The sequence below is a fragment of the Pantoea sp. Fr-CA_6 genome (genome assembly GCF_024520895.1).
Lineage (GTDB): Bacteria > Pseudomonadota > Gammaproteobacteria > Enterobacterales > Enterobacteriaceae > Pantoea > Pantoea agglomerans.
On record NZ_JALNPO010000002.1, the window covers coordinates 57,159 to 112,870 of the forward strand.

At 55.6% G+C, this 55,712-nt stretch carries 56 protein-coding genes, 1 other RNA gene and 1 other annotated feature (1 of these 58 only partly in view); of the genes, 31 read left to right on the forward strand and 26 right to left on the reverse strand.

Features of this window, described 5'->3' with window-relative positions; genetic code table 11:
- The 6 genes from clpX to NR201_RS03350 form a co-directional block, all read left to right on the forward strand.
- Positions 1-50, forward strand: partial view of an ATP-dependent protease ATP-binding subunit ClpX gene (gene clpX / locus NR201_RS03325; protein WP_010671205.1) — the 3' end only. The gene continues 1,222 nt to the left of window position 1, outside the view; only the last 50 of its 1,272 coding nucleotides appear in the window; the start codon falls outside the window, past its left edge; the stop codon is at positions 48-50.
- 186 nt (positions 51-236) lie between these two features.
- Positions 237-2,591, forward strand: coding sequence for an endopeptidase La (gene lon, locus NR201_RS03330; protein WP_010255415.1), 2,355 nt, complete (start codon positions 237-239; stop codon positions 2,589-2,591).
- 214 nt (positions 2,592-2,805) lie between these two features.
- On the forward strand, positions 2,806-3,078 hold the full coding sequence (gene hupB, locus NR201_RS03335; RefSeq protein ID WP_009091701.1) for a nucleoid-associated protein HU-beta: 273 nt from the start codon (positions 2,806-2,808) through the stop codon (positions 3,076-3,078).
- A gap of 247 nt (positions 3,079-3,325) precedes the next feature.
- A complete protein-coding gene (gene ppiD, locus NR201_RS03340; protein WP_256849377.1) occupies positions 3,326-5,194 on the forward strand; it encodes a peptidylprolyl isomerase in 1,869 nt (622 codons plus the stop codon).
- A gap of 140 nt (positions 5,195-5,334) precedes the next feature.
- Positions 5,335-5,688 (forward strand): helix-hairpin-helix domain-containing protein, encoded by a 354-nt coding sequence (locus NR201_RS03345; RefSeq protein ID WP_022626117.1) that lies wholly within the window; start codon positions 5,335-5,337, stop codon positions 5,686-5,688.
- Positions 5,689-5,788: 100 nt separating this feature from the next.
- Positions 5,789-6,187, forward strand: a complete 399-nt coding sequence (locus NR201_RS03350) for a YbgC/FadM family acyl-CoA thioesterase (protein WP_010671209.1) — start codon at positions 5,789-5,791, stop codon at positions 6,185-6,187.
- Positions 6,188-6,237: 50 nt separating this feature from the next.
- Here NR201_RS03350 and queC read toward each other — a convergent pair whose 3' ends face one another.
- Both queC and NR201_RS03360 read right to left on the reverse strand, forming a co-directional pair.
- The gene (gene queC / locus NR201_RS03355) at positions 6,238-6,933 is read right to left on the reverse strand and encodes a 7-cyano-7-deazaguanine synthase QueC (protein ID WP_031592184.1); all 696 of its coding nucleotides are present in this window, start codon (positions 6,931-6,933) and stop codon (positions 6,238-6,240) included.
- 41 nt (positions 6,934-6,974) lie between these two features.
- On the reverse strand, positions 6,975-8,693 hold the full coding sequence (locus NR201_RS03360) for an SgrR family transcriptional regulator (protein ID WP_163799299.1): 1,719 nt from the start codon (positions 8,691-8,693) through the stop codon (positions 6,975-6,977).
- A 92-nt stretch (positions 8,694-8,785) separates the two neighbouring features.
- On the opposite strand from NR201_RS03360, the gene cof reads away from it, so the two are divergent.
- Positions 8,786-9,607, forward strand: coding sequence for an HMP-PP phosphatase (gene cof, locus NR201_RS03365; RefSeq protein ID WP_256849378.1), 822 nt, complete (start codon positions 8,786-8,788; stop codon positions 9,605-9,607).
- Positions 9,608-9,641: 34 nt separating this feature from the next.
- Here cof and NR201_RS03370 read toward each other — a convergent pair whose 3' ends face one another.
- On the reverse strand, positions 9,642-10,676 hold the full coding sequence (locus NR201_RS03370; RefSeq protein ID WP_064689923.1) for a PLP-dependent cysteine synthase family protein: 1,035 nt from the start codon (positions 10,674-10,676) through the stop codon (positions 9,642-9,644).
- A 117-nt stretch (positions 10,677-10,793) separates the two neighbouring features.
- Here NR201_RS03370 and NR201_RS03375 point away from each other — a divergent pair, with 117 nt between their 5' ends.
- The 5 genes from NR201_RS03375 (at position 10,794) to amtB (ending at position 16,734) form a co-directional block, all read left to right on the forward strand.
- Positions 10,794-11,255 carry an Lrp/AsnC family transcriptional regulator gene (locus NR201_RS03375; protein ID WP_031592177.1) on the forward strand — a complete coding sequence of 154 codons (462 nt, stop codon included), beginning with the start codon at positions 10,794-10,796 and terminating at the stop codon, positions 11,253-11,255.
- A 24-nt stretch (positions 11,256-11,279) separates the two neighbouring features.
- A complete protein-coding gene (locus NR201_RS03380) occupies positions 11,280-13,049 on the forward strand; it encodes a SmdA family multidrug ABC transporter permease/ATP-binding protein (RefSeq protein ID WP_010255867.1) in 1,770 nt (589 codons plus the stop codon).
- Positions 13,042-14,817 (forward strand): SmdB family multidrug efflux ABC transporter permease/ATP-binding protein, encoded by a 1,776-nt coding sequence (locus NR201_RS03385; protein ID WP_010255871.1) that lies wholly within the window; start codon positions 13,042-13,044, stop codon positions 14,815-14,817. The genes NR201_RS03380 and NR201_RS03385 overlap by 8 nt, the downstream gene beginning before the upstream one ends.
- Positions 14,818-15,074: 257 nt before the next feature.
- Positions 15,075-15,413, forward strand: a complete 339-nt coding sequence (glnK, locus tag NR201_RS03390) for a P-II family nitrogen regulator (RefSeq protein WP_003850469.1) — start codon at positions 15,075-15,077, stop codon at positions 15,411-15,413.
- A 34-nt stretch (positions 15,414-15,447) separates the two neighbouring features.
- Entirely contained in the window at positions 15,448-16,734 is a 1,287-nt protein-coding gene (amtB, locus tag NR201_RS03395) for an ammonium transporter AmtB (protein WP_010255877.1), read from the forward strand.
- 51 nt (positions 16,735-16,785) lie between these two features.
- On the opposite strand, the gene tesB is transcribed toward amtB, so the two are convergent.
- On the reverse strand, positions 16,786-17,649 hold the full coding sequence (gene tesB / locus NR201_RS03400) for an acyl-CoA thioesterase II (protein WP_010255880.1): 864 nt from the start codon (positions 17,647-17,649) through the stop codon (positions 16,786-16,788).
- 190 nt (positions 17,650-17,839) lie between these two features.
- Between tesB and NR201_RS03405 the strand changes: the two genes are divergently transcribed.
- Positions 17,840-18,397: a YbaY family lipoprotein gene (locus tag NR201_RS03405; RefSeq protein ID WP_010255881.1), complete on the forward strand. Its 558-nt coding sequence runs from the start codon at positions 17,840-17,842 to the stop codon at positions 18,395-18,397.
- Between the two features lie 39 nt (positions 18,398-18,436).
- Here the strand turns inward: NR201_RS03405 and NR201_RS03410 are convergent, their stop codons facing one another.
- Positions 18,437-18,748 (reverse strand): MGMT family protein, encoded by a 312-nt coding sequence (locus NR201_RS03410; protein WP_031592174.1) that lies wholly within the window; start codon positions 18,746-18,748, stop codon positions 18,437-18,439.
- Between the two features lie 175 nt (positions 18,749-18,923).
- Here NR201_RS03410 and ffs point away from each other — a divergent pair.
- Positions 18,924-19,020: signal recognition particle sRNA small type (gene ffs / locus NR201_RS03415), an RNA gene on the forward strand.
- A gap of 134 nt (positions 19,021-19,154) precedes the next feature.
- Here the strand turns inward: ffs and NR201_RS03420 are convergent.
- The 3 genes from NR201_RS03420 to NR201_RS03430 form a co-directional block, all read right to left on the reverse strand.
- Complete coding sequence (locus NR201_RS03420; protein WP_003850458.1) at positions 19,155-19,370, reverse strand: HHA domain-containing protein; 216 nt, start codon at positions 19,368-19,370, stop codon at positions 19,155-19,157.
- 24 nt (positions 19,371-19,394) lie between these two features.
- The gene (gene tomB / locus NR201_RS03425) at positions 19,395-19,772 is read right to left on the reverse strand and encodes an Hha toxicity modulator TomB (RefSeq protein WP_003850455.1); all 378 of its coding nucleotides are present in this window, start codon (positions 19,770-19,772) and stop codon (positions 19,395-19,397) included.
- Between the two features lie 147 nt (positions 19,773-19,919).
- Positions 19,920-20,273 (reverse strand): hypothetical protein, encoded by a 354-nt coding sequence (locus NR201_RS03430; protein ID WP_010255885.1) that lies wholly within the window; start codon positions 20,271-20,273, stop codon positions 19,920-19,922.
- Positions 20,274-20,614: 341 nt separating this feature from the next.
- On the opposite strand from NR201_RS03430, the gene NR201_RS03435 reads away from it, so the two are divergent.
- The 3 genes from NR201_RS03435 to NR201_RS03445 are packed head-to-tail and all read left to right on the forward strand — an operon-like array spanning position 20,615 to position 23,013.
- The gene (locus NR201_RS03435) at positions 20,615-21,283 is read left to right on the forward strand and encodes a metal ABC transporter ATP-binding protein (RefSeq protein WP_256849379.1); all 669 of its coding nucleotides are present in this window, start codon (positions 20,615-20,617) and stop codon (positions 21,281-21,283) included.
- Positions 21,280-22,119 carry a metal ABC transporter permease gene (locus tag NR201_RS03440; protein ID WP_010255890.1) on the forward strand — a complete coding sequence of 280 codons (840 nt, stop codon included), beginning with the start codon at positions 21,280-21,282 and terminating at the stop codon, positions 22,117-22,119. The genes NR201_RS03435 and NR201_RS03440 overlap by 4 nt, the downstream gene beginning before the upstream one ends.
- 15 nt (positions 22,120-22,134) lie before the next feature.
- Positions 22,135-23,013: a metal ABC transporter substrate-binding protein gene (locus NR201_RS03445; RefSeq protein ID WP_052272130.1), complete on the forward strand. Its 879-nt coding sequence runs from the start codon at positions 22,135-22,137 to the stop codon at positions 23,011-23,013.
- A gap of 45 nt (positions 23,014-23,058) precedes the next feature.
- Here NR201_RS03445 and ykgO read toward each other — a convergent pair whose 3' ends face one another.
- The 4 genes from ykgO to NR201_RS03465 form a co-directional block, all read right to left on the reverse strand.
- Positions 23,059-23,199, reverse strand: a complete 141-nt coding sequence (gene ykgO, locus NR201_RS03450; protein ID WP_010255896.1) for a type B 50S ribosomal protein L36 — start codon at positions 23,197-23,199, stop codon at positions 23,059-23,061.
- An 11-nt stretch (positions 23,200-23,210) separates the two neighbouring features.
- Positions 23,211-23,465 (reverse strand): type B 50S ribosomal protein L31, encoded by a 255-nt coding sequence (locus tag NR201_RS03455; protein WP_010671219.1) that lies wholly within the window; start codon positions 23,463-23,465, stop codon positions 23,211-23,213.
- A 162-nt stretch (positions 23,466-23,627) separates the two neighbouring features.
- Complete coding sequence (locus NR201_RS03460) at positions 23,628-26,783, reverse strand: multidrug efflux RND transporter permease subunit AcrB (RefSeq protein ID WP_010255902.1); 3,156 nt, start codon at positions 26,781-26,783, stop codon at positions 23,628-23,630.
- Between the two features lie 16 nt (positions 26,784-26,799).
- Positions 26,800-27,993 carry an efflux RND transporter periplasmic adaptor subunit gene (locus NR201_RS03465; protein ID WP_010255904.1) on the reverse strand — a complete coding sequence of 398 codons (1,194 nt, stop codon included), beginning with the start codon at positions 27,991-27,993 and terminating at the stop codon, positions 26,800-26,802.
- A gap of 142 nt (positions 27,994-28,135) precedes the next feature.
- Here NR201_RS03465 and acrR point away from each other — a divergent pair, with 142 nt between their 5' ends.
- Positions 28,136-28,774: a multidrug efflux transporter transcriptional repressor AcrR gene (gene acrR / locus NR201_RS03470; protein WP_010255906.1), complete on the forward strand. Its 639-nt coding sequence runs from the start codon at positions 28,136-28,138 to the stop codon at positions 28,772-28,774.
- Here acrR and rsmS read toward each other — a convergent pair.
- From rsmS to priC, 3 genes are read right to left on the reverse strand one after another with little or no spacing between them, the layout of a single operon-like run.
- Complete coding sequence (gene rsmS / locus NR201_RS03475; protein ID WP_010255907.1) at positions 28,771-28,923, reverse strand: pleiotropic regulatory protein RsmS; 153 nt, start codon at positions 28,921-28,923, stop codon at positions 28,771-28,773. The two genes, acrR and rsmS, sit on opposite strands and share 4 nt — an antisense overlap.
- Before the next feature lie 8 nt (positions 28,924-28,931).
- On the reverse strand, positions 28,932-29,177 hold the full coding sequence (locus tag NR201_RS03480) for a membrane protein (RefSeq protein ID WP_010255909.1): 246 nt from the start codon (positions 29,175-29,177) through the stop codon (positions 28,932-28,934).
- Positions 29,178-29,234: 57 nt separating this feature from the next.
- Positions 29,235-29,756 carry a primosomal replication protein PriC gene (gene priC, locus NR201_RS03485; protein WP_010671220.1) on the reverse strand — a complete coding sequence of 174 codons (522 nt, stop codon included), beginning with the start codon at positions 29,754-29,756 and terminating at the stop codon, positions 29,235-29,237.
- A gap of 57 nt (positions 29,757-29,813) precedes the next feature.
- On the opposite strand from priC, the gene NR201_RS03490 reads away from it, so the two are divergent.
- The 6 genes from NR201_RS03490 (at position 29,814) to htpG (ending at position 36,119) form a co-directional block, all read left to right on the forward strand.
- Positions 29,814-30,203, forward strand: coding sequence for a DUF454 family protein (locus NR201_RS03490; RefSeq protein ID WP_010255914.1), 390 nt, complete (start codon positions 29,814-29,816; stop codon positions 30,201-30,203).
- Positions 30,204-30,347: 144 nt separating this feature from the next.
- Complete coding sequence (gene apt / locus NR201_RS03495) at positions 30,348-30,899, forward strand: adenine phosphoribosyltransferase (protein WP_010671221.1); 552 nt, start codon at positions 30,348-30,350, stop codon at positions 30,897-30,899.
- Between the two features lie 158 nt (positions 30,900-31,057).
- Complete coding sequence (gene dnaX, locus NR201_RS03500) at positions 31,058-33,154, forward strand: DNA polymerase III subunit gamma/tau (RefSeq protein WP_256849380.1); 2,097 nt, start codon at positions 31,058-31,060, stop codon at positions 33,152-33,154.
- Positions 32,496-32,557: a sequence feature (DnaX frameshifting element), on the forward strand. It overlaps the preceding gene by 62 nt.
- A 55-nt stretch (positions 33,155-33,209) precedes the next feature.
- Positions 33,210-33,542 (forward strand): YbaB/EbfC family nucleoid-associated protein, encoded by a 333-nt coding sequence (locus NR201_RS03505; RefSeq protein ID WP_003850423.1) that lies wholly within the window; start codon positions 33,210-33,212, stop codon positions 33,540-33,542.
- Positions 33,542-34,147 carry a recombination mediator RecR gene (recR, locus tag NR201_RS03510; protein ID WP_003850420.1) on the forward strand — a complete coding sequence of 202 codons (606 nt, stop codon included), beginning with the start codon at positions 33,542-33,544 and terminating at the stop codon, positions 34,145-34,147. The genes NR201_RS03505 and recR overlap by 1 nt, the downstream gene beginning before the upstream one ends.
- 97 nt (positions 34,148-34,244) lie before the next feature.
- Complete coding sequence (gene htpG / locus NR201_RS03515; protein WP_029519428.1) at positions 34,245-36,119, forward strand: molecular chaperone HtpG; 1,875 nt, start codon at positions 34,245-34,247, stop codon at positions 36,117-36,119.
- Positions 36,120-36,201: 82 nt separating this feature from the next.
- Here the strand turns inward: htpG and NR201_RS03520 are convergent, their stop codons facing one another.
- Positions 36,202-37,071, reverse strand: a complete 870-nt coding sequence (locus NR201_RS03520; RefSeq protein WP_022626103.1) for a LysR substrate-binding domain-containing protein — start codon at positions 37,069-37,071, stop codon at positions 36,202-36,204.
- Positions 37,072-37,257: 186 nt separating this feature from the next.
- On the opposite strand from NR201_RS03520, the gene NR201_RS03525 reads away from it, so the two are divergent.
- The 4 genes from NR201_RS03525 (at position 37,258) to NR201_RS03540 (ending at position 41,325) form a co-directional block, all read left to right on the forward strand.
- On the forward strand, positions 37,258-38,118 hold the full coding sequence (locus NR201_RS03525; protein ID WP_010255933.1) for a DUF6024 family protein: 861 nt from the start codon (positions 37,258-37,260) through the stop codon (positions 38,116-38,118).
- A gap of 129 nt (positions 38,119-38,247) precedes the next feature.
- A complete protein-coding gene (adk, locus tag NR201_RS03530; protein WP_010671225.1) occupies positions 38,248-38,892 on the forward strand; it encodes an adenylate kinase in 645 nt (214 codons plus the stop codon).
- A 113-nt stretch (positions 38,893-39,005) separates the two neighbouring features.
- Positions 39,006-39,965 (forward strand): ferrochelatase, encoded by a 960-nt coding sequence (gene hemH, locus NR201_RS03535; protein ID WP_033779642.1) that lies wholly within the window; start codon positions 39,006-39,008, stop codon positions 39,963-39,965.
- A 58-nt stretch (positions 39,966-40,023) separates the two neighbouring features.
- Positions 40,024-41,325, forward strand: a complete 1,302-nt coding sequence (locus NR201_RS03540; RefSeq protein WP_010255936.1) for an inosine/guanosine kinase — start codon at positions 40,024-40,026, stop codon at positions 41,323-41,325.
- A 387-nt stretch (positions 41,326-41,712) separates the two neighbouring features.
- Here NR201_RS03540 and ybaL read toward each other — a convergent pair whose 3' ends face one another.
- Entirely contained in the window at positions 41,713-43,407 is a 1,695-nt protein-coding gene (gene ybaL / locus NR201_RS03545; protein WP_010671227.1) for a YbaL family putative K(+) efflux transporter, read from the reverse strand.
- A 581-nt stretch (positions 43,408-43,988) separates the two neighbouring features.
- Here ybaL and ushA point away from each other — a divergent pair.
- Complete coding sequence (gene ushA, locus NR201_RS03550) at positions 43,989-45,704, forward strand: bifunctional UDP-sugar hydrolase/5'-nucleotidase UshA (RefSeq protein WP_220477213.1); 1,716 nt, start codon at positions 43,989-43,991, stop codon at positions 45,702-45,704.
- A gap of 34 nt (positions 45,705-45,738) precedes the next feature.
- Here the strand turns inward: ushA and NR201_RS03555 are convergent, their stop codons facing one another.
- Entirely contained in the window at positions 45,739-46,170 is a 432-nt protein-coding gene (locus NR201_RS03555; RefSeq protein ID WP_010671229.1) for a multidrug/biocide efflux PACE transporter, read from the reverse strand.
- A gap of 89 nt (positions 46,171-46,259) precedes the next feature.
- On the opposite strand from NR201_RS03555, the gene NR201_RS03560 reads away from it, so the two are divergent.
- On the forward strand, positions 46,260-47,129 hold the full coding sequence (locus NR201_RS03560) for a LysR family transcriptional regulator (protein ID WP_010671230.1): 870 nt from the start codon (positions 46,260-46,262) through the stop codon (positions 47,127-47,129).
- On the opposite strand, the gene ybaK is transcribed toward NR201_RS03560, so the two are convergent.
- The 3 genes from ybaK to copA all read right to left on the reverse strand — a co-directional run bounded on the left by ybaK (position 47,126) and on the right by copA (position 51,168).
- Positions 47,126-47,605, reverse strand: coding sequence for a Cys-tRNA(Pro)/Cys-tRNA(Cys) deacylase YbaK (ybaK, locus tag NR201_RS03565; protein WP_010259070.1), 480 nt, complete (start codon positions 47,603-47,605; stop codon positions 47,126-47,128). The two genes, NR201_RS03560 and ybaK, sit on opposite strands and share 4 nt — an antisense overlap.
- A gap of 174 nt (positions 47,606-47,779) precedes the next feature.
- Positions 47,780-48,583, reverse strand: coding sequence for a TraB/GumN family protein (locus NR201_RS03570; RefSeq protein ID WP_256849381.1), 804 nt, complete (start codon positions 48,581-48,583; stop codon positions 47,780-47,782).
- A 71-nt stretch (positions 48,584-48,654) separates the two neighbouring features.
- Positions 48,655-51,168: a copper-exporting P-type ATPase CopA gene (copA, locus tag NR201_RS03575; protein WP_256844785.1), complete on the reverse strand. Its 2,514-nt coding sequence runs from the start codon at positions 51,166-51,168 to the stop codon at positions 48,655-48,657.
- A 97-nt stretch (positions 51,169-51,265) separates the two neighbouring features.
- Between copA and cueR the strand changes: the two genes are divergently transcribed.
- Positions 51,266-51,670, forward strand: a complete 405-nt coding sequence (gene cueR / locus NR201_RS03580) for a Cu(I)-responsive transcriptional regulator (RefSeq protein WP_010671233.1) — start codon at positions 51,266-51,268, stop codon at positions 51,668-51,670.
- Here the strand turns inward: cueR and NR201_RS03585 are convergent.
- The 5 genes from NR201_RS03585 to NR201_RS03605 all read right to left on the reverse strand — a co-directional run bounded on the left by NR201_RS03585 (position 51,658) and on the right by NR201_RS03605 (position 55,423).
- The gene (locus tag NR201_RS03585) at positions 51,658-52,104 is read right to left on the reverse strand and encodes an NfeD family protein (RefSeq protein WP_010671234.1); all 447 of its coding nucleotides are present in this window, start codon (positions 52,102-52,104) and stop codon (positions 51,658-51,660) included. The two genes, cueR and NR201_RS03585, sit on opposite strands and share 13 nt — an antisense overlap.
- Complete coding sequence (locus tag NR201_RS03590) at positions 52,104-53,018, reverse strand: SPFH domain-containing protein (RefSeq protein ID WP_010259065.1); 915 nt, start codon at positions 53,016-53,018, stop codon at positions 52,104-52,106. The genes NR201_RS03585 and NR201_RS03590 overlap by 1 nt, the downstream gene beginning before the upstream one ends.
- 58 nt (positions 53,019-53,076) lie before the next feature.
- Entirely contained in the window at positions 53,077-53,934 is an 858-nt protein-coding gene (locus NR201_RS03595) for a co-chaperone YbbN (protein ID WP_010259064.1), read from the reverse strand.
- A 79-nt stretch (positions 53,935-54,013) separates the two neighbouring features.
- Positions 54,014-54,787, reverse strand: coding sequence for an SDR family oxidoreductase (locus NR201_RS03600; protein ID WP_179257114.1), 774 nt, complete (start codon positions 54,785-54,787; stop codon positions 54,014-54,016).
- Positions 54,788-54,973: 186 nt separating this feature from the next.
- The gene (locus NR201_RS03605; protein ID WP_022626094.1) at positions 54,974-55,423 is read right to left on the reverse strand and encodes a lysozyme inhibitor LprI family protein; all 450 of its coding nucleotides are present in this window, start codon (positions 55,421-55,423) and stop codon (positions 54,974-54,976) included.
- Positions 55,424-55,712: the final 289 nt, after the last annotated feature.

Consider the following 55,712-nt stretch of genomic DNA (forward strand, 5'->3'; position numbering starts at 1 on the left):
AGCCCATGTTGATCTACGGTAAGCATGAAGCCCAGGCATCTGGCGAATAATTAAACAGATCGTCCATCTTGTCGTAATAAAAAAGGGGAAAATGTTTCCCCTTTTGCTTTTCTCGCCTCTGTGACGTTGAATGTCGGACAATCATCCCCATATACTCAGATACCTGTGGGTTTAACTGCATACCTGCCTGATGCGGTTCCCATCACCTGGCGGACATTAAACAAAGAGAGAGCTCTATGAATCCTGAGCGTTCTGAACGCATTGAAATCCCCGTGTTGCCGCTGCGCGACGTGGTGGTTTATCCGCACATGGTAATTCCGTTGTTTGTTGGCCGGGAAAAATCAATTCGGTGCCTTGAAGCCGCAATGGATCATGATAAAAAAATCATGCTGGTCGCACAGAAAGAGGCTTCAACGGATGAACCTGGCATTAACGATCTCTTCTCAGTAGGGACCGTTGCATCAGTATTACAAATGCTGAAACTGCCGGATGGCACCGTCAAAGTCCTGGTCGAAGGTTTACAGCGCGCCCACATTACGACGCTGGCCGATAACGGTGACCATTTTGTGGCACAAGCTGAATATCTGGTTTCGCCAGAGATCGAAGAGCGCGAGCAGGAAGTGCTGGTGCGCACGGCGATCAATCAGTTTGAAGGCTACATCAAACTCAACAAAAAGATCCCACCCGAGGTTTTAACCTCGCTGAACAACATTGACGATGCGGCCCGCCTTGCCGACACCGTCGCAGCACATATGCCACTGAAGCTGGCAGACAAACAGTCTGTGCTGGAGATGTCCGACGTCAACGAACGTCTGGAATATCTGATGGCGATGATGGAATCTGAAATCGATCTGCTGCAGGTTGAGAAGCGCATTCGCAACCGTGTTAAGAAGCAGATGGAGAAGAGCCAGCGCGAGTACTATCTGAATGAGCAGATGAAGGCGATTCAGAAAGAGCTGGGCGAGATGGACGACGCGCCCGACGAGTACGAAGCGTTAAAACGCAAAATCGATGCGGCAAAAATGCCGGAAGAAGCGCGCGAGAAAGCGGAAGCTGAGCTGCAGAAGCTGAAGATGATGTCCCCGATGTCCGCTGAAGCGACCGTGGTTCGCGGCTATATCGACTGGATGGTGCAGGTTCCGTGGAACGCGCGCAGTAAAGTGAAGAAAGATCTGCGTAAAGCGCAGGAGACGCTGGATACCGACCATTACGGGCTGGAGCGCGTGAAGGATCGTATTCTTGAGTATCTTGCGGTTCAGAGTCGCGTCAGCAAAATCAAAGGGCCGATTCTGTGCCTGGTCGGACCGCCAGGGGTAGGTAAAACCTCTCTCGGTCAGTCGATCGCCAAAGCAACCGGACGCAAATATGTGCGTATGGCGCTGGGTGGCGTGCGTGATGAAGCTGAAATCCGCGGTCACCGTCGTACTTACATCGGCTCTATGCCGGGTAAATTAATCCAGAAAATGGCGAAAGTCGGGGTTAAAAACCCACTGTTCCTGCTGGATGAAATCGACAAAATGTCCTCTGACATGCGCGGCGATCCGGCTTCAGCGCTGCTGGAAGTGCTTGATCCTGAGCAGAACATTGCGTTCAACGACCACTATCTGGAAGTCGACTATGACCTTTCTGATGTGATGTTCGTTGCTACATCGAACTCAATGAACATCCCGGCACCGCTGCTGGACCGTATGGAAGTGATTCGTCTGTCGGGTTACACCGAAGATGAAAAACTGAACATCGCTAAGCAGCATCTGCTGACCAAGCAGATTGAGCGCAATGCCCTGAAAGCCAATGAAATTACGGTTGAAGACAGCGCGATTGTGGGCATTATCCGTTACTACACCCGTGAAGCCGGTGTGCGTAGCCTTGAGCGTGAGCTGTCGAAATTGTGCCGTAAAGCGGTGAAATCACTGCTGATGGACAAGACGAAAAAGCACATCACCATCAATGGCGAAAACCTCAAGGATTTCCTGGGCGTTCAGCGCTTCGACTACGGTCGTGCGGACAGCGAAAACCGTGTGGGTCAGGTAACGGGTCTGGCGTGGACGGAAGTGGGTGGCGATTTGCTGACTATCGAAACCGCCTGCGTACCAGGCAAAGGCAAGCTGACTTACACCGGTTCTCTGGGTGAAGTGATGCAGGAGTCGATTCAGGCTGCGCTGACCGTGGTGCGTGCGCGTGCCGAGAAGCTGGGCATCAATGGTGACTTCTACGAAAAACGTGATATTCACGTTCACGTCCCTGAAGGCGCTACGCCGAAAGATGGTCCAAGTGCCGGTATCGCCATGTGTACTGCGCTGGTCTCCTGTCTGACCGGTAACCCGGTGCGGGCGGATGTGGCGATGACCGGTGAGATCACCCTGCGTGGTCAGGTGCTGCCGATTGGCGGGCTGAAAGAGAAACTGCTGGCAGCGCACCGTGGTGGCATTAAAACCGTGCTGATCCCTGACGACAACAAGCGCGACCTGGAAGAGATTCCACAGAACGTGATTGCCGATCTGGAGATTCATCCGGTGAAACGCATTGAAGAGGTGCTGAATCTGGCACTGGAAAATGCGCCATACGGTATGCAGGTTGTAACAGCAAAATAGTGATTAACGGCAAAAACCGTTAAAAAGCGGAGCTGGCAAGGCAATTGGCGCTTGCCAGCTTTTTTTTGTGCCGTTAATTTAGGTGGCTGCCGACGCGACGTTCTCAGAGAAATTCCGTTGTTTCGGCTCCACAGGCTTGATATAACTTGCTGCGCGTTCGCACCCTGCCGGATGCAGGGTACGATGTGAAATAATAAAAGAGGGGATGAAGAGAGTGAATAAGTCACAATTGATCGACAAAATTGCTGCCGATGCTGATATTTCTAAAGCTGCAGCGGGACGTGTTTTAGATGCATTTATGGGCTCAGTTTCAGATGCGCTGAAAGACGGTGATGAAGTGGCTCTGGTAGGTTTCGGCACATTCTCTGTGCGTGACCGCGCTGCACGTACCGGCCGCAACCCGCAAACCGGTAAAGAGATCACCATCCCGGCAGGTAAAGTACCAGGCTTCCGTGCTGGTAAAGCATTGAAAGACGCTGTCAATTAATAACAACGAATAGATTCATTGACGCATTTTCTTCAGTGGATTAGAGGACGATTAACCCGTTCTCATGTAACATACGGGCACATCAATCAGATGTGCCTTTTTTGTTTTAACCGGTGAGAATCGGGCCGTAAGATGGACCTGGACCGGATTGAGACTGCCAGCTAAGCCAGCAGTTGCGTGAGTCGCCAGCCAATGGCGAATTGCGACCGAGCTTTACATTCACACTACAGCGGAGTGTTGCCATACCATGATGGACAATTTACGCGCGGCGTCGAACCATGTCGTGCTCAAGATTATTTTGGGGCTGATTATCCTCTCCTTTGTGCTGACGGGCGTTGGCAACTATCTGATTGGCGGCAATAACGACTATGCGGCCAAAGTTAACGGCCAGGAGATTAGCCGGGGACAGCTGGAGCAGGCGTTCAACAGCGAGCGCAGTCGTCAGCAGCAGATGCTGGGCGATCAGTTCTCACAGCTGGCCAGCAACGATGGCTACATGCAGCAGATTCGCCAGCAGGCGCTGTCGCAGTTAATCGATCAGGCGCTGCTTGATAGCTACATCAAAGATCTCCACCTCAGCATCAGCGACGATCAGGTGAAGCAGGCTATCTTCAATCAGCAGGCTTTTCAGACCAACGGTAAATTCGACAATGCCAAATATCTGAGTCTGATCAGCAATATGGGCTTCAGCGCCGACCAGTATGCCGAAGCGTTGCGTAAACAGCTCTCCAATCAACAGCTGATCAATGCCGTGGCTAACACCGACTTCACGCTGAAAGGCGAAGCCAGCAAACTGGTGGACCTGGTTTCACAGCAGCGTGAGATTCGTCAGGCGACGCTGGACGTCAATGTACTGGCGGCGAAGCAGGCCGTTACTGACGACGAAATCAGTCAGTATTATCAGCAGCATAAAACCAGCTTTATGGCACCAGAGCAGTTCCGTGTCAGCTACCTCCTGATGGATGCAGCCAGCATGCAGCAGGATGCCAGCGAGGCCGATATTCAGGCCTGGTACGACCAGCATAAAGCGGACTATTCGCAGCCACAGCGTACGCGCTACAGCGTCATTCAGACCAAAACTGAAGCCGATGCCAATGCGGTCCTGGCGCAGCTGAAAGCGGGTGCCAGCTTCGCTGACGTGGCAAAAGCCAAATCCATTGACCCGATCTCGGCGCGTAAGGGCGGCGATATGGGCTGGCTGGAACCCTCTACGACTCCGGATGAGCTGAAAAATGCCGGTCTGACTGAGAAAGGCCAGATGTCAGGCGTGATCAAATCTTCAGTGGGCTTCCTGGTGGTTCGTCTTGACGATATTCAGCCAGAGCAGGTTAAGCCACTGGATGAAGTGCGCAGCGCCATTGCAGCGAAAGTGAAGCAGGAGAAGGGCGTTGATGCCTTCTACAAAGTGCAACAGAAAGTCAGCGAAGCGGCCAGCAATGACAATGAGTCACTGGCGGGTGCAGAGCAGGCTTCTGGTCTGAAAGCGAAAGAGACTGGCTGGTTCAGTCAGGATACGCTGCCAGATGAGCTTAACTTTGATGCGGTGAAGCAGGCGATCTTTAATGGCGGTCTGGTCGGGCAAAACGGCGCGCCGGGCAACAACTCCGATATCATCACTGTCGATGGCGACCGTGCCTTTGTGCTGCGTATCAGTGAGCATAAACCGGAAGCGGTAAAACCGCTTGAGCAGGTTAAGGCGCAGATCACTGACACGCTTAAGCATAATAAAGCGACGCAGCAGGCGAAAGCTCAGGCCGATAAGCTGCTGACCGATCTGAAAGCCGGTAAGCAGGATGCGCTGACTGCCGCAGGTCTGACGCTGAGCGCCAGCAAGACCGTTGATCGTAATGCGCAGGATCCGGTGGCACAGACTGCCTTTAACCTGCCTCAGCCTGCGGAAAATAAACCTTCCTGGGGTGTCAGCGAAGATATGCAGGGCAATGTGGTACTGGTGGCGGTTGATAAAGTTAAAACCGGCAGCATGCCGCAGGCGCAGATTGACGAAATGGTCAAAGGCGTCACGCAGAATAATGCGCAGCTGGCGTTTGAAGCGTTACTGCAAAACCTGCGTAAAGAGGCCAAAATTAAGTACGGCGCTGCCGCACAAATGCAGTAAGCCTCGCAGAAACTGCGCAACGACTGTAACAATCAAAGGCCGCATTCGCGGCCTTTTCCATTTCTGAAATCCCGCTTTTGAGCCTTGTGTGCAGTAGTGCCACTCTGTCGCTGCTGTTTACACACAAGGAGAAACACAGCATGGCTAAACCTAAACTCGTTGCCTTTTATCTTTCACTCGCGCTGGGCGGCGCACTCTGTCACAGCAGCGTCTCTGCGGCACCTGAACCTGTCAGCGCAGCCGTTACGCAGAGCTCACATCCTGCGTCGAAGCCGGAAGCCGCCGCGCAGCCACAGCAGGATCAGGTCAGCATTAATGAAGCAACAGCCGAACAGCTCTCTGCCGTTATGAATGGGGTGGGGCTGAAAAAGGCGCAGGCAATTGTGAGCTATCGCGAACAGTACGGACCGTTTAGCGCAATTCAGCAACTCAGTGAAGTACCGGGTATCGGCAATGCGTTGATAGAGCGAAATGCGGCCCGGCTGAAATTGTGAAGCAGTACACATCTGTGATGCTTAACCCACGATAGACAGGCGACTCTGCTAAAGTGAACAGGTCCAACCAGTTAATTCACAGCAGCAGGAGAGCATGACCATGCAGACCACCATAAAAGTGCGCGGCTATCATCTGGATGTCTATCAGCACGTCAATAATGCGCGCTATCTTGAGTTTCTGGAGGAGGCGCGCTGGGAATGGCTGGAAGAGGTGGAAGCATTCCACTGGTTGCAGGAACAGAAACTGGCTTTTGTGGTGGTAAACATCAACATCAACTACCGTCGCCCGGCCGTGCTGGGCGACGTACTGACTATCGACAGTGAGATCACGCAGTTGAATGGCAAAAGCGGCATTATTGCGCAGCGGGTTTTGCTGGCAGGGCAGGAGACCGTGGTGGCGGATGCCGCACTCACTTTTGTCTGTATTGATTTGCGGACTCAGAAGGCGGTTGCGCTGGAAGGGGAGTTGCGTGAGCGACTGATGCGTCTGATGGCATGAGTCGATAAAAAGGCGGCAACCCGGATTCTCTGCCGCCACCTCAGACACTCTTAGTTAAGACCGCTTTTTGCTTTCATTGCCGCCATTACGCCAGCACGATCGTTGAGATAACCCTGCAGGCCATTGGCCCGTAAATGACAGGCTGCACACTCACCACATCCATCACCTTTCACGCCGTTATAGCAGGTCAGCGTCTGCTCGCGTACCAGCGCAAGCTGCTGCCAGTAATCCGCCAGCGCCCAGGTTTCCGCTTTATTGAGCCACATCAGCGGCGTCTCAAAACGAACATCGCGCGCCATGCCCAGCGACACCGCATGGTTCAGCGCTTTGACAAACTCATCGCGGCAATCGGGATAGCCGGAGAAATCGGTCTCACAGACACCAGTGATCACCGCTTCCGCTTCGACCTGATAAGCGTAAACCGAGGCCAGCGTCAGAAAGAGAATATTGCGTCCCGGCACAAACGTACTGGGTAATCCACTGGCCTCGGGATTATAAGCCGGCACCGGAATGTTATCCCGCGTCAGGCTGCTGACGGCGAGTTCGTTCAGCATGGTGACATCCAGCACTTTATGCGCGCGCGCGCCCAATTTAATCGCCAGGTCGCGGGCCACATCGATCTCTTCCCGATGGCGTTGTCCATAGTCGAAAGTGACGCAATGAACGTCATCATATTGTTCTAAGGCCTGAATCAGGCAGGTAGTGGAGTCTTGTCCACCGCTGAAAACTACAACAGCGCGTTTCATGGTGTTTTCCTGATAATTAATTTTGTGCTTATGGTAATGCCTCAGTCCGCCGCTGAACAGCTGCATGGCAGATCAATGGGCGGCGGGATCCATGCGCGGCTGAAATCGAACCAGCCCAGCGTATTCAGTTCAATCCCTTCAACGCCCGGCGGCGCGTAGATTTGATAGCGATAATTGAACAGTGGCAGCAGGATGCCGCCCGTCATCAGCTGATGATAAAGCTGATGCAGCGAGCGGGCACGGGTTTCGTCGTCAGCAATTTGCTGGATAGCCAGCAGTTGCGCCTGAATCTCTTCGCCCTGCAGTGTGGGCCACAGCGGCTGCCATAGCGGGTCAGTCTGCAACCAACTGGCCAGCGTAAAGACCGGCGCATCACCAATCAGTCTGTCGCCCATCACGATATCTGCCTCATCAAGCGGGTCGATGCCGTGCCAGTTTTTTACCGGATGAAAAACTACCTTCAGGGTGCAGCCGTGCTGTTTTAACAGTGCAACCAGCGCCTGTGACATCTGGTGCAGCTCAACCGGCAACTGATAATGCAGCGTCAGGGTTGCCGGTAAGGGAACCCTGACAGCATCAATCAGCGGCACACTCCAGCCAGGTAATAGCTCTTTACTGGGAGTGATGAGTCCCTCATCCAGAGGCAACCGGCTGACAATGCCGCTTTGCTGGATCAGCTGGAAAAGCGTGCGCGCCTGATCAGGGGTAAATCCGGCTCGCGGCCGGCAGACCAGATAACAGAAGCCGAGGCTGATACTGCTGCTGACCGGTTGCAGCGTCCTGAGCTCTGTGGCATCGCCTATCGCAATCTGCACCGGATGACGACAGCTGCTGCCGAGAGCGGGATCAAACAGCTGAGGGGTAATCCAGTACTCCACCGCCTGCAGCAGAGGACGCTGCAGATGCCAGCGCGCGTGACTTTCAATCCTCACCAGCTCGGCGCTGAAGTGCCTGAGTTTCCACGGCCCGCTGCCCGTGACGGGATCGATGGGATGGGGCAGCAGGCACAACAAGTGGGCGAGCCGATGGGGCAGCCAGAAATCAGGGCGGCGCAGTACGAAACGCACCGCAAGCGGATGGGGCGCATCCACGCTGACCACATCGGCCAGCAACACACTGACGCGCGTATCCCGCAACAGCTGGCGGAATTGCGCCACCAGTTGTGCGGCCTGCAGAGGCTCGTCGTTGTGCCACATCAGCTGAGGCCGTAACCAGAATAACCAGCCAGATGACGCCTCGTCATATTGCCAGTGATGCGCCAGATCGCCGACCGGCTCATCCTGCTCAAAGCGGGTCAGACCGGAATAGATCTGGCGAGCCAGGTGCTGCTCGGCCCGACCGGTAATCTGGCGCGGCTCTGTGCTCTCCATCGGACGATAGTAGGGGATGCGCAGAACCGGCGTATCGTTCTGCCACTGTCCACCCATTAATGGCCGCAGCATATTGATCAGCCTTTCCGGCGGCAGATCCAGCAGCTGCAAGGCCTCAGCGGCGTCTCCGGCGTCGAGCTGTTGTTGCAGCAACTGCTGCCGTAATTGTTCAGGTGAGCGCAGAAACACTATCTGTCCCTGTTTGCCACGGCCAGGCTCGCCGCGCCAGCTGAGCCAGCCTGCATGCTGCCACTGTGACAGCAACGTGCGCAGATGACGCTCGCTGCAGATACAGTGGCGGGCCATCTCCGCCACGCAGGTTTGCTGTGGGGCGCCCTGACTCTGCTGCCACAGACGCTGGAACTGATTAAGACGGTTAAGCTGGCGCATGTTAAACCCGGAACAGTTTTTTAAAAGTATTCACTATTAGTTCCGCAATTAACAGGCAATAGTGGAGTTCATCTTTCAGCAGGAGGTAAATCATGGTGCGTTTAGCCGCGTTCGATATGGATGGCACATTATTGCTGCCGGATCATCAGCTGGGTCAGCAGACGCTGGATAGCCTGCAGGCGTTGCATCTGCGTGGCGTTAATCTGGCGCTAGCGACGGGCCGCCATCTGCTGGAGATGCAGATCTTACGGGAAAAAATGACACTGCCCGCGTGGCTGATTACCGGTAATGGTACCCGTGTACACGACAGGCAGGGCAATCTGATCTTTGCGCGTGATCTGCCCTCTGCGGTCGCCGAAGAGGTGATCCACCGCCGCTGGGATACGCCCGCCACCCTGCATGTTTTCAACAATCAGGGGTGGTTTACCGATCACCCACAGCCTGAACTGCTGGTGGCCCATCAGATCAGCGGATTTGGCTATCAGCTGTGCGATCTTAAAAGGTTGCCCGCGCATCAGGTGACAAAAATCTGCTTTATCGATCAGCATCAGCGCCTCTGTCAGCTAAAAACAGAGCTGGATGCCGCACTGGGCGAGCAGGCTAACATCTGCTTCTCTGCCGTGGATTGTCTGGAGGTGTTACCCGCCAGCTGCAATAAAGGCAGCGCGCTGGCACTGTTATGTGACCATCTGTCGCTGACCATGGCGGAGTGTATGGCGTTTGGTGACGCGATGAACGATCGCGAGATGCTGGCGCAGGCCGGACAGGGTTTTATCATGGGCAATGCGATGGCGCAGCTGAAAGCCGCGCTACCGCATCTGCCGGTATTAGGGCATTGCGAGACACAGGCGGTGTCTCACTATTTAAATCACTGGCTGGCAACACCCGACCTCGCGTATTCCCCCGAATGCTGAGGATTGCCGTGAACCGGACAGGATGTCCGGTTTTTTATTCCAGCTCGCGCTGCCATGGCGTGATATCGCCAATATGTTTTGCCACCCACTCAGGCTGATAGTAGCTATCGGGATAACGTTCGCCGCTGTCGCACAGCAGTGTCACCAGTGCTCCCTGCTGATTCGCTGCCCGTAGGCGTTTTGCCACCTGCATCATGCCCCAGAAATTGGTGCCGGTAGAGGCGCCAGGCTTGCGTCCCAGAATCTTTTCCAGTTTCAGCATGGCGGCCAGCGTTGCACCATCCGGCACTTTGATCATTTCGTCGATCACGTCAGGCATAAACGACGGCTCCACTCGCGGACGGCCAATTCCTTCGATCATGCTGCCGCGCGCGCTGGTCAGGGTAGCATCACGCTGCTGCCAGTAATCAAAAAACACCGAATGCTGCGGATCAACCACCAGTAGTTTAGTTTCCAGTCCCTGATAACGGATATAGCGGCCCAGCGTGGCTGAGGTGCCGCCGGTGCCCGCACTCATGATTATCGTATGGGGAATCGGATAAGGTTCATGCTCCATCTGACGGAAAATGCTCTCTGCAATATTGTTATTGCCGCGCCAGTCGGTGGCACGTTCAGCATAGGTAAACTGATCCATAAAATGGCCATTGAGCTCCCGCGCCAGCCGTTCAGATTCAGCATAGAGCTGGCAGGGATCTTCAACAAAATGGCACTGTCCGCCATAAAAAGTGATCTGCTCAATTTTACGCTTCGCCGTGCTCGCCGGCATCACCGCAATAAAGGGCAGACCCAGCAGCCTTGCGAAGTACGCCTCAGAAACGGCAGTGCTGCCTGACGAGGCTTCGATAATCGGCGTATCCTGTTTAATCCAGCCGTTGGAGAGGCCGTAGAGGAACAGGGATCGTGCCAGCCGGTGTTTAAGACTGCCACTGGGATGGGTACTTTCATCTTTCATATAGAACCAGATACCGGGAAAGTCCGCCAGATCGAAACGGATCAAATGGGTCTCAGCCGATCGTTGAAAATCAGCGTTAATTTCGTTGATAGCGTGGCGAATCCAGCAGGTGTGCATCTCAGGCGTCCGGTAAAAAAGTGATGCGGCTATTTTATGGCACGTGCAGGAAAAAGAGATTGCACAATTACCGCTAAAATGGCGGTAATGGAGAAAATGATTCTCCCGGAGCCGCGAATGTTAGATAAAACTGACCTTAAATTGCTCTCACTGCTGCAGCATGACTGCACGCTGTCGCTGCAGGCGCTGGCGGATGCCGTCAACCTCACCACCACACCCTGCTGGAAGCGCCTGAAAAAGCTTGAAGATGATGGCATTATTCGCGCACGGGTGGCGTTGCTGGATGGAGATAAAATCGGACTGTCACTGACGGCGTTTATGTTTGTTAAAACGCAGCAGCACAGCCGCGACTGGTATCAGGCATTTGTCTCGGTGGTGAGCAGCATGCCGGAGGTAATGGCCTTTTACCGTATGGCAGGCGAGTATGATTACCTGCTGCGCATTCAGGTGGCCGACATGAAAAGCTATGATGCTTTCTACAAGCGAGTAGTGAATGGGGTGCCCGGCCTGATTGATGTGACATCCAGCTTCGCCATGGAAGAGATTAAATACACCACGGCTTTACCTGTCGCCCCCTGAGGGCCTGAGATTGAGAGCAGCGTTGTGCGATTATTCAGTCAATTAAGTTGGTATTTTCTGCGGGAGTGGCGGCGCTATCTGGGCGCGGTCCTCCTGCTGATTGTTATTGCTATTCTGCAGCTGCTGCCACCGCATGTGGTCGGGGTGATTGTCGATGGCGTGACGCGTGACAACATGAGCACCAGCCGCATCATGATGTGGATTGGGATCATGCTGGCAACGGCGGTGGTGGTCTATCTGCTGCGCTATGTCTGGCGCGTGCTGCTGTTTGGTGCCTCCTACCAGCTGGCGGTTGAGCTGCGCGAAGATTTCTATCGCCAGCTGAGTCGTCAGCAACCGGCATTTTATCTGCGTCACCGCACCGGCGACCTGATTGCGCGCGCCACCAACGACGTGGATCGGGTGGTGTTTGCTGCCGGGGAAGGAGTACTGACGCTGGTCGACTCGCTGGTCATGGGCTGCGTGGTGCTGCTGGTAATGAGCACGCAGATCAGCTGGCAGCTGACGCTGCTTGCGCTGGTGCCGATGCCCATTATGGCCATCGTGATCCATCGCTACGGTAATCAACTGCACCATCGCTTTAAGCTGGCACAGGCCGCCTTCTCCAGTCTCAACGATCAGACGCAGGAGAGCCTGACCAGCATCCGGATGATTAAATCCTTTGGCCTTGAACAGCATCAGTCGCAGCAATTTTCCGATATCGCCCGCGATACCGGTGAAAAAAACCTGCGCGTGGCGCGGGTCGATGCCCGTTTCGATCCCACTATCTATATCGCTATCGGCTTCTCAAACCTGCTGGCGATTGGTGGCGGCAGCTGGCTGGTCTGGCATGGAGAGATGACGCTGGGGCAGCTCACCAGCTTTGTGATGTATCTCGGCCTGATGATCTGGCCGATGCTGGCGCTGGCGTGGATGTTTAATATTGTTGAACGCGGCAGCGCCGCCTGGAGCCGTATCGGCGCGCTGCTGGCGGAAGCACCAGCGGTGGAAGATGGCGATAAGTCACTGCCATCTGAACCGGGCACGCTGCAGGTCGCGATTCGTGCCTTTAACTATCCGGCCAGCGTGGGTCCGGTCTTAAGCGATGTCAGCTTCCAGCTGAAACCCGGCGAGATGCTGGGGCTGTGCGGACCAACCGGCAGTGGCAAAAGTACGCTGCTTAGCCTGATTCAGCGCCACTTTGATATTCAGCAGGGCGACATCCGTTATCACCAGATCCCGCTGCCGCAGTTGCGGCTGGATAGCTGGCGCAGCCGTCTGGCCGTGGTCAGCCAGACACCGTTCCTGTTCTCAGACAGCGTGGCGAACAATATTGCGCTGGGGAAACCGGGCGCAACCCAGCAGGAGATTGAGCATGCCGCCACGCTGGCCTGCGTTCATGACGATATCCTGCGTCTGCCGCAGGGCTATGAAACGGAAGTCGGGGAGCGCGGTGTGATGCTGTCGGGTGGACAGAAGCAGCGTCTTTCGATTGCCCGGGCGCTGCTGCTGAATGCGGAAATCCTGATTCTGGACGACGCGCTTTCCGCGGTGGATGGCCGTACCGAACACGAAATCCTGCATAACCTGCGCATCTGGGGGCAGGGACGCACGCTGATTATCAGCGCGCACCGCTTATCGGCACTGACGGAAGCCAGTGAAATCCTGGTCCTGCAGCAGGGCAGAGTGGCGCAGCGGGGCGACCACGATGCGCTGACCGGCAGTGCTGGCTGGTATCGGGACATGTACCGTTACCAGCAACTGGAAGCGGCGCTGGATGATGATGAAAATGAGAAAGGAGTGCCGCATGGCTAAGTCTGCACGCTTGTGGCCTACCCTGAAGCGTCTGCTGAGCTACGGTAAGCCGTGGCGTAAATCCCTGTCGCTGGCGGTAGGGATGCTGTGGATCGCTGCCGCGGCGGAAGTGACCGGACCGGTTCTGGTCAGCTACTTTATCGATAACCTGGTGGCGAAACATCAGATGCCCTGGGGAGTGGTCGCCGGACTGGTGGTCAGTTTTATCCTGCTTCAGCTGCTGGCCGCCGGGCTGCACTACTGGCAGGCGCTGTTGTTTAACCGAGCCGCTATCGGCGTGGTACAGCGGTTACGCAGTGACGTGATGAATGCCGCACTCTGTCAGCCGCTGAGTGCCTTTGATACCCAGCCGGTCGGGCAGATTATTTCACGCGTGACTAACGACACCGAAGTCATCCGCGATCTCTACGTCACGGTGGTTTCAACCGTGTTGCGCAGTGCCGCACTGGTCGGCGCTATGATGGTGGCGATGTTCAGCCTTGACTGGCGCATGGCGCTGGTGGCGATGATGATCTTCCCGCTGGTACTGGTGGTGATGTTCATCTATCAGCGTTACAGCACGCCCATTGCCCGTCGGGTTCGCAGCTATCTGGCAGACATCAATAATGGCTTTAACGAAGTCATCAGCGGTATGAGCGTGATCCAGCAGTTTCGTCAGCAGGCGCGATTTGGTGAGCGAATGGGCGAAGCAAGCCGCTCTCACTATCTGGCGCGAATGGAAACGCTGCGTCTGGATGGTTTTCTGCTGCGTCCGCTGTTGAGTCTGTTTTCAGCGATGGTGTTGTGTGGGCTGCTGATCCTGTTTAGTTTCTCGATGCCTGGCGTGTTTGAAGTGGGGGTACTCTATGCCTTTATTACCTATCTGGGGCGTCTGAATGAGCCGCTGATTGAGCTGACCACTCAGCAATCGATGCTGCAGCAGGCGGTAGTTTCAGGTGAGCGTATTTTCGAACTGATGGATGCCGCACAGCAGCAGTATGGTGCCGATCAGCAACCGCTGGCTTCAGGTCGTATCACCCTGAACAATCTGAGCTTTGCCTACCGTGAAAACCGCGATGTGCTCAGTGATATCAATCTTGAGGTTGCCCCACGCGAGTTTGTGGCGCTGGTGGGACATACCGGCAGCGGTAAAAGCACGCTGGCGAACCTGTTAATGGGTTACTACCCGGTAACGCGTGGCGAGATCCGCATTGATGATCGACCTATCAGCAACCTGAGCCATGCCGTGCTGCGGCGCGGTATTGCGATGGTGCAACAGGATCCGGTGGTGCTGGCCGATACGCTGCTGGCGAATGTGCGGCTGGGACGCGACATCAGCGAAGAGGCCGTCTGGACGGTGCTGGAACAGGTGCAGCTGGCTCCGCTGGCGCATGCGTTGCCGGAGGGAATACATACCCGGCTGGGCGAGCAGGGCAATAATCTGTCGGTCGGGCAGAAACAGCTGCTGGCACTGGCCCGGGTGCTGGTTGATTTGCCGCAGATACTGATCCTCGACGAAGCGACGGCCAATATTGATTCCGGCACCGAGCAGGCTATTCAGCAGACGCTTGAGACGCTGCGCCAGCACAGCACGCTGGTGGTGATTGCTCACCGCCTCTCAACGATTATTGAAGCAGACAAGATTCTGGTGCTGCATCGTGGTCGTGTGGTTGAGCAGGGTACGCATCAGCAACTGCTGGCGATGCAGGGACGTTACTGGCAGATGTATCAGCTGCAGCAGGCAGGTGAAGATCTGGTATCGGGCGTCGCTGTAACAACTGAAGGCTGAGTTGCACCTTTTTTGCGCACCTTTATCAGATTAATCTGTATAAATGCACTCCTTTGACGCCTGAAGCACCAAAGGAGTGCAGCCCTCCGCTGCAATTACCCCTGTTCGGCCTCTCTGTTTCCCATCCTCTTTAAAGCATCCCTTGTCGCGTCTCGCCTGAACAACGTATTACCGTCATTTTCACACTCTGGCACAGGCTTTGCTTATATCCCTGCGTGTCCGTAAACGTTACCTATTTACTCGCTGGAGGGGATCCAATGAAGCTGGTTACCGTCGTAATTAAGCCATTCAAGCTGGAGGATGTACGTGAAGCTTTATCCTCTATCGGCATTCAGGGACTGACCGTCTCCGAAGTGAAAGGTTTTGGCCGTCAGAAGGGCCATGCAGAGCTTTATCGTGGCGCAGAGTACAGCGTGAACTTCCTGCCTAAGGTCAAAATTGATATCGCTATTGCCGACGATCAGTTAGACGAAGTGGTGGATGTCATCAGTAAAGCGGCTTACACCGGCAAAATTGGCGACGGTAAAATTTTCGTGGCTGAACTGCAGCGCGTCATCCGTATTCGTACCGGCGAGACCGACGAAGCCGCTCTGTAATAAAGACTCAGTACTGTGATGGGATGGAATAAAAATGAATAAAATTTTCGCTAAGTTGGGCCTCACCAGCCTGGCACTGTTACCCTCACTCGCGATGGCTGCGCCTGCCGTTGCGGACAAGGCTGATAACGCATTTATGATGATTTGCACCGCGCTGGTGCTGTTTATGTCAATTCCAGGTATCGCGCTGTTTTACGGTGGTTTGATTCGCGGTAAAAACGTGCTGTCGATGCTGACCCAGGTTGCCGTCACCTTCTCACTGGTCTGCGTATTGTGGATGGTTTACGGCTATTCACTGGCGTTCAGTGAAGGCAACGCCTTCTTTGGCAGCTTTAACTGGGTGATGCTGAAAAACATTCAGCTGACCGCCGTCATGGGCAGCTTCTATCAATATATTCACGTCGCGTTCCAGGCCTCGTTTGCCTGTATCACGGTGGGCCTGATTGTCGGTGCTATCGCAGAACGCATCCGTTTCTCTGCCGTACTGATTTTTGTCGGCGTCTGGCTGACCCTGGCTTACCTGCCTATCGCGCACATGGTGTGGGCTGGCGGTTTCCTGGCACAGGATGGCGCGCTGGACTTTGCTGGCGGCACCGTGGTGCATATTAACGCCGCTGTCGCCGGTCTGGTGGGCGCTTATCTGGTGGGCAAACGTGCCGGCTTTGGTAAAGAGGCTTTCAAACCACACAACCTGCCAATGGTATTCACCGGCACCGCCATTCTGTATGTCGGCTGGTTCGGTTTCAACGCCGGTTCTGCTTCTGCAGCAAACGAAATCGCGGCGCTGGCCTTCCTGAACACCGTTGTCGCCACAGCGGGCGCCGTGTTGTCATGGACCTTTGGCGAGTGGGCGGTACGTGGTAAGCCTTCGCTGCTGGGTGCCTGTTCAGGCTTTATTGCCGGGCTGGTAGCGATTACGCCTGCCTGTGGTTATGTCGGCGTCGGCGGTGCATTAATTATCGGCCTGGTTGGCGGACTGGCGGGACTGTGGGGCGTGACCACCCTGAAAAAATGGCTGCGCGTGGATGATCCCTGCGATGTGTTCGGCGTGCATGGTGTGTGCGGCATTGTCGGCTGTATCCTGACTGGCGTGTTTGCCTCCTCTTCACTGGGCGGCGTAGGCTACGCAGAGGGGGTCACCATGGGCCATCAGGTCTGGGTACAGCTCTTCAGCGTGGGCCTGACTATCGTCTGGTCGGGCGTTGTCGCCTTCATCGGCTTCAAGCTGGCTGATTTGATTGTCGGTCTGCGCGTTCCGGAAGAGCATGAGCGTGAAGGTCTGGATGTAAACAGCCACGGCGAGAATGCTTATAACCAGTAACGGATGGGCAGTGAAAAGATCAACCGGGGGCGAGGAATCGCCCCCTTTTTTTTATTCGCTGCGCTGACGCATCACCCCTTCCTGAACCGTTGAGGCCACCAGCACACCCTGCTGATTGTAGAACTCGCCCCGGACAAAACCCCGTGCGCCTGACGCCGAAGTACTGACTACGCTATAGAGCAGCCATTCACTGAAGTCGAACGGGCGGTGGAACCACATTGAGTGGTCGATAGTGGCGACCTGCATGTCCGGCTCTAAAAAGCCTTTGCCGTGCGGCTGGAGCGCGACCGGCAGGAAATTGAGATCGGAAGCATAGCCGAGCAGATACTGATGGATACGTAAGTCGTCGGGCAGTGGGCCGGTGGCACGGATCCAGACCTGGCGTTCAGGCTTATCCACATGGCCCCGGAGAGGATTGTGAATCTGTACCGGGCGGATCTCCAGCGGACGCTCGGCAATGAATTTTTCACGTAGCTTTTCTGGCAGCAGATGCGCCATTTTCTGCGCCATCGCCTGTTCAGTTAACAGATTCTCTGGCCCCGCCACCTGTGGCATCGGATTCTGATGTTCAAAGCCGCTTTCCGGTGACTGGAACGAGGCGGTCATATAAAAAATCGGCTGCCCATTCTGAATGGCACTGACCCTACGTGCGCTGAAACTTTTGCCATCACGCAACGTTTCAACATCGTAAATAATCGCTTTCTGACTATCGCCGGGCCGCAAAAAATAGCTGTGAAAAGAGTGAATAATGCGATCTTCAGCCACAGTTTGCTTTGCGGCATACAGCGCCTGACCCACCACCTGACCGCCAAACACCTGACGAAGGCCAATATCTTCGCTCTGGCCGCGATATAAACCCTCTTCCAGTTTTTCCAGATTTAATAAATTCAGCAGATTTTGCAGTGCCTGACTCATGGCGCGTTCCTCAATATAGTGACCTGCTCAGTGTGAAAGATCGGACCAGTTGACGTCAATCAGACTTTCTCCATTGTCGGTGCCAGGCAAAATTTCATTTTTGTGCCAACATTAAGGACATACGGCGAGTGAAGCGCTGTAAGCAGGATTCGCTGCCGACAATCATTTTGATCAAATGGAGACGACATCAATGAAACTCAGGCATGTGTTCAGTGGAGTAGTTATGGCGGTTGCTGTTGTAGGATGCGCCGACAAGAGTAAACCCGTGCCAACGCCAACTCTGGGTTCTGCGGTTGCAGGACAGACGGCGGCGATTGCGCAGCCTAACGTAAGTGGTTCAGTCTTTATCCGCCAGCGCATTGCGCTGCCGCCGGATGCGGTATTAACCGTGACGCTCTCTGATGCGTCCGTCGCCGATGCACCCTCAAAAGTGCTGTCGCAGCGCGTGGTGCGAACCGAAGGCAAACAGGCACCGTTCCAGTTCGTGCTGCCGTTTAACCCAGCCGACATCAAGCCTGATGCACGCATTCTGTTAAGCGCAGCCATCTCAATCGACGGTAAGCTGGCCTTTATCACTGAAGGCGTGAAGCCAGTGATTAACCAGGGTGGCACCAAAGCAGAGCTGCTGCTGGTACCGGTACCGTCTATGGCGATGCCAACCCAGCCGGGCGCAGCGACCACCGTTCCTTCGACCTCACCGACTCAGGTGACGCCGTCTGCTGCGGTTCCTGCTCCAACCCGTCTGTAAACTCATTTCGGGGCGACATTGTCGCCCTTTTTACCCTGTCTAAAATCGCCAGCGATAAGCCTCGAGATCGAGCTGTCCGTCGTCACTCACCTCTATACCTTCCGCCTCCAGTGCATCCCGCTGCCGCAACAGACGGTCACCCTGAAGAGAAATTGTGCCGTGTCGGTTTACGACGCGATGCCAGGGAAGGGTAGTGCCCTCGGGTAAGCGGCTCAGCACGCCACCGACCTGACGCGCCGCGCGCGGAGAACCGGCCAGTAGCGCCACATCGCCATAGGTGGTGACGCGGCCAGCCGGAATAGCGGCAACAATTTGCCAGATGCGTTGCTGGAAAGTGTCTGGCTGATTCATGTACTTATTTCATCAGGAAAAAGGGTTTTAACTTTAGCACGGGGAAAAGGCGGAGAAAGCGTAAAAGCGGTGGTTGTTCAAGAAAACAACGGTTGTCCCGACTACGCTTGCAATTGCCACCTCCTTCCCAGATAATGCCCCCGCTCTCGTAAAGAGGGCTTGTCAATGGGGGCCCTGTTGGTTCTCCCGCAATGCTAGCTTGTGAACTCGGTCAGATCCGGAAGGAAGCAGCCGTAGCAGGTGACGCGTGTGCCGGGATGTAGCTGGCAGGGCCCCCACCACTTTCTCCCTTCGATATTCTCCCCCTAAGCTGCAGACAGGCAAAACCCGCCTGGGCCGATCCTTTGCCGGCAGGCAGGATTATCCGGTACTTTATTGGGGTAAAACTGAGCCGTAAGCGATCAGATTAACGGACAAATTTCCATACTGAACCCGGGACTTTATCGTAGAGCTTGTTCATCGTCAGTTCCGCCAGGCGATGGTCAGCTGCTGAGTAAAATACCGCTAATTCATCTTCCGGTAATTCATACTTATTTTTTTCAATCACCCTTTCCAGGGTATCAAGAGAGCGGCAGCGCCGCAGTCGCATCAAATAATCGGTTTTAGTCAGGGTTTTGTTCATAAATAAACCGTTCTCATGTCTTTACTATAATGAATGGCTCGGTTGCTGGAGAAAAGCGCACTCTTCAGTGAACAGATTAAATAAGCGTTTTGCTGAACGTTGCCACCGCTGAAGATCCGGACTATTGACACCATAATTGCTGAATAGCATAAAAGTATCATCAAGATATTCATCGATTTGCGAAATCAGCGCTTCATCTTCAACGTGCTTAATTTTGTAATTCATGGTGAAAGAGGCGATATGCTCAATCAAATCGTTAAGCTGTAGATTGCTTTCAGAAGTGGGATCATTAACCCAGCCATGATGGCTGTCGGTTAATGTTGCCATGCTGTCGTCAAACAGACTCTCACAAAGGTATTTAAGCTGGGCAATATCATGCCGTTTCGGTGAGTATTCGTCCATCTTTTTCCCCTCCATAGCTAGCACAGTTGCCGCAGGGCGGCGAGAGAAGATCACGCGGCCAGGAAGCGATTATTCGGACAGTTATTAAACGGGATACCTTAAAGATAGTGTAAAACCATTAGTTCTGCTCACCTCCATTACTAAATATTACAATTCATCGCCAGGGGAGGGTTGCTCATTGTCGATCACATCAAACTCAAGTGCACCGGGCTTAATGTGAAAGTTTACCTGTTCTGACTGCGTCACGGTTTCATTTAGATCCAGGCAGGGACTAAATAAATTCCAGTCAAAATCGTAAAGTAATTTAAAACTATTCAGATCCTGGTATTCAACCGAAATGATTTTTAAACTGCCTGGAACTAACCGGGCATTTTGTGAGTACCAGCGTAAATCCCCTACCAGCAAATCGGTTATTTTGAGAATATTCCGCTGAACAATCTCTGCTATTTTTGCGCAGTCCGATTCACCCGCAGCAATATCACATTCAATACGTGACAGCATATCTGTTCCACTTATAACCGTTAATAAACCTATCATTGGTTTTCTGCAACTGGTTTGCAAGCCAGTTGAGCACAAAACTCTCAGTTTCTGAGATTTGCCAGACGCAGCCGCAGGCCTTATCGCCAGCGCGGGTCTGCCAGTGCGTGCAGCTGATATTTATCTTTTGATACACAATCCCACATTCAACAGAGAGCAACATCAGGTATCTTTACTGTTATGTTATAACATCATGGTGAAGTAATGCGTCAGAGTGGACTACTTATGTCACTGGGCGGGCGGCTGGGAGTAGCACTGCTATTTATCACGCTGCTTGCTGTGGCAATAAAATGGGGGATCAGCGCATGATCCTGTTTAACGCGCTTCGCGCGGGCTACCAGGGACAGGTTGTGACCCCGGCTATTACCGGCCAGCTCGCAGCAGGCTCGATGACCGCGCTGGTCGGCGCGAACGGTAGCGGCAAATCAACCCTGTTAAAAACCATTGCTGGCTTACTGCCACCGATAGCCGGGCGCTGCGAGCTGCAGGTTGCACGCCGGGATATCGGCTGGTTGCCGCAGCGCACCGAACTTGAGACCCGCTTTCCCCTGACGGTATTTGAACTGGTCTCTATTGGCTGCTGGCCACGCTGCGGCTGGTTCGGCGGCATTAACCGGATACTGCGTCGGGAGATCTGGCAGGCGCTGGAAGCGGTTCAGATGAGTGATTATGCGGATGCGCAGCCCGCGACGTTATCCGGCGGACAACTGCAGCGGGTATTGTTTGCGCGGCTGATGCTGCAGCGCAGCCAGCTCTGGCTTCTGGATGAGCCTTTTAACGGCATTGACAGCCAGACGGTGACGCTACTGATGTCGATCCTTAAGCAGCAACAGCAGGCCGGAACAACCCTGCTGGTGGTGCTGCACGATCGTCCGCTGGTAGCACGCTACTTCAGTAACGTGATGTCGATGGATGAACGTGAGGTTAACTGCACCTGCCTGCCTGCTTCCTCTCTGGGGAGTCGTGCGCCGTGACCCTGATTCAACCCTTTATTGAGTTTGGTTTTATGCGACGCGCGCTGGTGGCCTGTCTGGCGCTGGCCGTCAGCGCCACGCCGCTCGGGGTATTCCTCTCCCTGCGACGTATGAGCCTGATTGGCGATGCCTTATCACACGCGGTGCTGCCCGGTGCCGCCATTGGCTATCTGATCTCCGGATTGTCACTGGTCGCGATGGGTGTTGGCGGCCTGATCGCTGGTTTAGCCGTGGCGCTGCTCTCTGGCGCGGTCAGTCGCTACACGCCGCTGAAAGAGGATGCCAGTTTCGCCGGCTTCTATCTGGGTTCACTGGCGCTGGGCGTCACGCTGGTTTCATTACGCGGCTCAAGCGTGGATCTGCTGCACGTTCTGTTTGGCTCGCTGCTGGCGGTAGACAACGCAGCGCTGTTGCTGGTGGGCGGCATCGCTGCCTTTACGCTGATTCTGCTGGCGGTGATCTATCGTCCGCTGGTCATCGATGCGTTTGACGGCGACTTCCTGCGTGCGCAGGGAAAATGGAGCGCGCCGCTGGTGCATGGTCTGTTTTTAATGCTGGTGGTGCTGAATCTGGTGGCGGGTTTTCAGGTGCTGGGCACCCTGATGTCGGTGGGTTTAATGATGTTGCCCGCCGCCAGCGCCCGCTTCTGGAGTCGCCATCTCGCCGCGATGCTGGTTATCGCCATTTTCATGGCAATGATTTCGGCGCTGGCCGGGCTGATGCTCTCCTGGCACTTCTCATTGCCGGCGGGTCCCGCTGTGGTGCTGAGCGCCGCCATGCTGTTTTTTTTCTCCATTCTTACAGGGCCGTGCGGCGGAATTTTACGCCGCCATTAATCTTAAGGGGTATCTATGAAAAAATTACCGGTTAGCCTGGCGCTCGCTGCGCTGTTTGCCACGCCTCTGGCGATGGCCAAAACGGTGGATGTCGTGGCCAGCTTTACCGTGCTGGCTGACATCGTTAAGCAGGTCGGCGGCGAGCATGTAAAGGTTAAAAGCCTGGTGGGGCCGAATGGCGATCCTCATACTTTTGAACCGACACCGCAGGACAGTCAGGCGCTGGCGAAGGCCGATCTGGTGTTTGTCAGCGGACTGGGACTGGAAGGGTGGATGGATCGGCTGGTCAGCGCCTCAGGGTATCGCGGTCAGCCCGTTGTCGCTTCAACCGGTATCACCACCCGCAGCATGGAGGAGGAGGGTAAAACCGTTACCGATCCTCACGCCTGGAACAGCATGCAGAACGGCGTTATCTACGCGACCAACGTGATGAATGCGCTGGTCAAAGCCGATCCTGAAGATGCTCCGGCCATTCGTCAGCGTGGACAGAATTACATTCAGCAACTGCAGGCGCTGGATCGCTGGGCAAAAACCGCCTTTGACGCTGTGCCAGCCGATAAGCGTAAAGTGCTGACCAGTCATGATGCGTTTGGTTACTTTGGACAGCGATATGGCGTGACTTTCCTGGCGCCGGTAGGGTTCTCTACTGAGGCGGAAGCGAGTGCCAGCAACGTAGGTAATTTAATCACCCAACTGAAGCAGCAGCACATCAACCGCTATTTCATCGAGAACCAGACCGATCCGCGTCTGGTAAAACAGATTGCCAGCGCCACCGGGGCAGAGCCGGGTGGTGAGCTCTATCCGGAAGCGTTATCCACGGCCTCTGGCCCGGCAGCCACCTATCAGGCGGCTTTTAAACACAACGTGAATGCGATGCTGAAGAGCATGCACTAAGCATAAAAAAGGCCGGGCAAGCCCGGCCAGTCATCACGACACAAACTAGCGTTTTTTCTTTCTTCCCTGTACTGCTTTAAACCGCGGGTTTGATTTACAGATAACGTAAATACGACCTTTGCGGCGGACTACTTTACAATCCCGATGGCGATTTTTTGCTGAACGCAGCGAGCTTAATACCTGCATGATCCTCTCCTCTATTTCTTTCCAAGAAAACGCCCGAAACGCTGGTTAAAGCGCGCGGTGCTGCCCTCTTTGGCAAAATCTTTCTGTTTACCGGTGTAGAACACATGTGAGGCAGACGACACATCCAGGGTGACGTAGGGCAGCGTTTCGCCTTCGAACTCCACGGTGCGATCGGTTTTGATGGTTGATCCGATTTTGAACCAGACATCAGCCGATGTGTCATGGAAAACCACGTGACGATAGTGAGGATGAATATTCGCTTTCATAATGCACACCTATGTAATGTTATACTATAACAATATTATGCGATGCACAGGCCAGGATTGCAACTGTCCGTGAGACAGGAAAAGCAAGGGGACAGGAAAGGAGAAGGGCAGAATCGCAGGCATAAAAAAAGGCCGCTTGCGCGGCCTCAGATGATTTACAGCTTAGTGAGTCTGGTTATGCTCAACCGGATGACTGTTCGCTGATTCTTCTTTTTTCTTGCCAAAGCGGCGGCGTACCACCACAAAGAACACAGGAACGAAGAAGATCGCCAGTATGGTCGCGGTGACCATACCACCGATAACACCGGTACCTACGGCGTTTTGCGAACCGGAACCGGCCCCGGTACTGATCGCCAGCGGCAGTACCCCGAGAATAAACGCCAGTGACGTCATCAGGATAGGACGCAGACGCATACGGCACGCTTCCAGCGCAGCTTCAATCAGCCCTTTACCCTCTTTATCCATCAAATCTTTAGCAAATTCGACGATAAGGATGGCGTTCTTGGTGGAGAGGCCGATGGTTGTCAGTAACCCCACTACGAAGTAGACGTCATTACTCAGGCCACGCAGGGTGGTAAAGATCAGTGCACCAATGACCCCGAGCGGGACAACCAGCATAACCGAGAATGGAATCGACCAGCTCTCGTACAGTGCGGCGAGACACAGGAAGACCACAATCAGCGAGATGGCATAGAGCGCAGGGGCCTGGTTACCTGACAAGCGTTCCTGATAGGACATGCCGGTCCAGTCATAGCCGATACCGGCAGGCAGTTTCGCCGCCAGCTCTTCCATCAGGTCCATTGCCGCACCCGAGCTTTTGCCTGGCGCAGCCTGTCCCAGGATTTCCATCGCAGGCAGACCGTTGTAACGCTCAAGGCGCGGTGAACCATATTGCCATTTCGCTGACGAGAAGGCAGAGAAGGGCACCATGGTTCCGCTGCTGTTGCGCACGTACCATTTACCAATGTCGTCCGGCAGCATGCGGGCGTCCGCTTTACCCATGACGTAAACTTTCTTCACGCGACCGCGGTCAATGAAGTCATTGACGTAGGAACCGCCCCAGGAAGCCGCCAGCGTGGTGTTGATATCACTCAGTGATACGCCCAGCGCCTGTGCTTTCTCCTGATCGATCGTCAGCTTGTACTGCGGCGTATCTTCCATCCCGTTAGGACGGACGCCAACCAGCGTATCAGGATGCTGCGCAATCATGCCGAACAGCTGATTACGCGCTTCCGTCAGCTTATCGTGGCCAAGGTTATTCTGGTCGATCAGCTCAAAGTCGAAGCCGGTCGCGTTACCCAGTTCAATAATGGCTGGCAGGTTGAAAGGAATGACCATTGCATCTTTGATCGCGCCCAGCGCCTGCATGGCACGGCCAGCAATCGCCGGTACTTTCATGTCGCTGCCGGTACGCTCATCCCACGGTTTGAGACTGACGAAGGCGATACCGGTGTTCTGTCCACGACCGGCAAAGCCGAAGCCGTTAACGGTAAACACCGATTTAACCGTGTCTTTCTCCTGGGTCAGGAAGTAATCCGTCACCTGATCCAGCACTTTCTGCGTACGCTCCTGGGTTGCACCAGCAGGCAGCTGCGCCTGAGCCAGCAGCAGACCCTGATCCTCTTCCGGTAAGAATGAGGAGGGCAGTCGCACAAACAGAAACGCCATACCGACCACGATCACCAGATAGATCACCATATAGCGACCCGTACTGCGAACCATGTGGCCCACACCATCCACATAGTGGTTGGTGCTTTTGTCGAACATGCGGTTGAACCAGCCGAAGAAACCGGTGGTTTTACCGTGCTCGCCTTTTTTAATCGGTTTCAGCATGGTGGCACAGAGTGCCGGCGTCAGAATAAAGGCGACCAGCACCGATAGCGCCATTGCCGAAACGATAGTGATGGAGAACTGACGGTAGATAACACCGGTCGAACCACCAAAGAACGCCATCGGAATAAATACGGCAGCCAGCACCAGCGCGATACCGACCAGTGCGCCCTGGATCTGCTCCATAGAACGCTTAGTCGCTTCTTTTGGCGGTAATCCCTCTTCCGCCATTACGCGCTCAACGTTCTCGACCACCACGATGGCGTCATCGACCAGCAAGCCGATGGCCAGCACCATCCCGAACATCGTCAGGGTGTTTATCGAATAGCCAAAAGCGCTGATAACGGCAAACGTACCCAGCAATACCACGGGGACCGCAATGGTAGGAATGAGCGTGGCGCGGAAGTTCTGCAGAAACAGATACATGACCAGGAACACCAGCACGATCGCTTCGATCAGCGTTTTCACCACTTCGAAAATCGAGATCTTAACGAAAGGCGTAGTGTCATACGGATAGACCACTTTCAAACCGGCCGGGAACGTCGGCTGCAATTTGGCCAGTTCTTCTTTCACCGCATTGGCGGTATCCAGCGCATTCGCACCGGTGGCCAGCTTGATACCGATACCGGAAGCAGGCTTGCCGTTATAACGGGCAACGATCTCGTAGTTTTCTGCACCAAGTTCAATCCTTGCCACATCACGCAGACGAACCTGAGAACCATCTTCATTCACTTTCAGCAGGATTTTGCCGAATTCATCGGTAGAGGTGAGACGGGTTTGCGCAATGATCGAGGCGTTAAGCTGCTGTCCCGGAACCGGAGGCGTACCGCCCAACTGACCGGCAGCAACCTGGGTGTTCTGCGTATTCAGGGCGCTGATAACATCAACCGGCGTCAGGTTGTAGTTGTTCAGCTTGTGCGGATCCATCCAGATACGCATCGCGTACTGCGCACCAAATACCTGGGTATCACCCACGCCTTTGGTACGGCTGATCGGGTCTTTGATGGACGATGAAATAAAGTCAGAAATATCATTCTGCGTCATATTGTCATCGTCGCTGATGAAGCCCGCTACCATCAGGAAGCTACTGGAAGATTTCTTAACCTGAATCCCCTGTTGCTGTACTTCCTGCGGTAACAGCGGCGTCGCCAGCTGCAGTTTGTTCTGCACCTGAACCTGCGCGATATCGGCATCTGTTCCTGACTCAAAGGAGATCGTCAGGGTCAGCGTACCGGATGAGTCGCTGCTTGAGGACATATACATCAGTCCATCAATGCCGTTCATATTTTGTTCGATGACCTGGGTCACCGAGTCCTGCAGCGTTTTAGCATCTGCACCAGGGTAGGTGGCCTGAATCTCAATCGCCGGCGGTGCAACATTGGGATATTGCTCAATCGGAAGTTTGAGAATCGATAGCGCACCGACCAGCATAATGATGATGGCGAGCACCCACGCAAAGATGGGCCGATCGATAAAGAACTTAGCCATGAATCAACGGCTCCTGTTATGACGATGACTTGTCAGACTGCGGCTTTGAATCGGGTGCCGCTTTCGCATCGTCTGAGACTTCTTGTGGGGTAACCTGTGCGCCCGGCTTGGCTCGCTGCAGACCCGTGCTGATCACACGTTCACCCGCTTTAACACCGTCGGTGACTAACCACTTGTCGCCAATCGCCTGAGAGGTGGTGACCTGACGAGCTTCCACTTTGTTATCTGCACCTACCACCATGACCGTTGCCTGACCCGTTGGGGTACGGGCTACAGCCTGTTGCGGAACCAGCAACGCATTAGGATTGGTACCTTCATCCAGACGAGCGCGAACAAACATACCCGGTAACAGCGCATGGTTCGGGTTCGGGACAATGGCGCGCAGGGTGATAGAACCCGTGGTTTCATCAACGGTAACGTCAGAGAACTCCAGCGTACCTGTCTGTGGATAGCTGTTGCCGTTCTGCATCAGCAGGGTCACGTTGGCTTTGCCATCGTTCTGCTTCAGCTGACCCGACTCCAGTTCTGAACGTAAGCGCATGAAATCTTCGCTCGACTGGGTGACGTCGACATACATCGGGTCAAGTTGCTGCACAGTGGCCAGAGCGGTGGTTTGTGCGTTTTGTACCAGCGCACCTTCCGTTACTGACGATTTGCCGATGCGGCCACTGATAGGCGAGGTGACTTTGGTATAAGCCAGGTTAATGCGGGCCGTTTCTACATTGGCTTTTGCTACCTGAACCGCAGCATCGTTTTGCGCGGCCGTGGCAACGGCGGTGTCGTAATCCTGCTGACTGATATATTTGGTGCCGAGTAAAGGCTTATAACGTTTGACGGTCAGCTGAGCGATGCGAGCATTGGCCTGCGCCTGAGTTAAATCACCTTTGGCGCTGTCATAGGCGGCCTGATAGGTAGCAGGATCGATCTGATAAAGAGACTGACCCGCTTTGACATCGCTGCCTTCAACAAAGTTACGCTTCAGAATGATACCGGAAACCTGCGGACGGACTTCGGCGACACGATATGCCGAGGTGCGGCCAGGTAATTCAGTCGAGATTTTCAGGGGTTCAGTTTTCAGTGTTACAACCCCCACTGCTGGCGGTTGCTGGGCGGCTTGTTCGGATTTATTGTTGTCACATCCTGTTAACAAAAAGCTGCCTGATAGCATCAGGACGGCCGCCAGAGGCGATAATCCTCTGATTTTATTCATAAATAAACCTCTAGTGTCCGATATCAATTGGTCAATGGATCACAAACTGAAAAACCCATTGCTGTGTCAAGTCGCAGGTCATGCTATGGTACATACATTCGCAAATGTATGTAAACTTACCTGTTTGTAAAAAAAGCCCCTTATGGCACGAAAAACCAAAGCGCAAGCACTTGAAACGCGACATCAAATTCTTGATGCCGCCATTGTTCTGTTTTCGCAGCAGGGCGTTTCAGCCACTTCTCTGGCGGATATTGCAACCGCTGCCAGCGTCACGCGAGGGGCCATCTACTGGCACTTCAAAAATAAAGCCGATGTATTACATGAAATATGGCTTCGTTGTGATGCTGGTCTGGACGATGTGGAACTTGAGTATCAGACAAAATACCCTGGCGATCCACTCTCTGTGTTGCGAGCGATGCTGGTCTATATCTTTGACGCGACAGCAAAGGATCCGCAGCGCCGCGCCTTGATGGAGATCATTTTCCACAAATGTGAATTTGTGGGCGAAATGTCGGCGCTGAAGAATATGCAGCAGAGCTTACTGCTGGAATGCTACGACAAAATTGAAGATGTGCTGCGCCAGTGTATCGAAGCCGGACAACTTCCGGGCAGTCTCAGCACGCGTCAGGCCGCTCTTATCCTGCGCGGTTACGTCAACGGTATGATGGAAAGCTGGCTGTTTGCGCCGGACAGTTTTGATTTAGCCGGAGACGCGCCGACGCTGGTCAATGCCTTTATCGATATGCTGCGCCTCAGTCCGACGCTGACTGCCCACCACTAAGCCGATGGGCGATCACGCTTGTTTTCGAAATCGCGCTGCACCATGGCCAGCGCTGAGAGCACGGTTTCTACTGGCAGTTGATGCTCTTCCAGTAGCTGAATCAGATCAACTGCCAGTTTGACGTCGTCAGGGGCATTTTCCAGTGACATCTCTTCTCCTAAATACGTAGTCGGGCCGCGACCAGCAGCATCACTAATGCACCGAGAATCGCCATGCCCAGTGCGCCGATATGCAGCGTAGCCAGGGTGCCCAGATCAAAATAGGTGGCGATATAGCCGCCAATCAGTGCCCCGATCATCGACAGCGTCAGGGTAGCAACCAGGCCGCCCGGTGGTCCCGGCATCAGCAGACGCTTCAGCAACCCCAGCAGTAAACCGCTTAACAGCCACACAAGTAAAGCCATGGTTCTTCTCCGCGCCGAATCACACCCAGTATAGGAGCGCTTTTGTCACGCTGCGCTTTATTCGCTGCCGCGCAACGAAGAGGCCCATTCGACAGAGCGAATCGCCTGCCGACAGCGTGCCAGTCGCTGCTCTAACGTTTCCAGATCCTGTTTCAGCTGATGCTGTACCGCCAGCGTTTCGGCCAGCGCCAGGCGCTGCTCACGCTGATCGATCATTGCCAGTAAACGCCGTTCAAATTCACGGTACTCCTGATATTTTGCGGCGCGTGGGTTCCTGATGGGCTGTTCGCGTCGGGTACGCAGCTGTTGCGTACTCGCCTCGCGTTGCAGGGCGGCAATCTGATCGACCAGGCGTTCAGCCAGCCACGCACTACGGGCCAGATCGTGGCTGCTGTCGCACAGCCGGGCAAAATTCTGTTCCACTTCCAGCAGGTAATCAGCCAGCCGCGTGCCTTTGGTGCGAAACAGCTGAGTATCAAAACGTGGCAGACGGCAAACCCCATCTGAATGGCAGGCGAGTTCCTGCCGCAGGGCGATAAGGAGCTGTTGCAGGCGCTGTTGTATGGCGATCGCACTCATCGCGTCACGCTCAATTGTGCTAACGTACGCTGATGAGGAAAGAGTTGGGCGGCATTCATGCAACGCATTCTGTTATTAACCCTCGGCTGGCTGGCGATTGTGCTGGGGACGCTGGGCATTGTATTACCTTTATTACCTACCACGCCATTCATGCTGCTGGCGGCCTGGTGTTTTGCCCGTTCATCGCCGCGTTTTCATCACTGGCTGCTGTGGAAATCGCCATTTGGCCGCTATCTGCGTCACTGGCAGCAGCATCGCGCGATGCCGCCAGGGGCTAAAGTACGCGCTATCTGCCTGATAGTCGCCACCTTTAGTCTCTCACTCTTCCTGGTGCATCAGCTCTGGGTACGCATCATGCTGCTGATCATGCTGGCGGCGCTGCTGCTGTTTATGTGGCGTATTCCGGTGGTGGCAGAAGCAGCGGACGCACCGCCGCCGCCGCGATAAAGTTGCATTTAGCCGGTCATTTGCTTAGATTTGGGCGTCTTCGTGCGTGGCTTCCCTTTGTGAATTGACTTCCGCTGAGCCTGTTATCAGGTATTAGCGCTTTTGAAGCTGCGCGAAACAGAATTTTTTACCAGGCGTATCATTATGACCGACACTGCGCAGCAGCTTGAATTCATTAAAAACAGCATTAAAAGCATTCCCGATTATCCTAAGCCAGGCATCCTGTTCCGCGATGTCACCAGCCTGCTGGAAGATCCCAAAGCCTATGCCGCGTCGATTGCGCTGCTGGTTGAGCGTTACCGTAATAAAGGCATCACTAAGGTGGTGGGGACGGAAGCGCGCGGTTTCCTGTTTGGTGCACCGGTGGCGTTAGGCCTCGGCGTCGGTTTTGTTCCGGTGCGTAAGCCCGGCAAACTGCCCCGTGAAGTCTACAGCGAATCCTATGAGCTGGAGTACGGCACCGATAAGCTGGAATTGCACAAAGATGCCATCCAGCCAGGCGATCTGGTGCTGGTGGTTGACGACCTGCTGGCGACCGGCGGGACGATTGAAGCGACCGTTAAACTGATTCGTCGTGCAGGCGGTGAAGTTAAAGACGCGGCTTTCATTATTAATCTGTTCGATCTGACCGGAGAAACGCGTCTTAATGCCATGGGCGTTGAGAGCTACAGCCTGGTTAAATTCCCCGGCCACTAAGCCACTCTTTCGGCCTTGCCATCCGGCGAGGCCGTCACGCCTTCGGCGTCAAGATAACGAGTGCCAGCCAAAAGCGTAGCTGATAGACTACTGCAATCTTATACAGGGGTTGCAGAGCGTCTGCGCTCATCTTTCCATCCAACTTCGTCGAACTCCACATGAGCTATCAGGTACTTGCGCGAAAATGGCGTCCCCAGGCTTTTGCTGATGTTGTCGGTCAGGAACATGTTCTGACGGCGCTGGCGAATGGATTGTCTCTGGGACGCATCCATCATGCTTATCTCTTCTCCGGCACCCGCGGAGTAGGGAAAACCACTATTGCGCGTCTGCTGGCCAAAGGCCTTAACTGCGAAACCGGTATCACTGCCACCCCCTGTGGTCAGTGTGATAACTGCCGTGAAATTGAGCAGGGCCGCTTTGTCGATCTGATTGAGATTGACGCCGCATCGCGTACCAAAGTTGAAGATACCCGCGATCTGCTCGACAACGTGCAGTACGCCCCGGCGCGTGGCCGCTTCAAAGTCTATCTCATCGATGAAGTGCATATGCTGTCGCGTCACAGCTTCAATGCGCTGTTAAAGACGCTGGAAGAGCCCCCTTCACACGTTAAATTCCTGCTGGCGACCACCGATCCGCAGAAACTGCCGGTGACCATTCTCTCGCGCTGCCTGCAGTTCCACCTCAAAGCGCTGGATGTCGATCAAATCCGTCAGCAGCTTGAGCATGTTCTGAAGCAGGAACAGATTGAGAGTGAAACCCGGGCGCTACAGCTGCTGGCGCGGGCTGCCGATGGCAGTATGCGTGATGCGCTGAGCCTTACCGACCAGGCCATTGCCATGGGGCAGGGCGCGGTGACCAGCAGTACGGTCAGCGTCATGCTCGGCACGCTGGACGATGAACAGCCGCTGGGGCTGCTGGAAGCGCTGGTCGACGGTGACGGTCAGCAGGTGATGAGCCTGTTGAGCCAGGCCGCGTCACGGGGTGTGGAATGGGAAGCGCTGCTGGTAGAAATGCTGCGCCTGCTGCACCAGATTGCGATGGTGCAATTGCTGCCGACCTCGCTTAATGACGATGATGAGAGTAACGCACTTCGCTTGCGTGAACTGGCGCGGGTGGTGCCGCCCGCCGATCTGCAACTCTATTATCAGACCCTGTTGATGGGCCGCAAGGATCTGCCTATTGCGCCCGATCGTCGCATGGGTGTGGAGATGACGCTGCTGCGTGCACTGGCGTTTCATCCTAAAGCTGCCGTGGCTGAACCCATTGCGCGTCCCGCATTAACTCAGCAGACGGCGCCTGTCGCCCCTGCGCAGACATCACCGGCAGCATCCGGCCCATCGTCGTTAGCACGGCAACCGGCAGCACAGCCAGCCTCACCGTCACCTGCCGCTACGCCGCCGTCGCACACCGCGTCGCCCGTCGCGCAGCAGACTCAACAGCAGATGCCGGAGCAGACGCAGCAGCAGGTTGCCGCTCAGCCGCAGATGGCCGCGCCCGATGCTGCACCGCAGCATTCGCTGTCGCCAGATGCCACACCTGATACCGCACTTTCCAGTTCCACCAGTCAGCTCCTGCAGGCGCGCACTCAGTTGTTGCGTCAGGGAGCGAACAAGCCAAAAAAGCGTGAGCCGGCAGCGCCAGGTGCGCGGCCGGCCAACTCCGCGCTGGAGCGGCTGGCCTCGGTCACCGAGCGCAGTCAGCAGCGTATCCGCGATCGCGAGCCTGCCGCCCCGGTAAAAGAGGAAGCGTACCGCTGGAAAGCGGTTAATCAGCCGGTGGAAGTGGCGGAGCCGGTGGCGACACCAAAGGCCTTGCGTTCTGCGCTGGAGCATGAGAAAACCCCTGAGCTGGCGGCGCGTCTGGCCGAAGAAGCGCAGCAGCGCGATCCCTGGGCCGCAGAGATTGCGATCCTGCCGCTGCCGAAACTGGTGCAGCAGCTGGCGTTAAATGCCTGGAAAGAGACCACCGAAACTGGGGTCTGCCTGCATTTGCGTAGCAGCCAGCGTCACCTTAATTCACCGTCGGCGCAGCAGGTATTAAGCGATGCGCTGAGTCAGCATGCCGGGCAGAGAGTTGAACTCTCGGTAGTTGAAGACGATAATTCATCGGTGTTGACGCCACTTGAATGGCGTCAGGCCATTTACGAAGAGAAACTGGCGCAGGCGCGTCAGTCGATCACCTGTGATACCCACATTCAGACGCTGCAGCGCTTTTTTGATGCCGATCTGGATGAGGAGAGTATCCGACCTGTTTGAACACGCTGCTGCTATCTTAACGATAGCGTTGTAGCCTCAGCTGAGAGAGAAAACTATGTTTGGTGGTAAAGGCGGATTGGGCAACCTGATGAAACAGGCCCAGCAGATGCAGGACAAAATGGCCAAGGTTCAGGAAGAGATTGCCGCGATTGAAGTGACCGGTGAGTCTGGTGCTGGCCTGGTAAAAGTCACCATTAACGGCGCGCACAACTGCCGTCGCGTGGAAGTCGATCCCAGCCTGCTGGAAGATGACAAAGATATGCTGGAAGATCTGATTGCAGCCGCGTTCAACGATGCGGCACGTCGCATTGATGAAACCCAGAAAGAGAAGATGGCTTCTGTCTCTTCAGGCATGCAGCTGCCACCAGGCTTTAAGATGCCGTTCTGATGCAAACCAGTCCACTGCTTGAATCTTTGATGGAGTCGCTGCGCTGTCTGCCTGGCGTTGGGCCGAAGTCGGCGCAGCGCATGGCGTTTCAGCTGCTGCAGCGCGATCGCAGCGGTGGCATGCGGCTGGCGCAGGCGCTGACCCGGGCGATGTCGGAGATCGGACACTGCGCCGATTGCCGGACATTTACCGAGCAGGAAATTTGCACCATCTGCGCCAATCCACGGCGTCAGCAGAATGGTCAAATCTGCGTGGTGGAAAGCCCGGCGGATATTCACGCCATTGAGCAAACCGGCCAGTTTGGCGGTCGCTACTTTGTGCTGATGGGACATCTCTCGCCGCTCGACGGCATCGGTCCGGCTGATATTGGCCTGGATCGTCTGGAGCAGCGACTGGAGAGTGAAACCCTGCAGGAAGTGATCCTCGCCACCAACCCGACGGTGGAAGGCGAGGCGACCGCGAACTATATCGCGGAACTCTGTGGTCAGTATGGCGTCGACGCCAGCCGTATCGCGCACGGCGTGCCGGTGGGCGGTGAGCTGGAGATGGTTGATGGCACCACGCTGTCCCATTCACTGGCGGGCCGCCAGAAGTTTAAATTTTAATCACTTGCCGGTGTTGTGACAGACACCGGCTTGAAAATCTCCCTGTCACCCCCACATCAACCTCAACGTTTGTTCAACCTGTTTTGTTGAGGTAGCAATGACCATGAAAGGACAAGAGACCCGTGGCTTTCAGTCGGAAGTAAAACAACTTCTGCACCTGATGATCCATTCTCTCTATTCAAACAAAGAAATTTTCCTGCGTGAGCTGATCTCCAACGCCTCGGATGCGGCAGACAAACTGCGCTTCCGTGCCCTGTCAGATTCCAGCCTGTATGAAGGTGATGGCGAGCTGCACGTTCGTCTCTCTGTTGATAAGGACAACCGTACCATTACGCTCAGCGACAACGGTATCGGTATGCGTCGCGATGAGGTCATTGAGAACCTCGGGACTATCGCCAAGTCAGGCACCAAATCTTTCCTTGAATCCCTGGGCTCCGATCAGGCGAAAGATAGCCAGCTGATCGGTCAGTTCGGTGTCGGTTTCTATTCTGCATTCATCGTGGCTGATAAAGTCACGGTGCGTACCCGTGCCGCGGGCGCGTCAGCCGAAGAAGGCGTGTTCTGGGAATCCGCAGGCGAGGGCGAATATACCCTGGCTGAAATTGAGAAAGCCGATCGCGGTACCGAGATCACCCTGCATCTGCGCGAAGGTGAGGATGAGTTCCTGGATGCATGGCGCGTGCGCAACATCATCAGCAAATATTCCGATCACATCGCACTGCCGGTTGAGATCGAAAGCAAAGATGAAGAAGGCGAAGGGACACACTGGGAGAAGATTAACAAAGCCCAGGCGCTGTGGACCCGCAACAAATCTGAGATCAGCGACGAAGAGTACAACGAGTTCTACAAGCATATCGCCCACGATTACAGCGATCCGGTCGCCTGGAGCCACAATCGGGTGGAAGGTAAGCAGGAATATACCAGCCTGCTCTACATTCCGGCGCGTGCGCCATTCGATATGTGGAACCGCGATCAGAAACATGGCCTGAAACTCTACGTACAGCGCGTCTTTATCATGGATGACGCTGAGCAGTTTATGCCGAACTATCTGCGCTTTGTGCGTGGCCTGATTGACTCCAACGATCTGCCGCTGAACGTCTCCCGTGAGATCCTGCAGGATAGCCGCGTGACCCAGAGTCTGCGCGCTGCGCTGACGAAGCGTACCCTGCAGATGCTGGAAAAACTGGCGAAAGATGACAACGAGAAATATCAGACCTTCTGGAATGAGTTCGGTCTGGTGCTGAAAGAGGGCCCGGCGGAAGATCACGCTAACCAGGAGACGATCGCTAAGCTACTGCGTTTCGCCACCACCCAGAGCGAAGGTTCGGCACAGACCATTTCGCTGGAAGATTACGTCAGCCGCATGGTGGAAGGTCAGGAGAAGATTTACTACATCACCGCTGACAGCTATGCCGCCGCGAAGAGCAGCCCGCATCTGGAACTGTTCCGCAAAAAAGGCATTGAGGTGCTGCTGCTCTCCGATCGCATCGACGAATGGATGATGAGCTATCTCACTGAGTTCGATGGTAAAACCTTCCAGTCAGTCAGCAAAGCGGATGAGTCGCTGAGCAAGCTGGCGGATGAAGAGACCGAAGAGCAGAAAGAGGCGGAAAAAGCGCTGGAGCCTTTTGTTGAGCGGGTGAAAACTCTGCTGGGCGAACGCGTGAAAGAGGTGCGTCTGACGCATCGCCTGACCGATACTCCGGCGATTGTCACCACCGACGCCAACGAGATGACCACGCAGATGGCGAAGCTGTTTGCCGCGGCCGGACAGGAAGTGCCGGAAGTGAAGTACCTGTTCGAAATCAACCCGGATCATCCGCTGGTGAAACGTGTTGCGGATACGCAGGATGAAGCACGCTTCGGTGAGTGGATTGAGCTGCTGCTGGATCAGGCCTTGCTGGCCGAGCGCGGCACGCTGGACGATCCTAACCAGTTTATCCGCCGCATGAACCAGTTGCTGACCGCATAATGGTAACAGGCCGGTGGTTTTCACCGGCCTCAGACGGCTGATAAAGCCACAGCATCAAGCCGGTGACCCTCACCGGCTTTTTTTATGGTTTTGCGGCATCCTGCAGCCAGTCGCGAAACAGGCTGATCTCCGTATCGTGCCGACGGCTCTGTTTTGTCATCATCCATGTGGCCCGCTCGACGCGTACAAAGCCAAGCGGCGCAAGCAGCGTGCCATCCTCCAGCTCTTTGCGTACCAGCAAACGCGGTGCCATCAGGACGCCAAGACCACTTCGTGCAGCCTGAATCCCCAGTGTCAGACTCTCAAAATGCTTTCCGCCGTTAAAGCGGCCGCTGACCCCTGCTTTGTCCGCCCACTCTGACCAGGCGTGCAGCCGGGTATCCGCATGCAGCAGGGGCATCGCGGCCAGATCCTCGCCGACCCGCAGTTGCGAAGCAAAGTGAGGTGCGCAGAGCGGCCCAATCTCATCCTCGCTGACCAGCGTGGCGTCTATGTCAGATTCAGGGGGCTCGCCGTGACTGAGGATCAGCACATCCACATGTTCGCTGCGCAGTTGCGAGATCTGCGTCAGCGGCTGGAAGTGAACCTCAATCTCCGGATAGCGTTGATAAAAACTGGCGATACGGGGAATCAGCCATTGCGACAAAAAGCTGGGGGCGCAGGAGACCCGAATCTGCTGAAGCAGCCCGGTACGAATGCTTTCGCAGCTGCTGCGCAACTCACTGAACGCCTGCTGACAGCTCAGCAGCAGACGTTCACCGTGTGAGGTCAGTTTCACGCGGCCATGGCTGCGGACAAAAAGTGGTTTGCCCATCCAGCTCTCCAGCTGGCGAATCTGATGGCTGATGGCGCTGTGCGTAACATGCAGATGTTCAGCCGCCACGCTAAAACTGCTGTGTAAGGCTGCCTGGTGAAAATAGTGCAGCGCTCTCAGTGGCGGCAGTCCGTTCATCCTCTTCCCCTGTGCAAAAATCTAACAGGGATTGTCAATTTATATCATTTTAAAGTCCAGCCGCATTGACCTACTCTGTAGGGCAAATTCTGGCGGGTTGACTCAGCCTTATATCTGTGATTTTTCAGGGTATTCCGCCTCGCTTAACCAGCGTTCACGCCGCACACTCCCCGAAGCGAGACAACCATGGCACACCGCTCTTTATCCTCTGAAACTTCAGCAGAGGCGCGCCATCGGTTACGCCTGGCGCTCTCACGTTTTTACCGGCTGGAGCAGTTCGATCTCTTCTTCGCGCCCTCGCTGCATGTGGCGCAGGTCCTTCTTTCTCAGCTCTTTCTGCGGCAGGAGCAGGCGCGCAATCAGCACCGTTACGCCTCGCACTTTCCGGTAACCGAACTCAACATCCTGCCAGCAGTTCCGCTGATCGCGGGCAGCATCATGCTGGTACCGCATGTCGAATTGCCCAATGGCCGCGTGCGTCCGCTGCGGGATTGCCAGAACCAGGGTGTGACGGAGGCGAGCGAGAGTTTTGCCAGCGTGCTGCATCAGAAACTGATCGACGAAGCCCATCTGTTTGTCACCCGACTGGATCGCCACGCTGAGATCTGCAGCGATCTGGTGCTGGTGGCGTTGCGGACCCATGACTTCAGTACGCTGGTGCGCAGCGAACTGCGGCTTTTCGAACAGGGGCTGACCCTGACCGCCACGCATGAGGCACTGCGCCGCTTCGACGATCCGCACTGGCGGCCTTACAATGCCGCCACCGTCGATGCGCTCTCCCTGTCAGACCCGCTGCCGCTGAACTCCTGCCATCAGCCCGGTTTGCCGTTTGCCAGCTTTAATGTCCCGGCCTCCGTGATCACATCGCTTTCAGATGCGGAAGATGTGGTGAAATGGCCGCAGCAGGCGCGGCTGCTGCTGAATGCTAACGTGCGCGGCAGCGGCAAAAAAAGCGTGAATATGACCCATCATCTGAGCCGACGACTGCAATTCCTGCTCGGCTCAGGCGGTAAATCTGAAAAAGCGTCCGGCAGGCCAGGCGGGTAGGGGGCAGGGCCAAAAAGCAGCTCAGGTCGCCCTGCGCGATCCGCGCCCTTCCTTGTGATGAGCGGGTCATAATGGTATGTTCTTTCGCTTCTAAGATAGATCAATGCGATTCGCAAGGGGATTTACGCAATGCGTATTATTCTGCTCGGAGCTCCGGGCGCAGGTAAGGGGACTCAGGCCCAATTCATCATGGAGAAGTATGGCATTCCGCAAATCTCCACCGGCGACATGTTGCGTGCAGCAGTAAAAGCAGGCAGCGAGCTGGGCAACCAGGCGAAAGCCATCATGGATGCTGGCAAACTGGTGACCGATGAGCTGGTGATTGCGCTGGTCAAAGAGCGTATCACCCAGGAAGACTGCAAAAACGGTTTCCTGCTGGACGGTTTCCCGCGCACCATTCCTCAGGCAGATGCAATGAAAGAGGCCGGGATCACCGTTGATCACGTGCTGGAGTTCGCCGTACCGGATGAACTGATCGTTGAGCGTATCGTGGGCCGTCGCGTTCACACGCCATCAGGCCGCGTTTATCACGTCACTTTTAATCCACCGAAAGTGGAAGGCAAAGATGATGTGACCGGCGAAGAGCTGACCATGCGTAAAGACGATCAGGAAGAGACCGTGCGTAAGCGCCTGGTGGAATATCATCAGATGACCGCGCCGCTGATTGCTTACTACAGCAAAGAAGCGGAAGCGGGCAACACTGCCTATCACAAAATCGACGGCACCCGTAAGGTGACCGAAGTCAGTGCCGAGCTGGCTAAGATCCTGGGCTAAGTTCACAGGGGCCGGTATTACTGGCCCCTTTTGCAGTAATCGCTTTTACCTCCCACTAATTCCGCTACAATTTCCCCGTTTTCACGCATCCCCGTTGTTATCAAGGAACTCAAATGAGGCAAGATAAGGCCGGCGTGTTATTGGTTAATTTAGGTACACCAGACGCGCCCACCACACCTGCAGTTAAACGCTATCTGAAACAGTTTTTAAGCGATCCGCGCGTGGTCGATGCGCCGCGCTGGCTCTGGTGGCCGGTTCTCAATGCCGTTATTCTGCCGTTTCGCTCGCCGCGCGTCTCTAAGCTCTACGCATCGGTCTGGATGGAAGGCGGTTCACCGCTGCTGGTTTACAGCATGCGTCAGCGCGATGCGCTGGCGGCACGGGTCGATATGCCCGTCGAGGTGGGCATGAGCTACGGTAATCCAAGCCTGAAAAGCGCGGTTGATAAGCTAATGGCGCAGGGCGTGACCCGCCTGATTGTGCTGCCGCTCTATCCGCAATTCTCCTGCTCCACCGTGGCGGCTGTGTGGGATGGCCTGACCGAGGTATTCAAAGATTATCGCTCGCTGCCTGATGTGCAGTTTATCCGCGACTACGCCGAACATCCGGCCTATATCGCCGCGCTGAAAGCGACGGTGGAGCGATCCTTTGAGCGGCACGGTCAGCCCGATCTGCTGGTGTTATCCTTCCACGGCATTCCGCAACGTTTTGCTAACGAAGGCGATGACTACCCGCAGCGCTGTGCGGATACCACGGCGGCCCTGGTCAAAGCGCTGGGCCTGCGTGACGATCAGTATATGATGACCTTCCAGTCGCGTTTTGGTCGTGAGCCGTGGCTGATGCCCTACACCGATAAAACCATGGAAAGCCTGCCCGCTAAAGGGATCAAACATGTTCAGGTGATGAGCCCGGGCTTCTCGTCAGACTGCCTGGAGACGCTGGAAGAGATCAGTGGTGAAAACTGCGAAATCTTCATGCATGCCGGGGGTGAGAAGTTTGAGTATATCCCTGCGCTGAACGCCGATGAGGCGCATATCGACATGATGGTGCAACTGGTCGACGCACGCCGTTAAAGCGCAGGCGGAGAGTGTGATATCATTCTCCGCCTGTTTTTCCAGACGGCACCTCCCGATGAAATTTCCCGGCAAACGCAAATCCAAACACTACTTTCCTGTCAGCGCACGCGATCCCCTGTTACAGCCCGCCCAACACGATGTTGATGCAGGCAGCTGGGTGGTGGGTATCGACCAGACGCTGGTGGATATCGAAGCCAAAGTCGATGACGCTTTTCTCGCACGTTATGGCCTGAGTGCCGGGCACTCGCTGGTTATCGATAATGCCGTCGCGGAAGCGTTGTACAACGAGTTGATGCAGGAAGCGCTGATCACCCATCAGTTTGCTGGTGGCACCATCGGTAACACGCTGCATAATTTCTCGGTGCTGGCCGATGACCGCTCCGTGCTGCTGGGCGTCATGTGCAATAACATCCAGATTGGCGGCTACGCCTATCGCTATCTCTGTAACACCTCAAGCCGGGTCGATCTTAACTATCTGCAGGGCGTGGATGGCGCCATTGGACGCTGCTTTACGCTGATTGGCGAACATGGCGAGCGAACCTTTGCTATCAGCCCCGGCCAGATGAACCAGCTGCATCCGGATAACGTACCGGAAGAGGTGATCGCCGGAGCCTCTGCGCTGGTACTGACCTCCTATCTGGTGCGCTGTGCCGAAGGTGAACCGATGCCACAGGCAACGTTACGGGCGATTGAGTATGCCAAACGCCACAACGTGCCGGTGGTGCTGACGCTGGGCACCAAACATGTGATTGGCGACAATCCTCAGTTCTGGCGCGATTTCCTGCGCGAGCATGTCAGCATCGTGGCGATGAATGAAGAGGAAGCGCTGGCGCTGACCGGCGAAAGCGATCCGCTGCTCGCCGCCAATATGGCGCTGGACTGGGTCGATCTGGTGCTGTGTACTGCTGGCCCGATTGGGCTCTATATGGCGGGTTACACCGAAGAAGAGTTCAAACGCAAAACCAACCATCCGCTGCTGCCTGGCGCGATTGCTGAATTCAACCAGTATGAGTTCAGCCGGGTGATGCGCCAGCAGGATTGCCAGCAGCCGCTGCGCATTTTCTCGCACATCGCGCCTTATATGGGCGGACCGGAAAAGATCATGAACACCAACGGCGCCGGAGATGGTGCGCTGGCGGCGTTACTGCATGACATCACCGCCAACAACTATCACAGCCTGAATGTGCCAAACTCCAGCAAACATGCGCGTCCTTACCTGACCTACTCATCGCTGGCGCAGGTATGTAAATATGCCAACCGCGTCAGCTACCAGGTGCTGAATCAGCATTCGCCGCGTCTGACCCGCGGTCTGCCGGAGCGGGAAGACAGTCTGGAAGAGTCTTACTGGGATAGGTAAAGCTGGCAGCTGCCGCGCATAAAAAAGCCCTTCTGAAGAGAAGGGCCTTAGAAGACTGGCAACGTCTGGCTCGGTTAGCGATGAGATCGAGCCTGTTAAGGGAACACGGTCAGATCGGAAAATTGCTAAGCCATCCGTAGCCGGGCGAATTCTTCGCGTTGTTCAAAAACGCTCCCGGCGTTTTTAGTACGCACCTCATCCCTGAGGTGCGCCCGTAGCCGGGCCAACGCTTCGCGTTGTTCAAAAACGCTCCCGGCGTTTTTGTCCCGGTCGACGGGACGCTTTGCTCTTCTGTCCGTGTTCCCTGCGTGTTGAGTTTATTCGTTGCGGTAAAATTTACTCTGGTTTTGATATATCAGAAGCCTGCCAGGCTTTGCTTAACACGAATCAGCGCACGACATCGCAGGGCTGTAAATCTTCGCCCTGGGTCATCTCATCCTGCAGGATTTGCAGCATACTGCTGGCAATCTCACGTTCACCCATCACCACACGGGTGGCACCCCGTTCCATGATGTACTCGACTTCATCGTCATAGTGGGCGCGGGCGATAATCTCGATATTCTGATGTTTTTCACGCGCGGCGGTGACTACTTCACCCGCTTCATAGCCATTCGGAATAGTCAGTAACAACCAGCGGGCGCAGTCGAGTCGGGCCAGTTCCATCGTGTCAGCGCGGGCAGCATTACCCAGCACCGCCTTGATGCCGCGCTCGCGCAGCGCTTCGACACGAGCGCGGGAGTTTTCAACCACCACCAGCGGAACATTGGCTTCAAGCAGCTTCTGACCAATCAGACTGCCCACCCGGCCGTAACCCACAATCACCGCGTGATTGCAGAAATCCACCGGGATCTGCTTCTCTTCTTCAATCGCCTCTTCCAGCGTCTGCTCTTCCATCGTCTCCGTTTTCGCCAGGAAACGCTCCAGCAGGGTAAACAGGATCGGATTAAGCATAATCGACAGGATGGCGGCGGCCAGCACCAGGTTGCGGCCCTCGTCAGTCAGCAGGCCCAGCGAGATACCCAGACCGGCCAGAATAAAGGCGAATTCACCAATCTGCGCCAGACTAACCGAAATGGTCAACGCTGTACGACGTGAATGGCCGAGCAGCGATACCAGCAGCCAGGCGGCGACCGATTTACCCACCACAATAATCACCAGCGCGCCCAGCACTGCCAGCGGCTGCGTCACCAGAATCGACGGGTCAAACAGCATGCCGACCGAGACAAAGAACAGCACGGCAAAGGCATCACGCAGCGGCAGCGTATCGCGCGCGGCGCGGTGGCTCAGTTCCGACTCGTTCAGCACCATACCGGCAAAGAAAGCGCCCAGCGCAAACGAAACATCAAAGAATTCAACAGCACCAAAGGCGATGCCCAGCGCCAGCGCTAATACCGCCAGAGTAAACAGCTCACGCGAGCCGGTGGCGGCGCTGCGGGCGAGGATCCAGGGGACGGCACGCCGTCCCACCACCATCATCAGCACCATAAAGGCGGCGACTTTGCCGATGGTCCACAGCAGGTCCCAGGCCAGCAGTCCGGCACTGGCGTTGCCCTGTTCCATCATGCCGGCAATCGCAGGCAGCAGCACCAGTGTCAGCACCATCACCAGATCTTCAACAATCAGCCAGCCAATCGCAATCTGCCCGCGCTGGCTATCGATCAGTTGCCGCTCTTCAAGCGCGCGCAGTAACACCACGGTACTGGCGGTAGAAAGGCAGAGACCAAACACCAGGCCGGTCATCCACGACCATCCCATTGTCCACGATAAGCCCATTCCCAGTAACGTCGCGACCGCGATCTGTGCGATGGCACCGGGAATGGCTATCGACTTTACCGACATGAGATCTTTCATTGAGAAGTGCAGGCCGACACCAAACATCAGCAGAATCACGCCGAGTTCTGCCAGTTCAGGAGCCAGATTGGTATCGGCAACAAAGCCGGGGGTAAAAGGGCCAGCCAGCACGCCTGCCATCAGGTAGCCAACCAGGGGCGAAATACGCAGGCGGTTCGCCAGCATCCCAAGGAGAAATGCCAGAACCAGTGCTCCGACAATGGTAGTGATCAACGGTGTGGTGTGATGCATGCCTGTCTCCTTGTATACAAATGTATCCGCTTGTAACAAATGAGTTTAAAACAAAATCTATTCTTTCGCTGAGCAATTTGCGGGAATACCCTAAAAAAGCAGGAAAAAAAGTCAAATGCACAATCGAAAGGGTGTTTTTGTTCATTATCCATAATATTGGCTGATTTGACGGTTTAAAGCGGTCCGGGTAAATAAAAATTAGCATCCTTAAATGCCGTGGGTATGACACAAATAAGGGTTAAATGCGCGCACAGACAGGGTAAAGCCCGTCAGCGGCACTTTTGCAGGGGTAAACAACTGGTTAACATCAGGCCTGGCTACCCGTTCTGGCTTATCCGGAACAAACCAGTCTGACGCTGGCGCGGCCTTGCGGCTATTGTCATGCTCAGCAAAAGCGGTCCGGAGATAAAAAGAGCGGCATACAGAGACAGGCGAATGTGCGTTGGCCTTGAGTTCGCCGGGGGAATGTGCGACACAGTGGGGCAAACCGGCAGAAAATCGGGCCAGACGGCAAATTAAGGAGAATCACAGTGTTGTTATCTAAATGGACAGGGGCGGGCGTGGCACTACTGGTGGCCCTGATGCCGCTGTTTTCACAGGCCGCCCAGGCCGATCGCACCTATCGTTTCAGCCTGCTGCACACCAACGATGAGCATGGTCATTTCTGGTTTACTGAGCAGGGTGAATATGGTCTGGCGGCGCAGAAAACCTTAATGGATACGATGCGCTACGATGTGCAGTCCAGAGGCGGCGGCGCATTGATTCTCTCTGCCGGTGATGTGAACACGGGCGTGCCGGAGTCCGATGAGCTGGATGCTGAACCCGATTTTCGCGCGATGAACCTGATTGGCTATGATGCCATGGCGCTGGGCAACCATGAGTTCGACAAGCCCATCGCGGTCCTGCGAAAGCAGGAGAAGTGGGCGCGATTCCCGCTGCTCGCCGCCAACGTTTATCAGAAAAGTACCGGTCAGCGCCTGTTTAAGCCCTGGGCGGTATTCAATCGTCTCGGGCTGAAAATTGCGGTGGTCGGGCTGATCACCCCGGATACGGCGAAACTGGCCAATCCGGCGGGCCTGACGGATACCGAGTTCCGCGATCCGATTGCGGAGGCGGAGAAGGCGGTGGCCGAACTGCGCGCCACAGAGAAGCCGGACGTGATTGTCGCGCTGACCCACCTTGGTCACTATGACGACGGTAAGCATGGCAGCAATGGCATTGATGACGTCACCCTGGCGCGCAGCCTGCCTGCCGGCACCATCGATCTGATTGTTGGTGGTCATTCGCATGATGCGGTCTGCATGGAAAAAGAGAACGTCAGCGTTAAAAATTATCAGCCGGGCCAGCCCTGCAAACCCGATCAGCAGAACGGGATCTGGATTATGCAGGCGGATAAATGGGGCAAATATGTCGGACGTGGTGACTTCACCTTCCGTAATGGGCAGGTGACGCTGGAGGCTTATCAGCTGGTGCCGGTCAACCTTAAACATCAGATAAAGAACGCGGATGGCAGCGAAACCTGGCTCACCTGGCAGGAAGAGATCCCGAAAAACACCGCCATGATGAAACTGCTGATGCCATTCCAGAAACGGGCTGAGGCGAAGTTAACCGTGAATGTCGGTAGCGCCGACGGCAGCTTCAGCGGTGAAAAAGAGCAGGTTCGCTTTGAGCAGACGAATCTCGGCCAGCTGATTCTGCGCGCTCAGATGGCGCACACCAAAGCCGATTTTGCGGTGATGAGCGGTGGCGGTATTCGCACCTCGCTGAAATCGGGCAAGCTGAGCTGGCGTGACCTGCTGCAGGTCCAGCCGTTTGGCAATCAGGTGGTCTCGGTCAGCCTGACCGGGGCGGAGATCAAAAAATATCTGGATGTGGTCGCTAATATTCAGCCTGACTCAGGCGGCTACGCCCAGTTTGCCGGCATCAGCCTGACCGCAGACGGTAAACATGTCAGCGACGTCAGCATTAACGGTAAACCGCTGCAGGATGCGCAGCATTATCGCATGGCAACCAACAGCTTCAATGCGGCTGGCGGCGACGGTTATCCGCGTCTGGATAATCATGCGGGTTATCTCAACAGCGGGGTAGTCGATGCGCAGGTGTTGCGTGACTGGATCAAGACGCACTCGCCGGTCAAAGCCAGCGACTATCAGCCGAAAGGGCAGATTGTGCATCTGAGCGATGAGCAGATCCGGGCGCGGGATGAAGCTGCGGAAAAAGCGCGGAAGCGTAACTATCCAAAAATGATCCTGGCGTGGATCTGGCCGTGGGGGAACGAAACAGCCGCCACGCATTGAACTGACCGGGAGGCGCTTGCGCCTCCCGTTTTTCTTACGCCCGGCAGGCGTGACGTCTGATCCAGCGCTCGCGCAGTTTGTCCCACACCCAGTTGTAGGCCATGGTGTAGGGCAGGAAGAAGAGGAAAAAGGCCACTTCGACCAGGAAAGCCTGACCCAGAGAGATATCCAGCATCCAGGCGGCAATGGGCAGACCAATCAGGATAAATCCACCTTCAAACCCCAGCGCATGTAATACACGCACGCCCGGGCCACGTTTCTGGCCTGGCGCATAGAGGCGATCAAATCCGCTGTTGTAAATCATGTTCCATAGCATCGCGACCGTAGAGAGCATAATCGCCAGCGATCCCATCTGAAACAGCGGTTTATTCATTGCCCATGCCGCCAGCGGCGAAACGGTCAGAATCGCCAGCGTTTCAAAGCAGACAGCATGAAGAATACGTTCTTTAAGTGAGCGGGTACGCATTGTGAGTTCTCCTTCAATAATGCGGCGCATTTTCACACGTCGGAATGCTAAGATAAAATGAACACCTATCGGAAAAAGCGATGGTTCAGATGCGTTACTCCCCGGAATCCCTTGAGGCTTTTATGCAGACTGTGGCGAGCGGTTCTTTCTCTGCCGCTGCGCGCGCGCTAGGTAAAAGTCAGTCCACCATCAGCGCGGCAGTAGCCAGTCTTGAAGACGATCTCGGCTTTGCGCTGTTTGAACGGGCAGGTCGGCAGCCGGTCCTCACCGAGCAGGGACGCCGCGTTATTCCTCAGGTTCAGCAGATCCTGGCAGCCAGCGAGCGGCTGGATGCGCTGGCGATACGGCTGTCGCAGGGCGTTGAACCCCGGCTCAGTTTTGCCATGTCAGACTTCTGGCAAACCGATCATCACGAGCATCTGCTCAGGCAATTTGATGCCCGTTATCCGGAGATTGAACTGGAGGTCATGATTGCCGAGGATGGTGATGTGCTGGATCTGCTGCAGGCCGGGCGGGTACATCTGGGCGTGGTGCGGGCACAGCCCAATCTGCCGGTGGATATCGCGGTGGCGCGACTGCAGGTTGAAGCACAGATGGCGGTCTTTTTACATCGCGATCATCCGCTGGCTCAGCTTAAGACCCTGAGCGAAAGCGAGCTGGAAGGGGTTCGTCACCTGCGATTAAATACCTGGGTTGAGGCATCTGAACCCGCGCCAATGGGGCGCATCTGGTCGGCACCGACCTATCTGTTACTGCTGGAGATGGCGGAGCAGGGATTTGGCTGGACGATTCTGCCGCGCTGGCTGGTGAAACAGTTTGGTCATGGCGTTCTGAAAGAGTTGTCGATGCCGGGCTGGCCGCAGCATATCGCCATTGAGGTGGTCTGGTCACGCCGTACGCCACCCGGTCCGGCGGGTCGCTGGATGATCGATCAGCTCTGCGCACAGCCACGGGTTTAGTCGTGGCGGGCGATATCCGCAAACGGAGCGTCCAGCAGTCGTGAAAGATCCCGGGGAGCCAGTTCGATATCCAGCCCACGCTTGCCGCCTGAGATAAACATGGCGTCAAACGCGCTGGCTGAGTGGTCGATCACCGTAGGCAGCCGTTTTTTCTGGCCCAGCGGACTGATGCCGCCCACCAGATAGCCAGTGACCCGCTGGGCCAGCTGTGGGTCGGCCATATCCGCTTTCTTCGCGCCCAGCGCTTTTGCCACCTTCTTGAGATCCAGTTGCGTCGATACCGGCGTAATCGCCACTGCCAGCTGTTTCGCCTCGCCATTCAGCGCCACCAGCAGCGTCTTATAGACCTGGCGCGCATCCAGATTGAGTTTACGTACCGCTTCGTCGCCAAAATGGGTTTCGCTGCTGTCATGCTCATAGGGATGCAGGGTGAAGCTGACTTTTTGTTTTTCCAGCAATTTTACGGCGGGCGTCATACAGGTTCCTTACTAAGAATAATCTTATTACGCAGAATCGTGGAAAAAGGTGGCGAAACTTTGTTCTTTGAGTGAAAATTAGCCGCGCGCCAGCAATCTGATTGCTGAGCGATAACCAAAATCATAAACAAATTCCTCTTTGACGGGCCGATAATATTATCGGCTCTCTTTTTTTCAGGGCTTCTTCAGCATCTCAGGCAGGTTATCTTCGCCGTAGAGATGCAGAGCACCGACCGCTACCACATAGTTTCCTGCTGATAATCCCTGAAGCCGGTCACACCACTGCGCATTTCGCTGACCGATCAACGTATCATTCAGCGCCTGGCTGAAGGTGGCGGGCAGGGCGATTTCCGGCTGGCGTGGCGGCGTATCGAGCCACCAGCTCACCATCATCTGCAGCAGGCGCGCATTGGTGTGCCAGTGCAGCAGCGTATCCTGTAACAGCGCCATGCCATCATCCGGCAGCGCAGTCAGCAGGGCGATCTGCGCCTCTGCGCCTTCCAGTTCAATCACCGGTTTGTTCAGACCTTTCGCGGCCTGCAACAGCTGATAATCGATGCCGTAGTCAGGTCGTAATCCCAGCCTTTGTGCCTGCTGCGCCTGTAACATCAGCGCCACCTGCCAGGCGGGCAGATTATCAAACAGGCTCAGATTGAGGCTCATCTCCTGACAGAGTGCGGTGAGCGTTTGCATCGCGTGACTATCCAGCCGGGTGGAGAGCGCAGGACGATCGCCGTGGTGATCAAAGGGTGAACCACCCTGCGTAATATCCGCTTCCACAATCAGTGCATCCGCCTGCTGCAACTGACGCAGCAGACGGGCGGGCAACGGCTGCATGTCGCGCGTCCCCATGTGGATGCTGCCGACCAGATGCAGCTGACGATCGCCAAGCCGGATATCCATCGCAGGCCAGCGGTAACTGGCGGGAAAAAGTTGGCTGATAAAGCCGCGCAGTGAGCGCCAGATGTTGCCTGTCATTCCCGGTCCTTTGCGATTCAAAACCCCATGCTAGCGACTTCAGCGCGTGAAAAACAGCGCTGAAACGGCGATCACTCGCGCGGTGGCCGGTAACGCAGCAGGCGGTTAGCATTGCTGACCACGGTAATGGAGGAGAGCGCCATCGCTGCACCCGCCACAATCGGGCTGAGCAGGGTACCGGTCAGCGGATAGAGCACACCCGCTGCCACCGGAATGCCGATGCTGTTATAGATAAATGCCCCAAACAGGTTCTGCCGGATATTGCGCAGGGTCGCGGAAGAGAGCGCTAACGCGTCTGCCACGCTGTTCAGGTCGGCACGCATCAACGTGATGCCCGCGGTTTCCACCGCCACATCGCTGCCGCCACCCATGGCAATGCCCACATCGGCCTGCGCCAGTGCGGGCGCGTCATTGATGCCATCACCCACCATCGCGACGCGACGGCCCTGCTGCTGTAATTGTTCAATTGCAGCCGCTTTGCCTTCCGGCATCACGCCCGCAATTACTTCATCAATACCGACCTCGGCAGCAATGGCGCGCGCGGTATTTTCATGATCGCCAGTCAGCATAATCAGGCGATAACCCTGCTGATGCAGTCGCTTCAGAGCTGCGCCGCTTTCCGGTCGAAGCTGATCGCGCAGCGCGATAAGCCCGGTTAGCTGGCCCTGCTCAGCCAGTAACACCGGCGTTGCACCCTGTTGCGTCAGCCGCGCAATCTCTGCTTCCGCCGCCTGGTAATCGACGCCGTTATCCTGCATCAGCGCGGCATTACCCAGCAGCAGCGTTCTGCCATCCAGACTACCGCTGACCCCTTTGCCGCGTATTGTACGAAATTGCGCTAACAGAGGCGGCTGGGTCAGTTTCGCTTCGGCGACAATCGCTTTCGCCAGTGGATGACCCGAGGAGAACTCCAGCGCAGCTGCTGTCGCTAACACTGATTCACGGGTGGCATCGCCCCAGACCTGCACGTCACTGACCTGCGGCTTGCCGGCAGTAAGTGTGCCGGTTTTATCAAACACCAGGGTGTCGATTTGGCTGGCGCGCTGCAAGGCATCGGCGTCGCGCACCAGCACCCCCAGCTCGGCGGCGCGGCCAACACCAGCAATAATCGACATCGGCGTCGCCAGGCCCAGCGCACAAGGACAGGCGATAATCAGCACGGTTGTCGCGATCACCAGCATGTAGGCAATTTGTGGCTGCGGCCCGAACAGATACCACACTGCGCCGCTGAACAGTGCGATCAACACCACCACCGGGACAAAAACGGCGGAGATGCGATCCGCCAGACGGCCCACATCCGGTTTACTGCTCTGCGCCTGACGCACCAGCCGGATAATGCGCGACAGGGTGGTGTGATTACCCGTCGCCCGGGCGATAAATTCTACCGAGCCATCCTGCACCAGGGTGCCGGCAAAGATGGCTGCGCCCGGGGTCTTGCTTTGCGGCACCGCTTCGCCGGTCAGCATCGCTTCATCAAACCAGGCTTCACCGGTAGCGATCTCGCCATCGACCGGCACCCGATCGCCGGTGACCAGGCGCAGCGTCATGCCGGGCTGCACATCGCTGACCGGAATCAGCCTGTCGCCCTGTTGATCAACCTGCCGCGCCTGGGCTGGCGTCAGATCCAGCAATCTTTCCAGCGCTTTAGAAGATCGCTGACGCGCCCGCTGTTCCAGGGCATGCCCCAGATTGATCAGGCCCAGGATCATGACGCTGGCTTCGAAATAGAGATGGCGCGCCTGTGGCGGGAAAAAGTCGGGCCACAGCACCACGCTAAAGGAGTAAATCCAGGCGGCGCCTGTGCCGAGTGCCACCAGCGTATCCATGGTGGCGCTGCCATTGCGTAAACTGCGCCAGGCACTGCGGTAAAAATGGCTGCCGGTGACGATCATGATCAGCAGAGTCACGATGCCCAGCGTCAGCCAGACGCCGTGGTTGTGGTCGGTGAGCATCATGTTGTCGCCCACCATGCCCCAGATCATCAGCGGCAGGCCAAACGCTAAGGCGACTGCAGCCTGCCAGCTGAAACGCCGCATCGCGCTGCGGGCGCTGAGCTGCTGCTTCTCCCGTCGCTCCTGCTCGTCATCCACTACCTGCGCGCCATAACCCGCGGCATCGACGGCCGCTACCAGCTGCTGCGGATCAGCGTCGCCCAGCACCAGCGCACTGCGTTCGCCGAGATTTACGCGCGCCTGGCTGACGCCTGCTACCTGCTGCAGTGCTTTTTCCACCCGGCTCACGCAACTGGCGCAGGTCATGCCCTCAATCAGCAGCATATGGGTGGGGAGGGTTGTTTCTGCCGGACGGGAAGCAGTCTCCGTTGTCAGCGCCTCCGGCGGCGGCTCTGATGCTGTCAACGGTTCAGACTTTGGGGAAGCGTCCGCGGTTTTCAGCGTCGCGTGATAACCCGCCTGCTCCACGGTGGCGATCAGCGCGGCCGCATCTGCGTGACCGGAAACCTGCGCTTCCTGTTGGGTCACGTCGGCCTGGTCAACATCATCGCGTTGTTCCAGTGCCTCTTTGACACGTTTGACACAGTGGCCGCAGGACAAGCCGTCCAGTGCCAGAGAAATAGTGTGTGACATAATCAACTCCTTCTGTAATCCCATTTGACCGATTGGTCATTTTCGATTCATGCTTAAGCATAAACCTTCCATCAAGGGGAAGGTCAAGGGGACGAAAATGAACATCAGCGATGTGGCAAAAAAGACCGGACTGACCAGCAAGGCGATACGTTTTTACGAAGAGAAGGGGGTGGTGACGCCGCCGTTGCGCAGTGAAAATGGCTACCGCAGCTACAACGGACACCATCTTGAGGAGCTGAACCTGTTACGTCAGGCACGACAGGTTGGCTTCACGCTGGATGAGTGTCGTGAGCTGGTGGCGCTGTTTAACAATCCGTCGCGCCACAGTGCCGATGTAAAAGCCCGTACTCTGCAGAAAGCGGAGGAAATTGCGGCGCATATTGAAGAGCTGCACGTCATGCGCGCTCGCCTGCTGGCGCTGGCAGAGGCCTGTCCCGGCGATGACGGCGCCGAATGTCCGATTATCAACAATCTGGCTGGATGCTGCGGTCAGCGTGGCTGAATACGCAGCGTAATCCCCTCAATGCCGGTTACGACCACTGCTGTGCCCGCAGGCAGATCCTGCTCCGCCTCGACCCGCCAGCTGCTGTCCCCGATCCGCACATGGCCGGTGCGGTTATGCAGCGCGGTATCCAGCGTCAGCTGCAACCCGATCATCTGACTGCCGCGCTGGTTCAGGGCATTGGGTTTCTGACGCGCTTCACGGTGGCGCATCCAGCGATACCATAAAAAGACGCAGATCAGCGTCAGCACGGCAAACAGAGAGCCCTGCGCCGTCCAGCTTACCGGCACAAACCACTCAATGAGGCCGACGATGACCGCCGCCAGCCCGCTCCAGAGCAGGTAACCGCTGGTGCCCAGCATCTCAGCCGCCAGCAGTAACCCACCCAGCGTCAGCCAGAACCAGTGCGGATGCGCGATAATATCGACCAGCATCAGCGTTTCGACTCAGTGCGTGATTCCTTCAGCAGTTCACCGATGCCCGCAATCGAACCCAGCAGACTGCTCGCCTCCAGCGGCATCATCACCACTTTGCTGTTATTAGCTTCACCGATTTTTTGCAGCGCATCGGTATATTTCTGTGCCACAAAGTAGTTAATGGCCTGAATATCACCTGATGCGATCGCTTCCGAGACCATCTTAGTGGCGTTAGCTTCCGCTTCCGCCTGACGTTCGCGCGCTTCTGCCTGCAGGAACGCCGAGGTCCGTTCACCTTCTGCTTTGAGGATTTGCGACTGCTTATCCCCTTCAGCGCGCAGGATCGCCGCCTGTCGCACCCCTTCGGCTGTCAGAATATCGGCGCGTTTAGTTCGCTCCGCTTTCATCTGCGCATTCATCGCGCCAATCAGCTCCTGCGGCGGACGCACATCGCGGATCTCGATGCGGGTGATCTTGACGCCCCACGGATTGGTCGCTTCATCCACGATATGCAGCAGGCGGGTGTTGATGCTGTCGCGCTGTGACAGCATTTCGTCCAGCTCCATGCTGCCAAGCACGGTACGCATATTGGTCATGGTCAGGTTAAGAATCGCCTGCTCAAGATTGCTGACTTCATACGCGGCACGCGCCGGGTCAACGACCTGAATAAAGCAGACTGCATCGATGGTGACGTTGGCATTGTCTTTGGAGATGATCTCCTGCGAGGGAATATCCAGTACCTGTTCCATCATGTTGATCTTACGACCGACACGATCCATGAACGGCACCACCAGGCTTAATCCTGGCTGCAGGGTGCGGGTATAACGGCCAAAGCGCTCAACCGTCCATTGAAAACCTTGTGGCACGATCTTGACGGTGGCCCAGACCGCCACCAGCGCCAGAATAATCAGGGCAGGAATTACAGTTATCATACAACCTCCGCGTTGTCAGATTAACGGGCCGAGTCGCTTCGGCCCGGGGTGCTGCCGCTTAGTAGAGCAGGGAATAGAGCTGACGACGATAACGCGCGGCAAGTGCATCGCCGGTACCCAGCGCCGCCAGAATCTCCTGCAGCATTTTACGCGCCTGGCCATCAGCGGCATTAAGATCGGATTTCAGGAAGCTGAACAGCAGTTCCAGTGCTTCTTCATTACGACCCACCTGATGGAGCTGTAACGAGAGTTTAGCAGCCAGCCCGGCGTTAGTCGGGTCAGCCTCCAGCTGGGATTGCAGCTGCTGAATCTCCGGCGTATCCGCTGCCTGTTTCAGCAGATCGATCTGCGCCATCAGGCTCTGATAGCGGGTGTCCTGATCCTGCAATGGCACCACTTTCAGCACCGCTTCCGCTTCATCGCTGCGGTTCAGGGTAATCAGTACGTCAGCCAGCAGGAAACCGATCTCGCTGGACTGGTTGCTCAGCTGCCACGCATCTTTTAATAACGGCAGCGCCTCCAGCGGTTTACCTTCCTGCATCAGCGCCATCGCCTGCTGCGCTTTCAGCTCTTCTTCGCGCGGCAGGACTTTTTCCAGCAGGGCGCGGATCGCTTCTTCCGGCTGTGGACCCTGGAAACCGTCAACCGGCTGACCATCCTGGAACAGATAGACGGTCGGGATTGAACGCAGACCAAACTGCGACGCCACCCTTTGCTCTTTGTCGCAATCCAGTTTTGCGAGAATAAACTGACCCGCGTACTCCTGCGCCAGGCGCTCCAGCACGGGCGTCAGATCCTGACAGTGCTGGCTGCGCTCAGACCAGAAGTAGAACAGCACCGGCAGCTGCATCGACTGCTCAAGGGTCTGCTGCAGGTTAGATTCGTTGATGTCGATGATCGAAGCTTGTGGTGACATGGATAAGTCTCTTTGCAAAAAGTGTTCTAAGAATATGGGGCCAACTGGCCCGGCTTCAAGCGCTATTGCGCATGGCTGATTAATGGCTGCGCAAAATGCGATCCAGCATCCAGCCGGGGAGTAACCGTTTCAGCAGGCTCATTATGTGTGCGACCAGTGTCACCGGATAGCGTAAACGCGGATGTTTACTCTCGAGTGCATGACGAAGTTTAGGCAGAATGGCTTCCGGTGGCAGGGTAAAACGTGCCGCGATGCCAGGGTTGCGCACCGGGTTATGCTGTTCGCCCTGCGTCACATTGTCGGTAAAGCGGGTCTGAATCGGACCCGGTTCAATCAGGCTGACCCGGATGCCGCGGCTGCGCACTTCAAGCCGCAGCGCATCGCTCCAGGCTTCCAGTGCATATTTACTGGCGGCATAGGCGCCCCGGCCTGGTGTGGAGATCAGCCCCAGCACCGAGCTGGTATTAATAATGCGGCCATCGCCGCTGGCCTGCAACGCGGGCAACAGACGCAGTGTCAGCTGATGGACGCCGAAAAAGTTGCTGGAAAACTGCTGTTCCAGCTGCTGGCGGGAGAGGGTGTGCAGCGGGCCATAGAGACCGAATCCGGCGTTGTTAAACAACGCCGTCAGACGGTTATCGCAGAGCGCGAGCACTGTGTCGGCGGCCTGATCCACACTTTGCGGATCGTCGAGATCCAGCTGCAGCCCGGTAAAGCCCAGTGTTTCCATGCGGGCGACATCCTCTGCTTTACGGCAGGCGGCGATCACCCGGTAACCCCGCGCCAGTAAATCGTGAGCGGCAACCAGGCCAATACCGCTCGAACAACCTGTAATCAGAATGTTTTTTTGCACAAATTCACGCCCTTGAATAAGATTTAATAATCAATAAGTTAAGTTATGTTCGTTAATGATTTTATGTTGTGGATTGACAGTTTGTCGCCCGCACCGGCTGACAGAACGGGCGGTAAACGGGGCTATACAGCCCCGCAAAAAATGCCCGATTTCAGATTTTACGTCTGAGCAGTGAGACCAGTGTGCTTAATTGACGGGTGGCAGTCCCATTTGTGTGATTTCAGCAGAATGGTTTTTGTTCAGATTAATTTGGCACTGGTCGATATATGACTGGTAGTCGTATGCGTCCTCGTTAAGCTCTGTAGCTACAGACAGGCAAAGTTGAGTCCGGTAATCCTTCCATTTTTTTTGCGCATCCAGAAAGCGCCGAGAGTAAACGTCTCCGGACGTTTCTTTGCTGGACTCTTTTCCATTAAAAGGGCCGACATTGTTGGCTTTGATTCTCTTAACTGTATCCGCTATTAGCGCATCCAGCGCTTTATTGCTGTTGTCTCTTTTGGCAGACAGACAGTTATATGCAGTTGGTATGTCTTCATTCTGTTTGAAGCAGGCGTTACGTTCTGGCCCTGATGATAATTCAGCCTGCGCCATAGCAGGTGCAATAAGAGCAACCATTAGAATTAAGACTTTTTTCACTGTAGATACCTTATTCTGTTTCTGTGGTTTTCGTAGGTCATGTATGTAGGACTACTTTTAATATGGGCTATTAATGCGGGCTTACTTTCAATTGCGGCCTGAAACAGTGCCCTGGCATTGTGAACACCCTGATAGAAAATATCGGTTACGACATCTCGAATTTTGGGGTCTAACTGTTCCCATATTGGGGCGGAATTATCTTTTCGCATTGATATTGTTTAGAGAGGAAGCCTGGACACTCAGGAATGGCAAAGCGGTCGAAAATCTCCGTCGCCACCTTGCCGTTATT

Bases quoted from the DNA above. Each gene is read 5' to 3' on its own strand.
- lon (WP_010255415.1), top strand. From the start codon at position 237: ATGAATCCTGAGCGTTCTGAACGCATTGAAATCCCCGTGTTGCCGCTG.
- ppiD (WP_256849377.1), top strand. From the start codon at position 3,326: ATGATGGACAATTTACGCGCGGCGTCGAACCATGTCGTGCTCAAGATT.
- NR201_RS03345 (WP_022626117.1), top strand. From the start codon at position 5,335: ATGGCTAAACCTAAACTCGTTGCCTTTTATCTTTCACTCGCGCTGGGC.
- NR201_RS03350 (WP_010671209.1), top strand. From the start codon at position 5,789: ATGCAGACCACCATAAAAGTGCGCGGCTATCATCTGGATGTCTATCAG.
- queC (WP_031592184.1), bottom strand. From the start codon at position 6,933: ATGAAACGCGCTGTTGTAGTTTTCAGCGGTGGACAAGACTCCACTACC.
- NR201_RS03360 (WP_163799299.1), bottom strand. From the start codon at position 8,693: ATGCGCCAGCTTAACCGTCTTAATCAGTTCCAGCGTCTGTGGCAGCAG.
- cof (WP_256849378.1), top strand. From the start codon at position 8,786: ATGGTGCGTTTAGCCGCGTTCGATATGGATGGCACATTATTGCTGCCG.
- NR201_RS03370 (WP_064689923.1), bottom strand. From the start codon at position 10,676: ATGCACACCTGCTGGATTCGCCACGCTATCAACGAAATTAACGCTGAT.
- NR201_RS03375 (WP_031592177.1), top strand. From the start codon at position 10,794: ATGTTAGATAAAACTGACCTTAAATTGCTCTCACTGCTGCAGCATGAC.
- NR201_RS03385 (WP_010255871.1), top strand. From the start codon at position 13,042: ATGGCTAAGTCTGCACGCTTGTGGCCTACCCTGAAGCGTCTGCTGAGC.
- glnK (WP_003850469.1), top strand. From the start codon at position 15,075: ATGAAGCTGGTTACCGTCGTAATTAAGCCATTCAAGCTGGAGGATGTA.
- amtB (WP_010255877.1), top strand. From the start codon at position 15,448: ATGAATAAAATTTTCGCTAAGTTGGGCCTCACCAGCCTGGCACTGTTA.
- tesB (WP_010255880.1), bottom strand. From the start codon at position 17,649: ATGAGTCAGGCACTGCAAAATCTGCTGAATTTATTAAATCTGGAAAAA.
- NR201_RS03405 (WP_010255881.1), top strand. From the start codon at position 17,840: ATGAAACTCAGGCATGTGTTCAGTGGAGTAGTTATGGCGGTTGCTGTT.
- NR201_RS03410 (WP_031592174.1), bottom strand. From the start codon at position 18,748: ATGAATCAGCCAGACACTTTCCAGCAACGCATCTGGCAAATTGTTGCC.
- NR201_RS03420 (WP_003850458.1), bottom strand. From the start codon at position 19,370: ATGAACAAAACCCTGACTAAAACCGATTATTTGATGCGACTGCGGCGC.
- tomB (WP_003850455.1), bottom strand. From the start codon at position 19,772: ATGGACGAATACTCACCGAAACGGCATGATATTGCCCAGCTTAAATAC.
- NR201_RS03430 (WP_010255885.1), bottom strand. From the start codon at position 20,273: ATGCTGTCACGTATTGAATGTGATATTGCTGCGGGTGAATCGGACTGC.
- NR201_RS03435 (WP_256849379.1), top strand. From the start codon at position 20,615: ATGATCCTGTTTAACGCGCTTCGCGCGGGCTACCAGGGACAGGTTGTG.
- NR201_RS03445 (WP_052272130.1), top strand. From the start codon at position 22,135: ATGAAAAAATTACCGGTTAGCCTGGCGCTCGCTGCGCTGTTTGCCACG.
- ykgO (WP_010255896.1), bottom strand. From the start codon at position 23,199: ATGCAGGTATTAAGCTCGCTGCGTTCAGCAAAAAATCGCCATCGGGAT.
- NR201_RS03455 (WP_010671219.1), bottom strand. From the start codon at position 23,465: ATGAAAGCGAATATTCATCCTCACTATCGTCACGTGGTTTTCCATGAC.
- NR201_RS03460 (WP_010255902.1), bottom strand. From the start codon at position 26,783: ATGGCTAAGTTCTTTATCGATCGGCCCATCTTTGCGTGGGTGCTCGCC.
- NR201_RS03465 (WP_010255904.1), bottom strand. From the start codon at position 27,993: ATGAATAAAATCAGAGGATTATCGCCTCTGGCGGCCGTCCTGATGCTA.
- acrR (WP_010255906.1), top strand. From the start codon at position 28,136: ATGGCACGAAAAACCAAAGCGCAAGCACTTGAAACGCGACATCAAATT.
- rsmS (WP_010255907.1), bottom strand. From the start codon at position 28,923: ATGTCACTGGAAAATGCCCCTGACGACGTCAAACTGGCAGTTGATCTG.
- NR201_RS03480 (WP_010255909.1), bottom strand. From the start codon at position 29,177: ATGGCTTTACTTGTGTGGCTGTTAAGCGGTTTACTGCTGGGGTTGCTG.
- priC (WP_010671220.1), bottom strand. From the start codon at position 29,756: ATGAGTGCGATCGCCATACAACAGCGCCTGCAACAGCTCCTTATCGCC.
- NR201_RS03490 (WP_010255914.1), top strand. From the start codon at position 29,814: ATGCAACGCATTCTGTTATTAACCCTCGGCTGGCTGGCGATTGTGCTG.
- apt (WP_010671221.1), top strand. From the start codon at position 30,348: ATGACCGACACTGCGCAGCAGCTTGAATTCATTAAAAACAGCATTAAA.
- dnaX (WP_256849380.1), top strand. From the start codon at position 31,058: ATGAGCTATCAGGTACTTGCGCGAAAATGGCGTCCCCAGGCTTTTGCT.
- NR201_RS03505 (WP_003850423.1), top strand. From the start codon at position 33,210: ATGTTTGGTGGTAAAGGCGGATTGGGCAACCTGATGAAACAGGCCCAG.
- recR (WP_003850420.1), top strand. From the start codon at position 33,542: ATGCAAACCAGTCCACTGCTTGAATCTTTGATGGAGTCGCTGCGCTGT.
- htpG (WP_029519428.1), top strand. From the start codon at position 34,245: ATGACCATGAAAGGACAAGAGACCCGTGGCTTTCAGTCGGAAGTAAAA.
- NR201_RS03520 (WP_022626103.1), bottom strand. From the start codon at position 37,071: ATGAACGGACTGCCGCCACTGAGAGCGCTGCACTATTTTCACCAGGCA.
- NR201_RS03525 (WP_010255933.1), top strand. From the start codon at position 37,258: ATGGCACACCGCTCTTTATCCTCTGAAACTTCAGCAGAGGCGCGCCAT.
- adk (WP_010671225.1), top strand. From the start codon at position 38,248: ATGCGTATTATTCTGCTCGGAGCTCCGGGCGCAGGTAAGGGGACTCAG.
- hemH (WP_033779642.1), top strand. From the start codon at position 39,006: ATGAGGCAAGATAAGGCCGGCGTGTTATTGGTTAATTTAGGTACACCA.
- NR201_RS03540 (WP_010255936.1), top strand. From the start codon at position 40,024: ATGAAATTTCCCGGCAAACGCAAATCCAAACACTACTTTCCTGTCAGC.
- ybaL (WP_010671227.1), bottom strand. From the start codon at position 43,407: ATGCATCACACCACACCGTTGATCACTACCATTGTCGGAGCACTGGTT.
- ushA (WP_220477213.1), top strand. From the start codon at position 43,989: ATGCCGCTGTTTTCACAGGCCGCCCAGGCCGATCGCACCTATCGTTTC.
- NR201_RS03555 (WP_010671229.1), bottom strand. From the start codon at position 46,170: ATGCGTACCCGCTCACTTAAAGAACGTATTCTTCATGCTGTCTGCTTT.
- NR201_RS03560 (WP_010671230.1), top strand. From the start codon at position 46,260: ATGCGTTACTCCCCGGAATCCCTTGAGGCTTTTATGCAGACTGTGGCG.
- ybaK (WP_010259070.1), bottom strand. From the start codon at position 47,605: ATGACGCCCGCCGTAAAATTGCTGGAAAAACAAAAAGTCAGCTTCACC.
- NR201_RS03570 (WP_256849381.1), bottom strand. From the start codon at position 48,583: ATGACAGGCAACATCTGGCGCTCACTGCGCGGCTTTATCAGCCAACTT.
- copA (WP_256844785.1), bottom strand. From the start codon at position 51,168: ATGTCACACACTATTTCTCTGGCACTGGACGGCTTGTCCTGCGGCCAC.
- cueR (WP_010671233.1), top strand. From the start codon at position 51,266: ATGAACATCAGCGATGTGGCAAAAAAGACCGGACTGACCAGCAAGGCG.
- NR201_RS03585 (WP_010671234.1), bottom strand. From the start codon at position 52,104: ATGCTGGTCGATATTATCGCGCATCCGCACTGGTTCTGGCTGACGCTG.
- NR201_RS03590 (WP_010259065.1), bottom strand. From the start codon at position 53,018: ATGATAACTGTAATTCCTGCCCTGATTATTCTGGCGCTGGTGGCGGTC.
- NR201_RS03595 (WP_010259064.1), bottom strand. From the start codon at position 53,934: ATGTCACCACAAGCTTCGATCATCGACATCAACGAATCTAACCTGCAG.